This window comes from Bacteroides sp. HPS0048 (assembly GCF_964240755.1).
GTDB classification, from domain to species: Bacteria; Bacteroidota; Bacteroidia; order Bacteroidales; family Bacteroidaceae; genus Bacteroides; species Bacteroides nordii.
On the sequence record NZ_CAXSVC010000018.1, the window covers coordinates 1 to 57,671 of the forward strand.

At 44.1% G+C, this 57,671-nt stretch carries 46 protein-coding genes and 2 pseudogenes (1 of these 48 running past the window's edge); 16 read left to right on the forward strand and 32 right to left on the reverse strand.

Annotation, left to right across the window (positions count from 1 at the left end):
- Positions 1–215, forward strand: a 215-nt coding sequence (locus tag ACESQI_RS14385) for a transposase (protein ID WP_373126453.1), incomplete at its 5' end; no start/stop codon positions are given.
- A 410-nt stretch (positions 216–625) separates the two neighbouring features.
- Here the strand turns inward: ACESQI_RS14385 and ACESQI_RS14390 are convergent.
- Both ACESQI_RS14390 and ACESQI_RS14395 read right to left on the reverse strand, forming a co-directional pair.
- On the reverse strand, positions 626–1,501 hold the full coding sequence (locus ACESQI_RS14390) for a nucleotidyl transferase AbiEii/AbiGii toxin family protein (RefSeq protein ID WP_005640423.1): 876 nt from the start codon (positions 1,499–1,501) through the stop codon (positions 626–628).
- Between the two features lie 4 nt (positions 1,502–1,505).
- Positions 1,506–2,087, reverse strand: a complete 582-nt coding sequence (locus ACESQI_RS14395) for a type IV toxin-antitoxin system AbiEi family antitoxin domain-containing protein (protein ID WP_122116606.1) — start codon at positions 2,085–2,087, stop codon at positions 1,506–1,508.
- Positions 2,088–3,028: 941 nt separating this feature from the next.
- Between ACESQI_RS14395 and ACESQI_RS14400 the strand changes: the two genes are divergently transcribed.
- The 3 genes from ACESQI_RS14400 to ACESQI_RS14410 all read left to right on the forward strand — a co-directional run bounded on the left by ACESQI_RS14400 (position 3,029) and on the right by ACESQI_RS14410 (position 4,885).
- Positions 3,029–3,706: a porin family protein gene (locus tag ACESQI_RS14400; RefSeq protein WP_005640413.1), complete on the forward strand. Its 678-nt coding sequence runs from the start codon at positions 3,029–3,031 to the stop codon at positions 3,704–3,706.
- A 330-nt stretch (positions 3,707–4,036) separates the two neighbouring features.
- The gene (locus ACESQI_RS14405) at positions 4,037–4,210 is read left to right on the forward strand and encodes a hypothetical protein (protein ID WP_272073653.1); all 174 of its coding nucleotides are present in this window, start codon (positions 4,037–4,039) and stop codon (positions 4,208–4,210) included.
- A 249-nt stretch (positions 4,211–4,459) separates the two neighbouring features.
- The gene (locus tag ACESQI_RS14410) at positions 4,460–4,885 is read left to right on the forward strand and encodes an immunoglobulin-like domain-containing protein (RefSeq protein ID WP_005640406.1); all 426 of its coding nucleotides are present in this window, start codon (positions 4,460–4,462) and stop codon (positions 4,883–4,885) included.
- Between the two features lie 371 nt (positions 4,886–5,256).
- On the opposite strand, the gene ACESQI_RS14415 is transcribed toward ACESQI_RS14410, so the two are convergent.
- The 6 genes from ACESQI_RS14415 to ACESQI_RS14440 all read right to left on the reverse strand — a co-directional run bounded on the left by ACESQI_RS14415 (position 5,257) and on the right by ACESQI_RS14440 (position 16,630).
- The gene (locus tag ACESQI_RS14415; protein WP_005640404.1) at positions 5,257–7,077 is read right to left on the reverse strand and encodes a PA14 domain-containing protein; all 1,821 of its coding nucleotides are present in this window, start codon (positions 7,075–7,077) and stop codon (positions 5,257–5,259) included.
- A gap of 132 nt (positions 7,078–7,209) precedes the next feature.
- The gene (locus ACESQI_RS14420) at positions 7,210–7,419 is read right to left on the reverse strand and encodes a hypothetical protein (protein WP_122300621.1); all 210 of its coding nucleotides are present in this window, start codon (positions 7,417–7,419) and stop codon (positions 7,210–7,212) included.
- 529 nt (positions 7,420–7,948) lie between these two features.
- On the reverse strand, positions 7,949–9,418 hold the full coding sequence (locus ACESQI_RS14425) for a PD40 domain-containing protein (RefSeq protein WP_005651497.1): 1,470 nt from the start codon (positions 9,416–9,418) through the stop codon (positions 7,949–7,951).
- On the reverse strand, positions 9,418–11,262 hold the full coding sequence (locus ACESQI_RS14430; RefSeq protein WP_373126455.1) for a DUF6057 family protein: 1,845 nt from the start codon (positions 11,260–11,262) through the stop codon (positions 9,418–9,420). Before ACESQI_RS14430 ends, ACESQI_RS14425 begins: the two co-directional genes overlap by 1 nt.
- A 200-nt stretch (positions 11,263–11,462) precedes the next feature.
- The gene (locus tag ACESQI_RS14435) at positions 11,463–13,427 is read right to left on the reverse strand and encodes a RagB/SusD family nutrient uptake outer membrane protein (protein WP_005640395.1); all 1,965 of its coding nucleotides are present in this window, start codon (positions 13,425–13,427) and stop codon (positions 11,463–11,465) included.
- A 23-nt stretch (positions 13,428–13,450) separates the two neighbouring features.
- Positions 13,451–16,630 (reverse strand): TonB-dependent receptor, encoded by a 3,180-nt coding sequence (locus ACESQI_RS14440; protein ID WP_036724828.1) that lies wholly within the window; start codon positions 16,628–16,630, stop codon positions 13,451–13,453.
- A 408-nt stretch (positions 16,631–17,038) separates the two neighbouring features.
- Between ACESQI_RS14440 and ACESQI_RS14445 the strand changes: the two genes are divergently transcribed.
- Together ACESQI_RS14445 and ACESQI_RS14450 are read left to right on the forward strand one after the other, a co-directional pair.
- On the forward strand, positions 17,039–18,580 hold the full coding sequence (locus ACESQI_RS14445; protein WP_005651503.1) for an ADP-ribosylglycohydrolase family protein: 1,542 nt from the start codon (positions 17,039–17,041) through the stop codon (positions 18,578–18,580).
- A 96-nt stretch (positions 18,581–18,676) separates the two neighbouring features.
- Positions 18,677–19,597, forward strand: a complete 921-nt coding sequence (locus ACESQI_RS14450; protein ID WP_373126457.1) for an AraC family transcriptional regulator — start codon at positions 18,677–18,679, stop codon at positions 19,595–19,597.
- 136 nt (positions 19,598–19,733) lie between these two features.
- Here ACESQI_RS14450 and ACESQI_RS14455 read toward each other — a convergent pair.
- From ACESQI_RS14455 to ACESQI_RS14470, 4 genes and pseudogenes are all read right to left on the reverse strand, one after another.
- Positions 19,734–20,660, reverse strand: a pseudogene (locus ACESQI_RS14455) (GDSL-type esterase/lipase family protein); the annotation flags it as partial.
- 51 nt (positions 20,661–20,711) lie between these two features.
- Positions 20,712–20,993: a nucleotidyl transferase AbiEii/AbiGii toxin family protein gene (locus ACESQI_RS14460; RefSeq protein ID WP_227945679.1), complete on the reverse strand. Its 282-nt coding sequence runs from the start codon at positions 20,991–20,993 to the stop codon at positions 20,712–20,714.
- Positions 20,994–21,052: 59 nt separating this feature from the next.
- Positions 21,053–21,343 (reverse strand): hypothetical protein, encoded by a 291-nt coding sequence (locus tag ACESQI_RS14465; RefSeq protein ID WP_005640381.1) that lies wholly within the window; start codon positions 21,341–21,343, stop codon positions 21,053–21,055.
- Between the two features lie 23 nt (positions 21,344–21,366).
- Positions 21,367–21,633 carry a type IV toxin-antitoxin system AbiEi family antitoxin domain-containing protein gene (locus ACESQI_RS14470; RefSeq protein WP_005640380.1) on the reverse strand — a complete coding sequence of 89 codons (267 nt, stop codon included), beginning with the start codon at positions 21,631–21,633 and terminating at the stop codon, positions 21,367–21,369.
- A 246-nt stretch (positions 21,634–21,879) separates the two neighbouring features.
- Between ACESQI_RS14470 and ACESQI_RS14475 the strand changes: the two are divergent.
- Positions 21,880–22,053: pseudogene (locus ACESQI_RS14475) on the forward strand (DNA primase); the annotation flags it as partial.
- Between the two features lie 192 nt (positions 22,054–22,245).
- Here ACESQI_RS14475 and ACESQI_RS14480 read toward each other — a convergent pair.
- The 7 genes from ACESQI_RS14480 to ACESQI_RS14510 all read right to left on the reverse strand — a co-directional run bounded on the left by ACESQI_RS14480 (position 22,246) and on the right by ACESQI_RS14510 (position 32,322).
- Positions 22,246–22,599, reverse strand: a complete 354-nt coding sequence (locus tag ACESQI_RS14480) for a hypothetical protein (RefSeq protein WP_005828814.1) — start codon at positions 22,597–22,599, stop codon at positions 22,246–22,248.
- A 10-nt stretch (positions 22,600–22,609) separates the two neighbouring features.
- Positions 22,610–23,152 carry an RloB family protein gene (locus ACESQI_RS14485; RefSeq protein WP_005640372.1) on the reverse strand — a complete coding sequence of 181 codons (543 nt, stop codon included), beginning with the start codon at positions 23,150–23,152 and terminating at the stop codon, positions 22,610–22,612.
- An 8-nt stretch (positions 23,153–23,160) separates the two neighbouring features.
- On the reverse strand, positions 23,161–24,405 hold the full coding sequence (locus tag ACESQI_RS14490; protein ID WP_005640368.1) for an ATP/GTP-binding protein: 1,245 nt from the start codon (positions 24,403–24,405) through the stop codon (positions 23,161–23,163).
- 212 nt (positions 24,406–24,617) lie between these two features.
- Positions 24,618–24,788, reverse strand: coding sequence for a hypothetical protein (locus ACESQI_RS14495; RefSeq protein WP_178300849.1), 171 nt, complete (start codon positions 24,786–24,788; stop codon positions 24,618–24,620).
- A gap of 310 nt (positions 24,789–25,098) precedes the next feature.
- Entirely contained in the window at positions 25,099–27,411 is a 2,313-nt protein-coding gene (locus ACESQI_RS14500) for a family 20 glycosylhydrolase (protein WP_122116139.1), read from the reverse strand.
- Between the two features lie 18 nt (positions 27,412–27,429).
- Positions 27,430–29,628, reverse strand: a complete 2,199-nt coding sequence (locus ACESQI_RS14505) for a DUF4838 domain-containing protein (protein WP_122116138.1) — start codon at positions 29,626–29,628, stop codon at positions 27,430–27,432.
- A gap of 15 nt (positions 29,629–29,643) precedes the next feature.
- Entirely contained in the window at positions 29,644–32,322 is a 2,679-nt protein-coding gene (locus ACESQI_RS14510; RefSeq protein ID WP_224204711.1) for a glycoside hydrolase family 3 C-terminal domain-containing protein, read from the reverse strand.
- A 1,025-nt stretch (positions 32,323–33,347) separates the two neighbouring features.
- Between ACESQI_RS14510 and ACESQI_RS14515 the strand changes: the two genes are divergently transcribed.
- Positions 33,348–36,566, forward strand: coding sequence for a SusC/RagA family TonB-linked outer membrane protein (locus ACESQI_RS14515; protein WP_055284960.1), 3,219 nt, complete (start codon positions 33,348–33,350; stop codon positions 36,564–36,566).
- A gap of 24 nt (positions 36,567–36,590) precedes the next feature.
- Positions 36,591–38,222: a SusD/RagB family nutrient-binding outer membrane lipoprotein gene (locus tag ACESQI_RS14520; protein WP_055284961.1), complete on the forward strand. Its 1,632-nt coding sequence runs from the start codon at positions 36,591–36,593 to the stop codon at positions 38,220–38,222.
- Positions 38,223–38,686: 464 nt separating this feature from the next.
- Here the strand turns inward: ACESQI_RS14520 and ACESQI_RS14525 are convergent, their stop codons facing one another.
- From ACESQI_RS14525 to ACESQI_RS14535, 3 genes are all read right to left on the reverse strand, one after another.
- The gene (locus tag ACESQI_RS14525; RefSeq protein WP_055285022.1) at positions 38,687–39,466 is read right to left on the reverse strand and encodes a DUF4121 family protein; all 780 of its coding nucleotides are present in this window, start codon (positions 39,464–39,466) and stop codon (positions 38,687–38,689) included.
- 384 nt (positions 39,467–39,850) lie between these two features.
- Positions 39,851–40,153 (reverse strand): helix-turn-helix domain-containing protein, encoded by a 303-nt coding sequence (locus ACESQI_RS14530; RefSeq protein ID WP_055284962.1) that lies wholly within the window; start codon positions 40,151–40,153, stop codon positions 39,851–39,853.
- A gap of 7 nt (positions 40,154–40,160) precedes the next feature.
- On the reverse strand, positions 40,161–40,445 hold the full coding sequence (locus tag ACESQI_RS14535; protein WP_055285023.1) for a helix-turn-helix domain-containing protein: 285 nt from the start codon (positions 40,443–40,445) through the stop codon (positions 40,161–40,163).
- A gap of 470 nt (positions 40,446–40,915) precedes the next feature.
- Here ACESQI_RS14535 and ACESQI_RS14540 point away from each other — a divergent pair, with 470 nt between their 5' ends.
- Together ACESQI_RS14540 and ACESQI_RS14545 are read left to right on the forward strand one after the other, a co-directional pair.
- Positions 40,916–41,209, forward strand: coding sequence for a helix-turn-helix domain-containing protein (locus tag ACESQI_RS14540; protein WP_055285024.1), 294 nt, complete (start codon positions 40,916–40,918; stop codon positions 41,207–41,209).
- A gap of 56 nt (positions 41,210–41,265) precedes the next feature.
- Entirely contained in the window at positions 41,266–41,970 is a 705-nt protein-coding gene (locus tag ACESQI_RS14545) for an NYN domain-containing protein (RefSeq protein ID WP_055284963.1), read from the forward strand.
- A gap of 83 nt (positions 41,971–42,053) precedes the next feature.
- Here ACESQI_RS14545 and ACESQI_RS14550 read toward each other — a convergent pair whose 3' ends face one another.
- The 10 genes from ACESQI_RS14550 to ACESQI_RS14595 all read right to left on the reverse strand — a co-directional run bounded on the left by ACESQI_RS14550 (position 42,054) and on the right by ACESQI_RS14595 (position 50,796).
- On the reverse strand, positions 42,054–42,845 hold the full coding sequence (locus ACESQI_RS14550) for a PRTRC system ThiF family protein (RefSeq protein WP_055284964.1): 792 nt from the start codon (positions 42,843–42,845) through the stop codon (positions 42,054–42,056).
- The gene (locus ACESQI_RS14555; protein WP_055285025.1) at positions 42,842–43,543 is read right to left on the reverse strand and encodes a prokaryotic E2 ligase family D protein; all 702 of its coding nucleotides are present in this window, start codon (positions 43,541–43,543) and stop codon (positions 42,842–42,844) included. The genes ACESQI_RS14550 and ACESQI_RS14555 overlap by 4 nt, the downstream gene beginning before the upstream one ends.
- 10 nt (positions 43,544–43,553) lie before the next feature.
- Positions 43,554–44,663, reverse strand: coding sequence for a hypothetical protein (locus ACESQI_RS14560; protein ID WP_122116133.1), 1,110 nt, complete (start codon positions 44,661–44,663; stop codon positions 43,554–43,556).
- 36 nt (positions 44,664–44,699) lie between these two features.
- Entirely contained in the window at positions 44,700–44,921 is a 222-nt protein-coding gene (locus tag ACESQI_RS14565) for a PRTRC system protein C (RefSeq protein ID WP_055284966.1), read from the reverse strand.
- Between the two features lie 22 nt (positions 44,922–44,943).
- Positions 44,944–46,029, reverse strand: coding sequence for a PRTRC system protein E (locus ACESQI_RS14570; protein WP_055284967.1), 1,086 nt, complete (start codon positions 46,027–46,029; stop codon positions 44,944–44,946).
- Between the two features lie 19 nt (positions 46,030–46,048).
- Entirely contained in the window at positions 46,049–46,258 is a 210-nt protein-coding gene (locus ACESQI_RS14575; protein ID WP_005656949.1) for a hypothetical protein, read from the reverse strand.
- Between the two features lie 18 nt (positions 46,259–46,276).
- Positions 46,277–46,489, reverse strand: coding sequence for a hypothetical protein (locus ACESQI_RS14580; protein ID WP_005656948.1), 213 nt, complete (start codon positions 46,487–46,489; stop codon positions 46,277–46,279).
- Between the two features lie 295 nt (positions 46,490–46,784).
- Positions 46,785–48,557: a DNA topoisomerase gene (locus ACESQI_RS14585; protein ID WP_373126464.1), complete on the reverse strand. Its 1,773-nt coding sequence runs from the start codon at positions 48,555–48,557 to the stop codon at positions 46,785–46,787.
- Positions 48,558–48,630: 73 nt separating this feature from the next.
- On the reverse strand, positions 48,631–48,906 hold the full coding sequence (locus tag ACESQI_RS14590; RefSeq protein ID WP_007219032.1) for a DUF4099 domain-containing protein: 276 nt from the start codon (positions 48,904–48,906) through the stop codon (positions 48,631–48,633).
- Between the two features lie 54 nt (positions 48,907–48,960).
- Positions 48,961–50,796: a DUF3945 domain-containing protein gene (locus tag ACESQI_RS14595; RefSeq protein WP_055284969.1), complete on the reverse strand. Its 1,836-nt coding sequence runs from the start codon at positions 50,794–50,796 to the stop codon at positions 48,961–48,963.
- 854 nt (positions 50,797–51,650) lie between these two features.
- Here ACESQI_RS14595 and ACESQI_RS14600 point away from each other — a divergent pair.
- The 5 genes from ACESQI_RS14600 to ACESQI_RS14620 form a co-directional block, all read left to right on the forward strand.
- Positions 51,651–52,874, forward strand: coding sequence for a site-specific integrase (locus tag ACESQI_RS14600; RefSeq protein ID WP_195489618.1), 1,224 nt, complete (start codon positions 51,651–51,653; stop codon positions 52,872–52,874).
- Positions 52,875–53,366: 492 nt separating this feature from the next.
- Entirely contained in the window at positions 53,367–53,909 is a 543-nt protein-coding gene (locus ACESQI_RS14605) for a UpxY family transcription antiterminator (RefSeq protein ID WP_122116129.1), read from the forward strand.
- Positions 53,910–53,939: 30 nt separating this feature from the next.
- Complete coding sequence (locus tag ACESQI_RS14610; RefSeq protein WP_138272689.1) at positions 53,940–55,067, forward strand: MraY family glycosyltransferase; 1,128 nt, start codon at positions 53,940–53,942, stop codon at positions 55,065–55,067.
- A gap of 3 nt (positions 55,068–55,070) precedes the next feature.
- Positions 55,071–55,865 carry a polysaccharide biosynthesis/export family protein gene (locus tag ACESQI_RS14615; protein ID WP_070737806.1) on the forward strand — a complete coding sequence of 265 codons (795 nt, stop codon included), beginning with the start codon at positions 55,071–55,073 and terminating at the stop codon, positions 55,863–55,865.
- Positions 55,866–55,894: 29 nt separating this feature from the next.
- Positions 55,895–57,671, forward strand: partial view of a GumC family protein gene (locus ACESQI_RS14620; RefSeq protein WP_373126467.1) — the 5' portion only. 596 nt of this gene lie beyond the right edge of the window; only the first 1,777 of its 2,373 coding nucleotides appear in the window; its start codon is at positions 55,895–55,897; its stop codon lies off the right edge, out of view.

A 57,671-nucleotide genomic window follows, 5' to 3' on the forward strand; every position in this document is an offset into this window, starting at 1 on the left:
ATAATAAGATTGAAGAATATGGATACGATACATTCACAACAGTAGCAAACTCTATTGAGAATCATTATGAAAGGATTTTGAACTTCTTTGTGAACAGGAGTACAAATGCAGCAGCGGAAGCATTTAATGCTAAGATCAAAGCATTTAGGGCATCATTTAGAGGAGTAGTGGATATGAGCTTCTTCCTTTTTAGGCTAGCAAAGATATATGCATGAAGGGAATTGACAAAATTAATCCCCCAAGAATTACAACTGAGCCCTATTATAGTGACTACGACATATAGGGGGGCTAAAAGAAAAAACGCCAATCCTATGAGAATTAGCGATTTAACTTTTGTTTGGGTGGTGCCACCAGGAATCGAACCTTTTATTTCGGTTTATTCTAAACTCCTGATTGACTGCACATTTACTACTTTATCTTTTATGAAAGCCATTGAATTAACACTACACTAAATTCATCGCTTTTCGTAATTGTCTTTACAATCATCATCTCTTTGACAATGTAAAGGTAGATAAAAAGTTCGATTTCCGCAAATGTCAATAGGGATTTTTATGAAATATTTTTTGCTCAAACCTGATAATGTTCCTAAAAGATGGCTAAGAGCCTGTCTAAATCTTACTCAATTCTATTTTGAGAGTTTTATCCAATATCTTTCAGCCATAGGCTGTAGCCTGTCTCTTATTACCTTCATCACAGTATCGAAATCAAGCGCCTCTTTCCATTGAATTTTTCTAAGAAAAGCCTTCCAACAGCTTATGCGTGCCCCGTCTGTAGCAAAACTATCCGTAAACAGTTGCAAATCGGGGTTGTATGCAAGTCCTCGATTGTCGAACGTCGCTTCGATGGCGTCATACAAAGCGTCGTCATTCAAATTTCTCTTCGTCAGGAGCTGATAACAGTCAAAGAAATCTTTCATGCGACTGTTGAGAACATCACGATCTATCATCGTATGGAACTTCTCGGCAATAACGGTTTCTAAAGAATATGCCTGTATATTCACAGAAGGGATATCCGATAAAAGCAGAGGAAAGTCTATAGTTGTTGGATGTGGAATGACGACATCACCAAAGCCAATATCTACAGACATATTATAAGCTATGGTATCCATATGGGCAGTAAAATAGAATCTTGTACCAGGATATTTCTTTTCGACTGTGATCGGCTCTATTTTGATACTTCCTGCGTCAAATGACACCCCATCTTCATGGCATACGATACCCAGGATTTCTTGGAAGACACGAGCCAGGAAATCCCTGTCACGACTGATCCTGTCTGCCATAAAATCCACATCAACCGTAGGACGAGCCTCAAGTCCATTCATGGCATAAAGCAAAGAGCCGCCTTTCAACAAGAATTTGTCCTTGTACTGGCTTACAGAAACCCTGTAAAGCAGTCTCTCGTTGAAGTACCTTGCCAGAAGATACATGTATTTATAGCCTGTCTCATTCATGAGGTTGAGCAAGCGTGTCTTTACAGACTTGCCATAGTTTTTCTTTCCCATTATCTTATTCTATTGCGATTTCGAGATAATTTTTCAACGTGTTAAACACTCTTAGGCGCTTGGCGTAATCCTGCAAACGGGCGAGATTACGGTTCGGCTTTTTCAGATAAGTACGTATTACTTCCGCGCAAACGTCCAGACCAATCTTGTTCCGATACTTCACCGCATCACAAACACTTCGTTCCATATCAGTAATATGAACTTTATATCCCGATATATCCGCATCCATAATCCCAAACTCCAAGTTCTCTTTTTTCCAATAATAAAGTTCTATAGGCAGGACGTGTGGAAGCACTACTTTCCTTTTATTGGCAATGGCTATGCAAAAAGCAGGCGGGACTGTCGTAGACACTTGATGATATGTCCAGGCATTGTATAGGCATACAACACCATTCGGTATTATCCTCTCCACGTCTATCATCGTGTTTAGCAATGCCTCGGGAACAGCATATACCCCATGACGCAATCTTATCAAATCGCCACGTTCTTTAGCTCGCAACACCTGTTTATATTCCGACAGGTGAGATATATCCGTTGTGGATATAGTCCCTCCGAGAGACGCAACTTTATTAATTATATCATTCATATAATCCACCTTAGAAGTTCTTTTCACACTACAAAAATACGATTATTTTCCGAATAATAGGTAATATTCTACGGTTAATTCGTAAAAACACCGTATAATACTACCAGTATCCGTTTTTCATATAAATCATATCTATAGAAGAAGCCCTGTGTCATCTGATGACACTGTTTTTGCTGTCTCGGATATAAAGTGGTTCTAGGAATTACTGCCGGATGATGGAGAAAATAATCGGGACAGTTCCGGGAAAATGCAGGAATAAACAGGAAAAAGCGAGACTGCCACTCAAAAACAACCCTGAGACAAGTTGGTATATGAAAATTGATATGTACTTACAATGGAGTGCATCTTACTGATAAATCGAATGTACAAGATGTAGTTGAGCAGTCGATTACTATAAATCTATCTTATAGATAAGTCTGCCGGTGAATTTATCAAGTTCATGGGTAGGCTTTATTTTCATCAAAAGAGAAGATGGCTTGTTCGAAAGTTGGTTGTGTGTTAACTGATGAAATAGCGCATTGTCAGGATATATACCCAATAGAACGAATTTGACAAGATCAAAGACTATTTTATCGTGAAACTCCGAATAAAGATAAACCAAATATCTCGGGAAAATCAATATTCTTAATATACTTTCTTGAAAAAAACAGTAAAAGAACAGGCATCATTCCGCAAAATATTACTTTATTCATTTTTACCATTTATTAAATAGTCATATCGTATAATAGAAAACACATCATACAACAGTAAACCACATTCCAATATAGAAGCAAAGTTAGTAATATATTTAAATAGGAAAAAGAAAACGAAACAATACGGAAACTTGCTTGAAGCAAAAAACACAAAAAAATGATTTTTCACCAATAATACCGTAATCCATGCCAAAATGCCTTGACTGAAATTAGTATCTTTGTATTATAATACTATTTATTTAACATAAAATGAGAAAAGCTATTTATCTGTTATTTTTTTTAGTTTGGTTATGTCCTGCTGCTTGTATGGCTCAAGGTCTCCATTTTGGATTGAAAGCCGGTGTGCTTGGAAACAAAGCTGATATTCAAGGTATAAGCAACCGGGTTAAAACAGAGAATATGACTGGTTTTCAAGTAGGTCCCATGCTACAATATCAGACCGGTTTCTATGGACTAACCTTGGATTTTTCCCTATTGTATGTACAGCGTGGAGTGAAATTGACAAACACCTCCAATGACGTCAGTGCCGATATCAAGACACAAAGTATCGACATACCCATAGAATTAAAATGGGAAATGGGGTTGTCCGACAACTTTGACTTGTTTTTAGGAATAGGACCTTCTTTTTCCTTTTTAGTAAATGAGGACAATTGGGGACGCAAACTAGTCCATATAGCCGTAGATGCCATAGACAAGGATCTTTCTTCTATGGGATGGCGTTCCACTGAAGTCGGTCTGAATCTCGGAGGTGGCGTGAAGATAATGAAACATCTGATGCTGAGCTGCTACTATAACATCGGATTAACGGAATCCGCCAGACACCATATCGGAGGAGACAAGCATGACGCCATAGACCAGATTTTCGATGGTGATATTTTCAAATCAAGAAACAGATATTGGCAATTGTCCCTTGCTTATATTTTTTAATTAAGTAAAACAATAAAGTCCTATTTATATGGAGCATACATCCGCTTTTACTTCCATTATTGATTCGCAGCTTTTACCTATGAGAGTCGGAATTGTATTTTTAATGGGATGTTGTATTCTTGCCGCTTACTGTACCAATAAGCGCAAGAATATTGAAAAGAAAGAATATCCAATGCTTCTCAAAGGCTACCCGGAACATTGTAAAGGAAGGCTATAAAGGTAAAATATACAATTCTGGTAACTTTTAGACTCTACAAATGACAATCATAAAATATTTACTCTTTACATCATTAGTACTATTTAATTCTTGTCATTCTTACCCTTCCAAGAATGGACAAGATGATAAAACAGACGGCATTCGTTTGTAAGAGGAATTATGCTCTTTATGTAGACAGCATTATTAAATCCGATACCACCCTGCAACAGCGTTTTCATTGTTTAGAGGCGATGTTGGGCACGAATAAAGTATCTGTTTATTCCAGATATACCGACAGCCCCTTTTGAAATCAGCATTCAAAAAAGACGTTTTTGATTCTCCGTTATGAGAATTAGATATTATATCAGATATCACATTTAGTCCTGAAATCATTCCAATAAATAAAAATTCTTTCGAACGGCCTGTAAATATAGTACTGAGTCCTATACCACGGGATATTCCGCAAGGAGAAGCCTTAAATTCTGATTCTCTATCATTGCGAACTGAATATGACTATCATCCTTTATCGGTAACAGGATACTATTGAAGTATTATTAATGAACAATTCACAGCATTTTCAAGAAATGTTCAGACGAAAAGTTGTTAATTATTCGGCAGTCAATCATGGAAGAGTTCAGCCAGCAACACCTTTTACGGCACCTGCATTCTTGGATACTCTGCAAATATCTATGAAAACAGACAAAGCTTTTTATCCGATAGACACAAAAAGCGTGTCGATGAGTCTGAATAATAATAATTCCAAAGTCCTGTTTTTGGGAGAGGATTATATGGTAGCACGTAAAGAAGACAATCAATGGCTACTACTGAATGGCAACAATGCATGGACTGATATAGGTATTGAAGTTAGACAAGGGAAAAAATATCAATTTGCAGCAAATCTTTATCCCCTTTTTAATGACAACAAGCCTGGATATTATAGGGTGTATAAGGAAATAGTTTTTTATAATTCTAAAGAAAAATAGTTTATGGTAGCGGTATTCCGAATAAATTAGAGATAAAGGAATTGGATACAGTTTTCGCTCATTAGATTTTTAAATTCAAATAAGATTTTTTTAAACCTAACAAGGGACATTCAGTAAAAAGATCGCAAAAGGATTCTGTATGTATAGTCAATCCGAATAAATAAACAAAAAAACTTCTGTATAACGAATAAAAGAGGCTGTGTCGTGTAACATGTTACGATACAACCTCTTTCACTATATTTTTTGAAAGGTTCTGTAACACTTTCAAACAGATAATTCTAACTACCGATAATCATTCATCGATCCAAATACGCCCAAAATCAAACTATAGAAACAGACTATCTTCGCTAATATTGGATAAGACGAGATTTCTATTCAACAAAAAGACATGAGGCAGAGACAGTTTCCCCATAGGTTTGTTTAGGACAAATCCACTCCATCAGCAAATACTCGCCACTATACCCGTCAAAGTAACGAAGCTTCAAAGGATGACACCCTTTTTCTAGATAGACAAACCCATTTGCTTCCACATAGCCGACAGCCCGATCATTGTCAACTACACGAACGCCTCCAATAAACAGGTCCGAACCGTCATTACTTTTCAAGGAGAAACCATAAGCTCCTGAAACAGGGACGGACAAAAAGCTTTCATACACATAGCCAAAATGATCCTCGTTTCTGAAATCATCCTCAAATTCTAAATAAGATTTCACTCCCTTTGCCTTCATTTCACCAATCTTCTCCAAATCACTCACAGATTTGAAGTTACCTTCATAATAGCGATAAGATACCCCCTGTCGCCTTCCTTTACATTTGATAGCACGTGAGAAACCGATATAACGTTCATATACACGACTGGGCTTTCCATCCTTATAGGTACAAGCTTTCAATTTACAAGGAGCATCCAGTATGATCGCACCTTCACAACGGGAAGCGCTACCAAATTCAGGCTCAGTTCCATCCAGTGTATAATAGGTATCACCTTCACCGCAAGACAAAACTATTGACAAGCCTTCTTTGACAAACGAGACCTTCCGCTCATCAACATATGGCATTTCTGGCATTTCCTTTGAAGCCAACAGATAGGACACTGGTATTTCTAGACGTTCAGTAGACGAGATATACATATTTGTCACACGGAAAGGCTGTGTCAATTGAGAAAGAGGACGAGTCATATCACAAACAGCATGTGCCGGAATACGAATACGATCACTTAAAACGCCGTTATCTAATAGATAAGGAATATCACTTTCATTCAATAGACGGACATGGAACTTTCCATTCCTTTCCTCATAAGAAAGTACTTTCAACGAAGAACGTAAAAACAATTTCAACATGTTCTCTTTTCCTGCCAATTTCTGATCAGCATAGGCGATTGAACGACCCGCATAAAGGGCCTCCTTAATGCTTTCTGGCGTATTTTCTTTTGCAAAAACAAACGTCAATGTACGGAATTTCTTTTTCAAGTCAAACAGGAAATCCATTGGATAATGAGCATCCGTTGCTCCAATATAAGCCAAGTTATACTGGTCTGCATAATCGATAGCACGCGGATAAAACTCTTCGTTATTGAATATCTCAATACCCTGAATCCGCTTTTGCTCGATATGACGAACAATATAAGCAGGCAATTCGCTGTTCTTATCTGGCCACCCAGGATGATTCGTTGTAATGTAAGCGCCCTCCGCAGCAGCTTTTTCAATCAGGCTGTCAGCTTCAGTCTCTGAAAAATTTCTTTTTTTCGGCATATAGTCATTACAGTCTTTGATAAAAAGGACATTCAAGTGTCCAACAGGATCGCTCCCTGTAATCTCCAACCCCTTTATCAGCGTAATTCCTTTACTTTCAGCCATTGGGAAGGCTTTATTGTAAGAGACATTACAATCCTTCGTTTCCGTGTGAGAACGAGGCACTGGCTGATGATCTGTGATTGAAATAGCGTCTAGTCCTTCAGCCCAAGCCTCCAATACACGCATTTCAGGAGTGACATGTCCATCCGAATAATAGGTATGCAAATGGAAATCACATTTCAGAGTTTTATATCCTGGCAAATCTGGCACTGCAATGTGTTTCGGATTAAAAGCACGAGAGGAAGAATATCCCTCCAGCAGTTGATACTGTACATTTTCATTTTGTGCGGACAAAGAGACACCCCACAATGTACATCCTAATATAAATACAGACTTCTTCATTTATTGATAATAAAAATTTATAGATAAAAAATAATTTCCTGATTTTTGAAAAATTGTCACGAACATAAATAATAACGTTTCTATCCAGGAACGTTAGCGCTCACATTCTTAAATGTTCTATTGTGCACATCATCAAGGACAATCGCAGGACGATAGTCTTTTTCTTTTGCGGACAACTTCACATTTTGTTACACCTAATTTCAGATAGATCAAGCCTGTCACAAAATCACCAAGAGTAAACGCAACACGACCTCCGCCCTGTTCATGGGAGAAATCAATAACTTTCTGAATTGTCGCCACATTCAACGTAATTCCATCCGCTTTCGCCCCAAAGTCTCTCACTAAAAAATCTTTTGTCCTGAACAAAAAACTCTGCAAAAGAAAAAAAGAGACAACTCAATTGAATTGTTTTCCAAATTATTTCCATATCATTATATATTATTCAATGGCATTAGTAACATTACAGCCAAAATTATCCACAATATTCCACAGTTCGCCTTATCCTTTTGATACTAATCATTACATTTCTGGCAAAAAGAGACCTCCTTCATGTCTATATCGAATGACATAAGCGAAACAAGCAAGTACCAATTATATGCCGTCACCCAATCCCCAAAATAGGAAACCACTCTACCGATGTCTAAAGAGGCGGATCTTATAACCGCATTTTTCTCTCTATGTCTGCCATTTCAGCATCAATGCTGCAAAGGACAAAGAAATGAGTGTTTGTCAATTACAAAGTTCCATATTTGCCTTCTTCATTGAAACGAAACTCCTGAACAGAGCCATATTATTCACTACAAGAAATTTTCTCCGAAGCAAGCACGGCATTTACAACTATATTCGCCCAAACACTCCACCGATTCACTTATCACCTCAAATTTGATTTCTTTCCGCTTCTCAAACAACCGGCTAGCCGACAGGCGTCCACTGTGACTGCTGACCGCATCAATTCCGGTATATTATACGAAAACATTAACGCGTCATAGTAGGTTAAAGGATCCTTCTGGGGCAGCAAAAACGGTTTATGCCCCACCCCTTCCGAATCAACATAGCCAATAAAAAGACGTGTATAAAGTCCATCAATCCGCCTGCTGCTGAACACCATCCAACGACCATTACCGCTCCAAGAATGATAGCTCTCCGCCTCTTCCGAATTGAAAACATCCAAAGGATATTTTCTGGAAGTAAGCAAATCAAGCATATACAGGTCAGCTTCCTTATGCCAAATAGAAAAATTACCAAAATCATGAAGTGTAAAAGCCAAGAAACGTCCGTCAGGAGACAAACGCGGAAAAGAAACACTTTGTCCTTCCATACGCGCGTTGTAAAGCGTGTCGACAACTTCTCCCAAACGTTCGTTTTGGAAATCGAACGCTATCCGGCAAAGACTGTATTTCACTTGCCTGCAATTCTGGGGCAGCGAATCGACCGCAACCGCTGAACAAAAATATAAAAAATGCCCATCCGGTGAAAAAGTCGGAAATGTTTCAAAAGCACAAGTAGATCGTAACAAAGGAGAAGTCATTATTTTATGATCTTTCACACTATATATCACCACATCCGAGGCTGTATCATAGACCTCCACCCTATCGGGATCATGGCTATAGAAATTTTGGCGAGTCTTGTTCATGGAAAAAGCAATATAATCACCCGAAGGATGCCAATACGGATAAACAAAAGAACCCATTTGCTCTGTTTGCACATCTAGCTTTTCAACCAAACCGTCCTGCAGAATCAACGTACCAGCCAAATCCGCACGCGCATGGAACATCATACGTGACGGATCACGCTCACAATAGGCATGACAGTTCACGCAATTACCTTTTGTCAGACGATTTTCCAAAATAGGACGTTGTTCATAATCAGAAAGGTCACGCTGGTAGATTCCCATTTCCCTCCAACCTTCGTATCCAGGAGGAACTAATCGATAAGAAAGATAAGAATCTATTGAATCTGGGGCTATATAGATTGAAAAAGAGCGGTAACGCTTCCACTGATCCGACTGATACGCTAAAACAGTCAGACGAAGCGAGTCACCAGCGTATCGACCCATCCAATCCTTCCAATCGGAAACCGGAAATGAAAAAAGCCCTCGTCTGCCCTCCATCTGCATCAGCTCATGCCCTGCCACTTCAACGACCAACCGGCAAGGTTCATTCCCTAAATAGGAGAAATTCAATGGGGCGATATTCATCGGAACCGTCACACCCTTATAATCCGGAAATATATCAGGGTCAGCCTCCAACACTCCTTGTATTTGTACGGGTCTGTTTCCACTACAGGCTCCAAACAACAGTCCTGCAAGCAGACATATCATCCAATTAATCTTTGTTTCCATCATCCAATCTCAGCAAAAAGTAAATAATACCAAAATGTATGCTTGAAACCATCCAACAAGGAACGAGGAGCTCCTTGTCGTACTTGTTCATATCCTTTCTTAAACTGCACAAACCGATCCAATGTGGACGATTCGACACCATGTGCCTTGCAGTATTCCCAATCAACCTGTTGGTAAGCGGATAACTGCTCATTCGAGATACCATGTCGGAGAGCATAGTCCTCCTCCAATGTATGATAATAATCTGAAAAGAAAAGCAGGGCCTCCTGTACCGGTTCGGCCAAATACTGAAGAGCCGGAGTTCCATAATAAGTATCGACGAACGATTGCACATGATTAAAGTCTTTCGCCAAAAGCAAATAAGCAAGTGCATATTGCATCGCATTTGAATTCGCAGGATTAACCGCTACGATTTTATAAAAATCGTCCATAGGAGACGCCAAAAGAACAAATGAATCATCCAAGGGGAAAGAGGCACGTCCAGTGCCTAAAGAAGGATCTTGCTCCACAGCTTCATCATCAAACAAAAAACGACGTTGAGCAGTGGCCCAACCGGCATAATGCACTGTTTTTTCCAACAAGGTTATATACTTCAACGCAACCAGATAATTCCCTCGCATCAGTTCAATCCGCACCAACATCTGAAGCATGGTCGGATTATATCCATTCAACGCGAATAAAGAGTTAAAAGCCACATTCTGAGCAGCAGCTATATTTCCCATCGCAAACCACAAATGAGCCAAACGGACATCGGCTGATTTATTATTCGGGATATAAACAAGCGATTGCGGACCATATTGAGGATAAGTAAACAAATGGTCAAGCAGCACTCCCTGCTCTGCCAAAGAGAGATTCAAATAATTCGCATCATGATAGTGCATAATACGCTTAGAAGCTTCCCGTTGCAGATCTTTCCATTGTTTCATAACAGTATAATATTCATATCGATATTGTTCAAAAGAAACTCGAACCTGATTCATCCTCCGATCCTGCAAGAAGAAAAAAAGTCCTATTTCGCTTGTCAAAAGCAACAAGAAAACAATCCTTTGCAACCATTTACCATGCAACAGCGACATTCGCCCCACCACAACCCCAAACGGAAGAAGCAACAGTGCCACCCAACTGATATGATGGAAAACAGGCATTTCTAATGTCCATTCATAATAATTGGCAGAAGTACATCCTCGTTCCATTTGAGCCATCACGCCGCTGCGCACAGCTCCCCAAGCCAATAACAATGTAAATGGAACATAAGACAGCGAACAAAGACTTTTTTTGCTCTTTCCAGCCAAATCACAGCAAAAGGCACAACATGCGAACAAAGAGGCAACCGCTCCTGCCAACCCAAACAGAATAAACGCAATCGCCCCCCCCAGACACAATCGCATTCGCAAAGTTTCTCTGGCTGTAGACAAATAAAGATAAAGGCCAACCATAGCCATAGCATAGGCAATCAGCCCTTCATAAAAAAAGCAAGGATCAAACAAAGACAAAATCAAAGTCCCCGCCGGACAAAACGCAAGAGGGGCCAAAAACCATTTTCCTCCCAACTTACGCAAAATCCCCATACTTGCCAAGATGATAGAAAGAAGCAAAAGCGCAGTCAAAGAGACACTCCAAACAGTTGAATAAAAAAACTGGACAAGAAAACGGGACAAGCAAAGTGCCACCCCACCTGGCTGCAAAAGCAGGCCCGATACATAATCGGAATCAAAAAGAAATAATTGTTGCTGTTCCCGATTAAAAAAAGCATACTGAAAAGTTTCTTTTAGATACAGGCTCAGCAAGAACAAACCTATTGCAATAAATCCTATCCTTCCAACAATTATTTTTTTTCGCTTCATTTTCTAATATTTTTAACAGGGAGAACGAGTCCCAAAGAAAAACATACCGATATTCCAAAAACTCTTTTTTCCTATTCTTTATCCACAACATCCACATATACATCTCCCACTTGTATTCACTTTTCCGATGTTCAACATAAACAAGAAAGGGCAGCATTTTTACCACCCTTTCTTTTCTAATATTATTATTTTCCAATTTATTAATATCCAGTATTCTGCGGATATTCAATACCTGTATTAGACTGAATTACCTGCGTCGGAATCGGATACTGATAATTATACGGATGGAAGTTGGAAATATACCGTTTTTCTACTGGATCCCATTCGCGCGGTTGATTAGAACCAGACAAGTTTTCATACCCGAAAGCATATTTGCGAGCGCGATCATACATCGTATTACCCGTCGTTTCATCCTGAATCGGATGACAATCGCTAATATACGTTGCATTCGGATTGACAGATAAACGATTCAACGTGATCCAACGGTTTTCCTCTCCCAACAACTCACGAGCACGTTCATCCAAAATATAGTCAATATCGATATCGGCAGCTGTACAATAAGATGCATTAGCACGATCACGCAATACATTGATATCAGCAGCAGCTTTCGACTTTTCTCCCAATGCCAAATAAGCTTCTGCACGAATCAGATAAGTTTCAGCTATACGCAACATATACCAATCACAGTCATAGGCTTTGTTGTCACCGTTCGGATGTCTGTCATCAGAAAATTTCCAAAAACGAGGGAAAATTTCAACTGTATCAGAAGCCGTAATAGCATAAGCCGCCTCATCGGCCGTGCCTCTAGCCTTTTCTGCCCGTGCATAAGCAGCAGCTTTTTCATCCAGCCAACGCGTTCCCCCCGGCGTATACCAGTTTCGCTGAATCATGACCTCAGAACCACGAAAATCTACCTTACCATTTTTGCAAGACTCTTCCCATAAACGATCCCGTACATAATAGGTTGGAATAATACCGGTTCCTTGATAAGCCACATTCCCCCCCATCGAGTCACGGGCAATATTCGCTTCATAGCGATCTTTCGCACTCGGTACATTCGATTTCGCACTACCCATAATACCTGGTTGAAAACAAGCCACATTGTCACCCCATAAATATATCTGAGTTCCATTTGACAAAGTGCGTTTTTTCGTATCATTCCGAACAGTCGTAGACATCCAAACCGACTCGATATTATTGGCATTAATACGCCACCATTCATTACCGCCGCCACCGGTAGAGTAAGTTCCATAATTATATTGGCAAACCCAAATAGCTTCTTTGTTATCTGTTGAGTTCTGGTTGCCACCTTCACGGAAAAGATCCCAATAAGCACCAGCGGGAGCAGCCAATGAATTACCATAACGATCGGTGGCCTCTCCAGCACGAGAACCAAAACGAGTCGTCATCAAGTGATAATCTCCGTCCGTACCATCGATAACACGAGTAGAGGCAGCCACAGCATTATCAAAATCCCCTAATGCTAAACTAATTTCCGCCAAATAATGATCAGCGGCAGCTCGTGTAAGCTTGCCCGGTTTAGAGGCTGTCTTTGGCAGATTAACTGCAGCATATTCAAAATCCTTCTTACAGAATTCCCATACAGTTTGACGATTACTTGGTGTATATCCCGTAGTAATTTCTGTCGCATGGTGTTCCAGAATAGGCACATTGCCATACATACCGGCCAATACACGATACGCCCATCCCCTGAAAAATACAGCCTCTGCACGGATAGCCAGTTTCTTCTCTTCAGAAGAATATTGGATATTAACACGTTCGTCTATCATATCAATGACAGTATTGGCCCGGTTGATCAACTTGAACAAATTATCATACCAATGACGTGTATATCCACTTTCAGAAGTCAATGTATTCCAATTTGAAAAATGATCATTTCCTCCTTTTTGACTATATGTGTCCAATCCGATTCCCCCAATCATCCAAGAGTGAGATCCATGCGTCTGCCCCATCATCAAAGACTGGATCTGGCGATAACAACCGTTAAGAGCCAATTCCATATCTGATTCTGATTGATAAAATGTCTGGTCATCGAATTTATAAGAATGCTCTTCCAAAAATTCATCTTGGCTTAAACACCCGGTCAAACCGGTTGCCAATGCTGTACTAACAGCTACTACAAAAAAATATCTCGTGAGTTTCATACGTAATTCTTTTTTATTTACTATTAGAATGTCAAGTTAATGCCGGCTGTGAATGTACGATAGGTACCTTTACTACCCATACTGCTGGATGTAGGGCCACCCGCAATCGTACCCCCATCTTCAGGATCCAAACCTGTCCAGCCTGTGATTGTAAACAAATCTGTACCGGAGACATACAAACGAAGGCCTTCGATTCCATAAGGTTTAATCAATTTTTGATCAAAATTATAAGAGAATACCAAGTCTTTCAATTTTAAGAAGGAACGCGGACTCCAGTACTGATAGTTCAAAGAGTTATTGTATCCATAACGAGGATAATCGTTGGTATGATTTGTCGGGGTCCAAGGATCAACTGCATCCAGCTGGGCACCACTACCACCTATACTGTAAGCGTGCGGATTATAGCCTAAGAAATGAGTATCATTGCCCTGCATCCAACGAAAGTTGAAATACAAAGAGAAGTTTTTATAACTCAATGTGTTCCCTAAATTAATTGTGAACAACGGGTCCATTGATCCCAAATACTGACGATCATTGGCATCAATCTTGCCATCCTCATTAAAATCTTCGAACTTCAAATCACCAGGAACCGCATTCGGCATGATCTTATTACCATCCTTGTCCACATAATTATCAACTTCTTCCTGACTCTGGAAAACCCCAACTTTCTTCAAATCATATGCTGCACCGATCGGTTTGCCGATAATTAAAGCATAGTAACTATCAAAACCGTAGGCAACCGCATTGGCCACATCATCCGCTTCTTCACCTTTGTAGTTCTTACCATACAAGCTCTTGATTTCGTTACGGTTCAAATCAAATACCACATTAGTTTCCCACCGGAACTTTTCCTTACCATCACCATCAATATTCACAGAATTCAATGTGATTTCAATACCTTTATTCGTCACTTTACCAGCATTTGCTTTAGCAGTCTGGAAACCGGTAGGATACGGAACAGAACGATCCATCAACATATCGGTCGTTTTACCCGCATATACATCAACGGCACCTCCCAAACGACCGGCCAATACATTGTAATCAATACCTACATTAAACTTTTCAACAGTCGCCCATGTTAAAGAACGGTTCGGCAAGGAAGAAGGAACCAGTCCGAAAGCACTACCGGAAGCAGAATCTCCAAACCAAGTATAAGTGGTTCCAACCGAACCAATCGTCGCATACGGAGAAACGGAGCGACTACCGTTCTGTCCCCAAGAGAAACGGAGCTTCAGATAATCCAACCAATCCGCGTTGTCTTTGACAAAATTTTCGTTACTCAACACCCAAGCTGCAGAGGCACCATAGAAGTTACCCCACTTGTTACCAGCAGAGAAGGCTGAATAACCATCACGGCGAAACGTGAAATTCGCATAGTAAGTACTTTTATAATTGTAATTAACACGAGTCAATATACCTATGGCAGAACTACTTGTACGTTCACGGCGAATTGTACGTGTATTAGCCAAGTCCTGTTTATAAACCCCTAACGTAGTTGGAACAGAAAATCCCTTAAAATCGGTACGGAGCAATTCGCTGTTGGATGCTTCACGTGTATAACCAATCATGGCATCCACATGATGGTTTTTAAAATCACGCGTATATGTAAAGATGTTATCTACGTTCCAGGTAGAAGAAAGTTGTGTATAGGAATAACCTTCAACATTCACCCCAAATTTATCCGGATTGTCCATATCAGCAGTATTGTCCGTATTCACCCAAATACGAGGATCATTAAAAACATCACGCATAGCTGAATTACGGCGGGCATTCAATGAAATACGATAAGACAACCCTTGTAGAAATGGAAAATCTACCTGTGCATACGCAACACCATTGATGTTATAATTACGCTTCTGATCATCTGTCCACAAATGAGAGTCACCAGCACCAGATCCCCAAAACGGACTGGCAGAATTGCCGTCAGGTCTGGAATTCGGCCAATTCTCGTACCCCGGCTGACGCGCATGCGTATAAGAATAGGGTGTCATCCAAGTGGCGTTCTGAATACGAGCAGGAACTCCCCATTCTTTAGCACCTAAATAATTCCCCTTCAAACCAATTTTCAACCATTCCTTTGCCTGAATATCCAACTTGGTCATGATGTTATATTTTTCATAATCATCCCCTTTACGAATACCCTTTTGGCGCGTATAATCACCTGAAATATAATAGTTCACAATTTTTGAACGACCGGAAACACTCACGTCATACTTTTGGCCAAAACCGGTACGTGAGATTTCATCCAGCCAGTCTGTATAAACACCCTCATTATAAGCATCATACTCAACCGTATTCATCAACTGAGCTCTATCAAAATCAGATGACCAGACAGCATCAGAAGGAATACTACCGCCTGCCTGTTTTGCATAGAAACGGTTGCGGAAGAATTTTTCTTCATCCGTCACCATTTTCGGCATACGAGACCAACCGGAAAAGTTCCAACTCGAGTTCACATTGATTACCGGCCTTTCGCTCAATCCTCTTTTAGTCGTAATAATGATCACACCATTAGCAGCACGTGAACCGTAAATTGCCGCAGCAGAAGCATCTTTCAGCACGTCTACACTCTGAATGTCATTCGTATTGATTTCATTGATTGAACCAAAACTAATCACGCCATCGACTATCAACAACGGCTGATTGACACTTTGCTGGCCAGCTGAAACATCAGCAGGAATTGCATTCTTACCACGGATATTCAGACTACTGAAGTTATCTCCCCCCGCACTATTGGTAGGAGAGTAACGGAAACCTGCCACTTTACTAGATAAGGACCCCATTACGTTCGGATTTGGCAGAGCAGCAAGTTCATCTGTCATCTGCACATTTGAAATTGCGCCGGAAAGATCTTTTTTCCGAGCCGTTCCATAACCGATAACAACAACTTCTTCCAGTTGCTCGGTATCTTCTTCTAATTTGACATTAATAAACGTCTGATTTCCCACTTTCACCTCTTGGGACCTAAAACCGATAAACGAAAAAACCAATACGGCATCTTTTCCACCTGGAATACTTGATAAAGTAAACGTACCATCAGCACCTGTCATCGTACCGACCATCGTTCCTTTAATTGCAATATTAACACCAGGCATTTCTATTCCACCTGCATCAACTACTTTCCCTGAAACAGAGACTTGGGCAAACATCTGCAATCCTATACAGGATAGAAGACCCAAAAACAATAGAATCCGACTCTTCATAATTACTATCATTAAAGTTAAACATTATTTGCAAATATTCATTTTAAAAAAAAAACAAAACCATAAAGAATGGTATTTTTATACAGTTTTTTGACCATTCGAATAAATCAAACTTCTATGACTTTCCTTAGAAAAAATCTTTTTTGTCATTTGTTATTTTTTTTGACATAAATCCTTTCTTTTTTGACACCACATCCATTTTCTTATCTTAGTGAGATAAGGAAATAATATTTTATAACAAATTATTTTTCAACTATATATATATCATTCACCTCTTAAATGTTATTATTGAGTTTATCTTTTCACGTCTATTTTTAAACAAAAGAGAAGAATCCTTTTTATTATCTTTGTTTCATCGTTAACTAAATTTTATATTTTAATACAATAACACTAAAAACATATCTTATGATGAACAAAATCCTACTCTTTTTAGCAATTGGGTTTGCAACAGGAATGCTTTCTTGCTCACAACAGACATTGGAAAAAACAGATAGTCTTCCTCAAACCTATACGATTAGCCAAGAAAGGCTATTAGACAAAATCAAAGGTGGCTGGGCTGGACAAACGATCGGCGTAGCATACGGAGGTCCGACTGAATTCCGTTATCGAAGCGCCATGATTCAAGACTACGTCCCGATTAGCTATGCAGATGGGTGTATCAAGAACTATTTCAAGCATGCTCCCGGATTGTTTGATGACATCTATATGGATTTGACATTCGTAGAGGTCTTCGACCGTTTGGGAATAGACGCTCCAGTCGACTCTTTCGCACATGCATTTGCTCACGCAGACTATGGACTTTGGCACGCCAATCAGGCAGCACGCTACAACATTTTAAACGGCATTATGCCTCCTGCTTCCGGACATTGGCTGAATAACCCACATGCCGATGATATCGATTACCAAATCGAAGCCGATTTTGCCGGCTTAATGACACCAGGTATGCCAAATACAGCTTCCGAAATATCAGACAAAATCGGTCATATCATGAATTATGGCGATGGATGGTATGGTGGAGTCTACATTGGTGCCATGTATTCGCTTGCTTTCATTTCCGATGACATTAACATAGTAGTCCAAGAAGCCTTGAAAACCATTCCAGAAAACAGCCGCTTCCACCAGTGTATGAACGATGTAATCCAATGGCATCGACAATATCCAAACGACTGGAAACAAACATGGGCTGAATGTGAAAAAAAATGGAATCAGGATATCGGCTGTCCTGAAGGGACTTTACTTCCATACAATATTGATGCCGTCATCAATTGCGCATACGTAGTTATGGGATTGCTGTACGGAGAGGGTGATTTTTATAAAACTATGGATATCTCAACACGCTGCGGACAAGACTCCGACTGCAATCCAGCATCTGCAGCAGGCATTCTGGCCACTATACAAGGATATAGCCAGATTCCCGAATACTGGATGAAAAACTTGCGTGAAGTAGAGAACCTCAATTTTGCCTATACAGATATGTCTTTAAACCAGACCTACCAAACCTCTTTCAAACATGCATTGCAGATGATCAAACGCAACGGTGGCAGCATCAGTGGAGACAATATTACTATTGTCTGCCAGACACCTGTTCCAGTCCGTTTTGAACAAGCATTCGAAGGCATGTTCCCAATTGGCCGTCAGGAAATCCGGAAGGAACTAAGACACCTCGGCTCATTTACTTTCGAAGGGACAGGTATCGTTTTCACGGGCTACATCCGGGGAGCTAAAAACTATGTTGCTCAAGTAGAAATGTATGTTGACGGAAAAATCATTGAAAGGGCTGTTCTACCAACCGGGAAAAATCATCGTGTAGACCTGTTCTGGAAATATCAGTTGCCAGAAGGAAAACATATCGTTACATTCAAATGGCTGAATCCCGATTCCAATGCTCAAATCCACTGTAATGACGCTCTTATCTACTCTAACAGACCGCTCCCGATTCCTCATCAATAAAGGGAACAAACTAAAACTGAGGACAGGCGGATATTAAATAAAAAAGTTATTCTGAGATTTATGCAAATAGATAAAAAATACTAAAAACAAAAAAAAATGAATGTAGACTACAATAAACACAACATTGTCAAATACTTAGCAAACAATAAAGATAAAGACATATGGAAAATGTCGGTGAGCAGTATAGGATTCCAATCCACCAAGTTTCTAGACAGCTATCCTCCAAAAGGCCATCCATTCGGATACACCTTCAATCCCGAACGAGGACGAATCTTAGACGAATTCTCCTTAATCTATATTACAAAAGGGAGAGGTACATTTCAGTCCGGCAACTGTTCCGAAAAAAAAATAACTAAAGGAGATGTTTTCCTTTTGTTTCCCAGAGAATGGCATACATACCGACCGGCAAAAGACATCGGATGGAATGAATATTTTGTAACTTTCCAAGGAGAATATTTTAATAAATTACTCAATAAGATTTTCCAACCTAATGATCCCATTATCCACATCGGCATAAACGAACAAATAGTCAAGCATTTTCAAGAAATGCTTGACTGTGCCTTGGCACAGTCACCCGGATTTCAAGCTGTCATGGCGGGAATTATGATGCATATGATCGGCGATATCTATTCGATCAACAAAAACTATGATTGTGAACCAGCTTCTCTGCAGAAGATACAGGAGGCATGCGTACTGATTCTAGAAAACATTTACGACAAATTAACACCGGAAGACATTGCCGAATCCATCAACATGAGCTATTCCAATCTCAGGAAATCATTCAAGCGATACACCGGAATCACCATCCATCAATACATTTTACAACAAAAAATTAGTAATATCAAAAAATTACTGGACAATACGGAAATGTCGGTCCAAGACATTGCAATGAAGTTAAATTTCGGGTCGGCCAACTACTTCTCGTGCTTTTTCAAGAGTAAAACAGGTATAAGCCCACTTTCCTACCGGAAAAAATTCGAAAAGTTGCAGGAAAAAGCCCCAAAGGCTCTGTATTAAAAGGGGACATTCAGTAAACAAACCATTTTATTTTAGCTCATTGACTGAATATCCCGAATTATATCATTCCCTTCATCTGTAATAACGTGAATGCGAAATATTCCGCTATACAGGTAAAGGAATGCAGGATTATTTTTCAAAAACTTTTGTTGGAGGATGCGATCTCTCCGGCAATCAATTCATATCCTCTGTTATTCGGATGGAGGCCGTCACCGATAAACAGGCTTTCGTCTATTTTGCCGTCTTGCAGCAATAGGGCAGTTCCCGGATTGGCAAATTCGTAACCTTCCGTTTCCACCATCTCCTTAATATCGAAGTTAATGTTCCTTACCCATTGTTCCTGATTACGGCGGGGAAGGATGCCGATCACTTTGACGGAGGCTTCCGGTTGTCGCTGACGGATGGCGGAAAGGAGGAAGCGGAGACCTTCGACGATATCCCTGTCGCTGTTCAGGCCACAGTTGTTCGTGCCGATCATCAAGACGACTTTTCCTGCTTTGTAGCCGTCCAGTTCTCCGTGGTATACACGCCAAAGCACATTTTCGATGCGATCCCATCCGCAGCCTAGGTTCTGGAAACCGGCAGGTCTCATGACCTTTTCCCAGGCCTCTCGTCCGTTCTTGTTGCGGTGTTCTGGTTCGCCACCCCAATAGTGGGTGATCGAATTGCCTAAGATTACAGCTTTAGGCGGATGGTTGCGTACCTGCTCCAGAAAAGCGCGGTGACGAGCCTGCCATTCATACATGTTCGGTTCCCGGCGTTGGGTGACGGGAATGGTTGTTGTCAGGCTGCCTAAAGGAATATGCAGGATTTCCCGGACCTTTCTTTCTACAGCTGCCGCCTGTTGCTGCATTCCGAAGTCGGACGGGTGCACATAGTCAACCCAACCACCGGATGGTATGTTCAGGTCTTCGCGGGACAAATAATATACATCTTTAATTCCTTCGGACTGAATCTGCTCGTATGCTTTACGGGAAGCACGGTTAACCTGGGTGATTTCGTTGTATTTTATTGAATCCATATACATATTGCTATAGCCTCCGTGTTCGATCAGCAAGATGGGCAGTAAAATAGAATCTTGTACCAGGATATTTCTTTTCGACTGTAATCGGTTCTATTTTGATACTTCCTGCGTCAAATGACACCCCATCTTCATGGCATACGATACCCAGGATTTCTTGGAATACACGAGCCAGGAAATCCCAGCCACAACTGATCCTGTCCGCCATAAACCCACATCAACCGTAGGACGAGCCTCAAGTCCATTCATGGCATAAAGCAAAGAACCGCCTTTCAACAAGAATTTGTCCTTGTACTGGCTTACAGAAGCCCTGCAAAGCAGTCTCTCGTTGAAGTATCTTGCCAGAAGATACCATGTATTTATAGCCTGTCTCATTCATGAGGTTGAGCAAGCGTGTCTTTACAGACTTGTCATAGTTTTTCTTTCCCATTATCTTATTCTATTGCGATTTCGAGATAATTTTTCAACGTGTTAAACACTCTTAGGCGCTTGGCGTAATCCTGCAAACGGGCGAGATTACGGTTCGGCTTTTTCAGATAAGTACGTATTACTTCCGCGCAAACGTCCAGACCAATCTTGTTCCGATACTTCACCGCATCACAAACACTTCGTTCCATATCAGTAATATGAACTTTATATCCCGATATATCCGCATCCATAATCCCAAACTCCAAGTTCTCTTTTTTCCAATAATAAAGTTCTATAGGCAGGGCGTGTGGAAGCACTACTTTCCTTTTATTGGCAATGGCTATGCAAAAAGCAGGCGGGACTGTCGTAGACAGTTGATGATATGTCCAGGCATTGTACAGGCATAAACACCATTCGGTATTATCCTCTCCACGTCTATCATCGTGTTTAGCAATGCCTCAGGAGCAGCATATACCCCATGACGCAATCTTATCAAATCGCCACGTTCTTTAGCTCGCAACACCTGTTTATATTCCGACAGGTGAGATATATCCGTTGTGGATATAGTCCCTCCGAGAGACGCAACTTTATTAATTATATCATTCATATAATCCACCTTAGAAGTTCTTTTCACACTACAAAAATACGATTATTTTCCGAATAACAGGCAATATTCTACGGTTAATTCACAAAAAACACCGTATAATACTACCGGTATCCATTTTTCATATAAATCATATCTATAGAAGAAGCCCTGTGCCATCTGATGATTTCTGATGACATCTGATGCCATTGCTTTTCATGTTTTAGAGATAAAGCGGTTCTTTGCCCAAATCCATGAAAATGAGATGTTATGAACATACAGGAAGCAAAGGACATCAGACTTGTTGATTTTTTAGCTGGATTCGGATATGAACCGGTAATACAGCGTGGAAACAGCGTGTGGTACAAATCACCTTTTAGGGCGGAAAAGAAGGCCTCTTTCAAGGTAGACCTTCATAAGGAACTGTGGTATGACTTCGGACTGGCCATGAGGGTTCTGATAATCTCATTCCAATGCATTACATGTATTGCCTATTAATGGTGCTATAATTCTGATATATGATGTCTTGCGCATGGATTTGCCTCAACGAATACGAATCTGTCCTCCGATTACTTGCCAATATTCCACTGCTTGAATAATATTATTCCCAATTATAGATGTCCATAATTACTTCTTTTATATTAGCTGTTGCGCCACCTGTAAATTCTCTTTTAATATTTTACCGAGACTTTTTGCAAAGTGTTTGTATGAATTCTTTTCTTTCTCTTTATCATTATCCGATAAATTACTACTATCAATTTCAGAGTGTACAAAACTGACAATACTATCAATTGCATTATCTACGGTTTTGCTGCTAATTTTTGATTTATATCCCAATGCATTTATAACACATATATTTACCAGCTCCAATATCTCCGGCGATTTAATAGCTGCTTTTATTCGCTCTGCCATTAGTTTTGCACCTTTATCTTGTGATTCTGACAAGATGTCAAGAAAGATATCAGCTAATGTTATTTCCCTATTCTCCATAATCTTCAAATTACAAACTTTCCAGCAGTTCTATCATTTTATAGATGGTAGTTGATGGATTATTATATGTATCCAGCATCTTGGCTCTTGCCGTTGCTTCTGATGTTTTTTCAGACAGTTGCTGTTTCTCATTTAATGCCAAAGTTCCCTTTGTGTAGTGTTCAAGATGTCTTTTCAGTTTCTTGATGCAGACGTTTTGCGTTAGTTCGGCATGACACTTCTCAAAGTGCAGCAAATACCACAACTCAATACATGGATTCGACACCATCAATATCGCATCTGGAATACTTAGCAGGTGTTCCAGCATTCCGTCCACATCTAGGTCAAACATTAGGAATGTTTTATCATTTTTGGTTACAACATATTCCCGTTTACAATTCTCTATATACCGAACGGATATGTTCGAATCGCTCTTTCTTGGGATAATTTGAATAGGCGCACGGTATTGTGAACGGAGGTGGCTGATATAAGCAACCTCAGACTCCCCTTCACAGAAAACAAAGAAGTTTGGCTTCATTGTTTTGCCTTTGGATTTTCTTATTTGTCGTCCCATATCAGTTTCTATTTTATAAAATTATCCGTCTGTTCGTCAATATACGGGATGGCATCAAAACGACCTTGCAGATATGCCTTTTCTGCATCCAGCCCGTCACGGAAATCTTTGTAATCAAACAGCGAATACAAATCCGAGGACCCGTCATCCCGTTTGTTAACAAAATATATCTGATCCTTACGTAACTTGTTGGTATTAAGCAGGTATGTATTGTGTGTAGTATATATCAACTGCGCCGATTCGCTTTTATTGAACAAACCGATAATATATTCTACCAGTTTTATATGCAGCTGCGTTTCGATTTCATCTATCAACAAGATTTTATTATTCTTGACGATATCCAGGATTGTCAGCATCATATTGAATAAACGCTGTGTTCCATCAGACTCTTCTGCAAAAAAGTTGAAAGGAACATCCGGGTTATTTCTGTGATAGGTCGTAATGACCAGCTGTGGTTTCTGAATATCTTCTACCGACAATATTTGATTGTCTGCAGGGTCAATCACTGCAGTCGAAAATACTTTATTCTCGTGCCTGCTGTCGATTTTGACAATGTCGCTATCAGCAATTCGCAGCACATTAAGGAACTGTTCTTTGTTCTCATTCAACAAGCGCTCGACAGAGAACGAATTATATCCGAAATAATTCAAAATAAAACGCTCATTGAAATATCGAAAAACATCTTTTGCTGTATCTCGATCCATCTGACTGGCGCGTGACACGAAAAGCGTTTTTTTGGATGTATTGGCAGCAACATCCATAGGGCGGCGAATCACCGAGCGGAATTCATAGATATTCTTTTTGTCGGGTCCCTTTGTTTCATCACGGGAAAATACCAGTGAACGACGGCCATTCGGATAATAGTAAAGTGCCTCTTTCAGTATCTCAACTTTATTGAGTTCAAAAGAATATTCATATTCGATACCTTCAAGGAGGAAGCGAATGAAGAATGTACTTGGCTTGCCAATGCCTCCGAATTTGAACGGAGTAAAGGCAAATATCGTATTCTCATTGTAATTATGAGATGAGAATATCATTCCCACACAAGCGCGAATAGCCTTGATAAGGCTGCTCTTTCCTGACGCATTTGCACCATAAATGGCAACAGTTTTAAGCAACCGCTCATCACCGCATACAAATGTATTTTCTTCAAGCTCCTTTGCCTTTTTTGTCTGTATGCTTGCTGCCTGCATATCCAGTACCACCTCATCTTTAATTGAGAAGAAGTTGCTCAAACGAATTTCAAGTATCATTTCATCCCTTAAATTTGTAATTGTTTTGCAAATATAGCAAATTAAATGACAAAATCATAATTCGGACAATTTTTAATAGATTAGAGGTAGCCTGCATAAAGTATTGTTATATAGGGGGCATTCGACAAGCCAAAGAATGATGTTTCTATATCTGTGTGTTCATTCACTACTTGCAACTCATAAACCTTTTTGGTTAACGCAATATGACACACTTACAGTGGTTTAACTTTATCTGCCAGTTGCATGGTTGATACGTATTTATCCGCTATACAGCCCGATTGCCAATACCCCGACTGGCATTTGTCATAGGGAGCACTGTTCATACAAGCAGCAAGTTGAAACATGAAAGATTGTCCGAAACGATACAAAAATAGTATGTTCAACGTCTTGAGAACTGCCGTCAGACTATCACAGAAATTACTAGTTATTCGACTCTTTTCATTTGGAACTATTTCGTTTGGATAATTCTCTTCAATTTCTCGTTCTATTCTTGATAAGACTGCCTGTTTGTGAATTTGTCACAATTGGCACCATGTTTTTTAATGAATTCGCAAAGATTCTTGTTTTTACAACTGGAAGATCATATCCTCTAAAAAATGTGATATTACCCCAAGTTGTCATCAAAAAAGTGTATTATATACTGGTTTTCATCCTCGAAAAAATGTATCTTTGCAAAAGACAAGTGAATAATTCTTATTTTACACAAACTTCATCCACAAATAAAAATGTGGGATTGCCGGGCCACATATGCCAGGCCGGTAATTTCGGTGTAACTCTAGCAATAATCCGTACATAACGGGTTTCCACCACAGAGAAAGAAAGCGTATGCGGGTAAATACCGTCTTTATCTTCCTTGTCTAAAACCGGATAAGAGGCCGAAGCAAGTTTTCGGTACTCTTTTCCATCTTCAGAACACCATACTTCCAGCCCGGTGGCATCCATTACGGCTGCTCCTTTTGAGACGTTGACAGTCAGCGATACCGAAGAGACAGGTGTCGACTTTTGTAGGTCGATGGTCAGATCCATATCTTTCAGGAAGCCGAGCCAACGGCCGGTGTTATAGTTCTGATTACCCTGTAATCCGTCAGTCAGCGTGCTTACCCCGTTGAAAGTATAGTTCTCATGTGGTGCATTGGCCAGCCAGGAAGGTTTGAAAGTTGCTTTGTTTACATGGATATGTTCCTCAAATACACTACTGGTATCCTCAGTCGTAACAATAACGGCTTTCAGTTTGGTGTCTTCCCGTATTATCAATGGTTCCGTATAGATCAGGGAAGCTGTATCCGGTTGACTTCCGTCTGTCGTATAGTAGATCGGGCGGTTACCGATAGTGGAAAGGGAAATCTCAAGCGCGTCTTGCAACGTGTCTGTCCGGAAGTTCTCGGTTATTTGAAAAACATGTTCCGAATAAGTATAATGAGATTTGTCATATACAGTTATCAAACGATACAAACGATCCATAAAAGCGTCGAAATCGTGTTGTTCAGGATCAGCCCAGCCTAATTCGCTTAACGCGGCCAGACGTGGAAGGATTAGGTACTCAGCCCGTTCCGGGGTATCAATTCGCTCCGACCATAGACAGGCCTGTACACCGATGATATGCTTGGCGGCAGCTTCCGATAATGTATCCGGACAGATTTTGAAATCATAGACACGGCGAACCCCCCGGTTACCACCCAGTTCCAATAACTGGCGGCCACTGAAATAAGTAATACCCGCTGGGGTCATAATGACATCATGTTGCATTTCAGCCGCTTTGATACCATTTTCCGTACCTCTCCATGACATGACGGTCGCATTGGGAGCCAACCCTCCTTCCAATATTTCATCCCAGCCGATAATCTGACGTCCTTTGCTGTTGACGAACCTCTCCACTTCTGTCATAAAATAACTCTGGAGTTTGTCTTCCGCTTTATGTTCTTTCGTATCTTTCCATCCGTTATTGTGGATCAATGCCTGGCATTTCGGGCATTGTTGCCAGCGGTCACGTGGACATTCGTCGCCTCCTACATGAATGTAATGGGAAGGGAAAAGCTCAATAATTTCCGATAACACATCTTTCGCAAAACGAAGCGATTGCTCATTGCCAACACATAATACCTCCTTATGGACACCATACGTAGTAGCCACTTCGTAGGGGCCTCCTGTGCATCCTAGATCCGGATAGGCAGCAAGCGCGGAGGTGATGTGTCCCGGCAGATCGATCTCCGGAATAACGGTGATATAACGTTCTGCCGCATATTCGATGATGTCCTTTACTTCCTCCTGCGTATAAAAACCACCGTATGGTTTTCCGTCGAATTTCCCGGGACCGTCATTCAGTAACGACTCTTTCCGTTTGGAACCAATTTCGGTCAACTTCGGGTATTTTTTAATTTCGATACGCCACCCCTGGTCATCAGTCAGGTGCCAATGGAAGGTATTCAGGTTATGGAGAGCGATAATGTCAATGTATTTCTTGATGAAATCAGTCGAGAAGAAATGGCGGCCTACGTCGAGATGCATTCCCCGGTAGCGGTATTCCGGCTCGTCTAGAATCTGTACGGCCGGAAAACTTATCTCCTTTTGTCCCGTCACGGGGAGTGATTTTCGAAGTGTCTGTATACCATAAAATATACCGGCTTCCGAACTCCCCGTGATGGTAATGTCTCTCTTGCCGACTTTTAGCCGGTAGCCTTCCGGTGAAGATACGGCAGTACGATCTAATACGAGGCGAATGCTATTGGAAGAACCCGTATCTGCTGTTACTTCTGTTTCGATGCCTGTCATTTCGCGGATATATCCGGAAAGAAAAACCGCCGTTTGTCTCAGCTTCTCGTTTCCTTCCGGATATCCGATATGGGTGGATGTGCTCAATATAAAAGGGGCCTCTTTAGCTGGAGTGATCGACTTCGGCAGAGGTACTACCTCATAGTTGCATGTCGCGATGGCTTCTTTTTTATTGCAGGAAAGTATCCCGGCGCAAAGCAGTATTGCTGTTATATAGAATAATAGTTCTCTGTTCATAATTGGATCACGGATTTTTTAATATACACTTACTTCATCCATAAAAAACCAGACAGGATAACCTACGCCATAATGCCAGTCTGGGCATAATCCGATCCCTTTGACCTCAACTTTGATGTATCTGGCCTTGACAGGGCTATCCGACTCCGCTTTTCCTTCGACAAATTTAACCTGCAGGTCCCGGTCTTCAGCAAATGTAAACGAGCCGAAAGGTTTGTATGTCGTATTGTCCGAGGATATAGAATAGCTGACACTATGAGGCAATAAAACCCAGCCACCTAGTTGGTGGAGGAAATCCGCTTCTATCCGGGTGAAACTTTTCTCTTCGCCCAGGTCTAGAATGAAAGCACCGTCCGTCCCGTTCCATCCTACCCAGCTTTCTACATATGTTGTTCCTCCGAACAGTTCGTCGGTCAGGGCTGTTTCGCCCAATGTTTTATAACGTTCCTGAGGCGGGATGATCCAGGTGAGGGAGGCGCCGGAGGCCTTGCTTTGCTCGTTTTGCGGCAAGAATCGTTTCTTGTACAATTCACAATATTCGCCGGGTGCGTTTTTACGTTCATTCAATGACGTGACGCCGAACTGACGGGTACGCCGGTCGAATAGCCCGAGTAATTCCCTGATCTTCGTTTTATCTGTACCGACCTGTGTACGGGCGATCTCGAGTTCCGAATATTGCAGCGGGAGGCGGGATAATTGTACGCGGCGCAACAGTACGGTATCTCCAGCGACGGCTTCCTCTGCCTGGTCGAACAGTTCGTTGTATGTTTTCAGCAAAACGGGGTTCAACATGCCATTTTTATGGGATATCGGAGAATCATATATCCATAACGGTTGTCCGCCGGCCAACAGTGCGCCTTGCATGATCTTCTGGTATTGATACAGGTAAGGGGCGGCCGCTCCGTAATAACCATTCATGAAGGTACGCATCAGGGAGTCGGCGTTCTGGTATGGGTCCCACATTAATTTTCCGATCATGTAAGCCCGCATCTCAGAGAAATCCCCGCCCCGGATACCATTTACCTGCGAAAAGTGCATTGTCACATGATTTTTCTTGAATAGTTGGATATTCTTTTGCAGGATATGGAAGTTGGGGAATGGTGAGACGATATTATCGAAATTGATCCCATAATCCCATACAAATATATTGTCGGATATCTTCGACCATCCTTCCAGCGCTTTTACGAAATCACGGCCGGAGGCATTATCGGTTAACGGAACCTCACGTTTACAATCTATGTCACACAACATGATGTTGACGTTGGGTAACGGTTTCACATGCTTGGGCGGCTGCATGGAATACAGATAAGCCAATGTGGAAAATTCTTTATCAGGGAAACGTTCGGCCAGTTTATTCAGGAACCGGATCAGGTTGCCGGAAGGTGAACCTTCGTACTCGTCTACTTCTTTACAAGCCGGACAGGAACAATTCGTATTGTTACCGTCGTTCTGACTGACCGAAATCATTTTCATGTCCGGGTGAGCCTTAAAGATCGAATCTAGCTGGCGTACGGCCGCGTCGAATACTTTAGGGTTGGTCAGACACCACTGGCTGTTGTGTCCCGGACGATGCTCACCGTTGATGAATGAGTAATATTCGGGATGTTCCTTGCCAAACCGGTCGGACGGCAGAATACGGTTGAACGTGTGTACCCACATGTTTTCGATAAACATGTCTTTTGGTTCTTCCAAGCGGAACCATAGCTTATAGACCGGGTCGTCGTTGTTATAGCTGTAAGTTTGGCGATAACGGAATGCCGGTGTTTCTTCCCTGTGGATAGCGGGAAGTGTGATTGTCTGCATCGGAGTCAACGTATAGGCCTCTTTTGCAAAATAGGACACGCCCATGTATTGTTCCAATAAGGAAACTACACCATAGATGGCGCCTTTATCGCCTCCGCTGGATATTTGTAGTTGTTCGTTTGCTGTCGTTTTCAGCAAAAAACCGTCTTCTCCGGCTGAGGCTTGTTTTCCTCCAATCAGAATGTCCCCGCTTCTTGCCTTTGTATCGGCAACGATCGGAAGCGTAGCCTGGCTGATCCGTTTGACAAAGTCTTGCAGCAAGGTGGCTGCTTGCTCGTTCACTTCATTCTTCTCAACTAATACGATTCGTGAAGTGGCTTTACCATCCTTCACAAGGGTTATCTGTGCTGATACCCTGGAGGAAAGCCCAAACAGCAACATCAGCATACCCATGCATTGAATCAATTGTTTCATGGTAATTGTTTTTATTTAATGGTTTGTTTCTAAAGTCATTGGATGATTTATTGTCAGTGTTGTCTTTAACCGGATATCTTTACAAGAGCGCCCGATCATCAGACGGAAGTCACCCGGTTCGATCACGCGGTTCAACTCTTTATCCAGCATGGACAGGTCTTTCTCGTTTACAGTGAAGTGCAACTCTTTTGTTTCTCTCGGTGCCAATGATACAGGCTGGAAATGGATCAGCCGCATAATTGGTTGGGTTACGGAAGCGACCTGGTCGCGCAAATAGAGTTGTACGACTTCATTGGCTGCGTATTTCCCCGTATTTTTCACCGAAAAAGTAACATGGAAAGCTGTGCCATGTACTGCTTTCGTCACTTTTAGTCCAGAATAATCAAATTCGGAATAGCTCAATCCGTGACCGAAAGGAAAAAGCGGTTCACCGGTCAGGTTGAGGTAATCGTCGCTCCGCCCGGTCGGTTTATGACTGTAATTGAGTGGTAGCTGGGCTTCGTGGATCGGGTAAGTGATCGGCAGTTTGCCTGAGGGGTTATAATCGCCGAATAAAACATCGGCAACCGCATTGCCCCCTTCCACTCCCGGATACCAGGCATTCAGTACGGCCGGAACTTGATCCTGCCATTCAGACATGACCACGGCACTTCCACCGATCAAAACAACAACAGTGGTTTTTCCTGTTGCTGCGACTCTACGGATTAACTCTTCCTGCCGGCCAGGCAATGCCAGATAGCCTCTGTCACGGAATTCTCCCTCTTCAATACCCACGACAACGATGGCGATCTCGGATTCACGGGCAGCTTGTACGGCTTGTTCGATGGACTGGTCTTCATTTTTTGTATCCACGTCCCAAACAAACCGGATACGTGCGTTTTTTGTATTCTCATAAAACCTGATACGAATGTCATATTCTTTTCCTTTTTCAAAGGTAAAAGGAACTAATGTATGACCGAAAGAGGTTTTATATGGTTTGTCTACTAGCACTTTTCCATCAACGGTCAGCTGGTAACCGTCATTTCCCTCCAGCCCGAGCCGATATGTTCCGGAGACGGGAGATTTTAATTTCCCGTTCCATTCGACAGAAAACCAATCGACAGCCAGGCAAGAATCCGGGGCAAACAATGTCCATGAGAATTGTATGCGTTTGTCAATCCGTTTCAAATCGGGGACTCCTTCATAGGAGATATTATTGAAATAGCGCCCTTCCAGTCCCGGCAGTCCGTCTAATGTGGATAAATAATAGGTTGGGACGGTCAGATATTCCGGATTGATTCGTTTACATCCCTCTTCGTAACGGATGATAGCTCGATCGCCCAGTCTATTTTTCAATCCATCAAGAATGCTGACTTTGTCAACGCCCGGTCCGCTGTACCCTCCTAAACGGGCTTGAGCGGCATCTTGTCCGATAAGGGCGATACGTTTTACTTGTTTGGATAACGGCAAAACCCGATTTTCATTTTTCAATAACACGATTGATCTGCGAGCTGCTTCGAGAGCCAGTTTCCGGTGTGCGGAGCAGGCATTCCACTTCTCCGCCTCATTTTCGTCAATGTAGGGATGCTCGAACAGACCTAGGTGGAATTTCGCTTTTAATACTTGTCCTACAGCCCTGTCCAGCGCTTCTTCCTTAACTAAACCATCTAGGCAAGCCTGTAAGAATGGTCGGTGTTCATCGTATGTTGTCTGGAAGATGACATCCAGACCTCCATTGATTGCATCAGCTCCTGCTTCCGAGAAGTTATTGACGGTGTGATGCAACTTGTGGATGATACCGACAGCATCTGCATCCGCAATCGTAAATCCGTCGAATCCCCATTCGTTCCGGAGTTTGTCGATCAATAACCAGGGATTGGCTGTACAAGGAGTTCCGTCTAACATATTATATGCAGTCATTACAGACTGCGACTGTCCTTTTTGGAAGCAAGCCTTGAAAGGAACCAGATGCGTCTCTTCCAAAAATCGTTCCGTGAAATGGATCGGATTACTGTCTCGCCCTCCATCTCCGGAATTGGCGGCAAAGTGTTTAGGGGTGGTTATCACTCCCATTTCTTCAAAACTTCTTACAAAGTTGACACCCATGCATGCCGAAAGATATGGATCTTCTCCATAGGTCTCTTCCGTACGTCCCCAACGCACATCTGTTGCGAGATTAACCACGGGCGATAGTATTTGTCGGATACCACGTGTTTTCGTTTCCATGGCGATGGCATGGGAGACTTGGCGTACCAAGGCCGTATCGAATGTGGCGGCCAATGCGATGGATTGGGGGAACGCCGTGGCTCCACCACGAATCAATCCGTGTAAAGCCTCGTCGAATGCAATAATCGGTATGCCCAGTCGGGTTTCTTCTACGAAGTAACGTTGGATCTCATTGATTTTTTTAGCCATCTCTTTTGCTGTCAATTTCGGGTTGTATTGCAGCAATTGTTTGAGTTCCGGATTACTGGTTCCTATGGTTGAAACCTGGAATCCGAAGATACCGTGGGAAAAGCGGTCTTTCCCTTTATCCAGCTCACCAGGCATCATATATGTTTGCCAGAACTTCTCTTCGATCGTCATTCTCCCTAATAAATCCTTCACTCGTTCGTCAACCGGAAGTGCCGGATTCTTGTAAGGAGGTATTTCCTTGACCGAAGTGAAAGAACAAAGGATAATAATTGGAAATAATAGTAAATTAGTAGGTTTCATGATATTAATTATACTTATTGTACCGAGTACATATTGTTTATCGCGTGCAAAATTCAAAAAAATCAGGTATAAAAGCAAACGATCAAGAGAGAAATATATTAATAAACAGGGTATGACTGTTATGTTCGATTGTTTCGCTATCTTTTTGACAAGCACTTTTAACAAATGAATCATAATAGTTTGTTAAATAATTAGAAGTCATTTTGAAATGAATAAAATAACCTTATATTTCAATATAAAAATAATTAAGTATCAGCAAACTAAAAAATATGATGGTTAGAGTTTACAGTATCAATCAAGTTACCAATGGTTATTGAATAACTTGAATATAAGTTCCTGCGCCTCGTTAAGATCCTTACAGACAGAGAGTGCCAAGGAGCGCTTGGGATTGGGTTACGGACAAATTCGGTTGGGTTGTTGAAGCCGTACTCTGGCTAAATGAGCGCCCAAACGAATTCCTTGTCTTACCTAAGAGATGGATTGTTGAAAGATCGCTCTCTTGTTGAGGAACTCCAGAAGATTAACTATTGATTATAAATATCTGTGTGAGATGGCTGAAGTTATGTATCAACTAGCTTTCATACAGATTATGCTTAAAAATATTTCTAAGGATTTCAATCTTAAATCAGACACAAGAGTATGGTAAATAGTGACCTGTGCCAAATAAATCGGCCTTATTTTGGTAGAAAGATTGCCTTTCGTTTAGAGCGGGACCATGCATACTTGAGGTTGTTTTGGTCTCTGGATGAAACTTGTCCCAGCGGAACTAACGTGTTTTAGATACGTTCAAGATTTGATTTTCTTGGTTTCAAAAGGTAATTTGTGACAAATGTGTTGTTTTTAATAAAAAAGCACCATAAATTTAAGTATAGTTTACAAAAAAGTTGTATCTTTACATCGCATTTATGCAATAGACCATGAATGATACATTAGTTCCGCTGGAACCATGTTCATATTGTGATATAACATTACAGGAATAAATGTAATCAATCTAAACTTAAACTTAATTTTAAAACAAAAGCAAGATGACAAAGAATGAATCTAAGCTATTATCCCTTCAATGGATAGCTAAAACCTCGGCGTTCTGTTTGTTGCTTTCCGCTTTTTCTGTAAACGCGGCGATGGCCGTTCCTGCTTCCGTAGGCACGGTTGATGAGGTGATGGGCGTACAGCAGGACAAGAAGGTGACAGGTACGGTCGTAGACGAAGCGGGTATTCCCGTAATCGGTGCGAACGTGATCCAAAAAGGTACGACAAACGGCGTGATTACGGATCTAGACGGAAACTTTTCTTTGGAGATTCCCAATGGGGCGGTAATCGAGATCAGTTATATCGGTTATGCGACACAGGAGATCACGGCGAGCGGACAGACGGGCTTGCAAGTGAAACTGACGGAGGACACGCAGAAGATCGATGAGGTGGTAGTCACCGCATTGGGTATAAAACGCCAAAGCCGCTCGTTGGGTTACTCCACGACGCAAGTGGGTGGCGAGGACTTTACGATGGCCCGTGACCCGAACCTAGGTAACGCCCTTTCCGGTAAAGTGGCCGGTGTTAGCGTAGGCGGTAACTCGACCGGTACGGGTGGTTCCTCCCGTGTGATCATCCGCGGAAACGCCTCCCTGACAGGTAATAACATGCCGCTATACGTGGTGGATGGCGTGCCCTTCAGTAACCAGAACTTAGGATCGGCCGGCACATGGGGCGGTATAGATATGGGTGATGGATTGAGTAACATCAACCCGGACGATATCGAGAGCATACAGGTGTTAAAAGGTGCCGCCGCATCCGCATTGTACGGATATCGCGGTGGTAACGGTGCGATCTTAATCACGACCAAGTCCGGAAAGAAAGGTAAGCCTGTGAACATCGAGTTCAACAACAACTTGACTTTTAACATGATCTACGACTACCGAGACTTTCAAAATGTGTTCGGGCAGGGTGATTATGGCGTACGTCCTACCTCCGTAGCGGGAGCTGAGACCACGCAGACTAGTAGCTGGGGAGACGTTTTAGGTGGTACGGCGACCAACTTCCTAGGAAATGAGGTGCCTTACGAGTATATCGACAATTGGCCGAATTTCTACCGCACGGGTATCAACAACTCAACTTCCGCCTCGCTCAGCGGCGCGGGAGACAAGATCACCTACCGCTTCGGCGTATCCAACGTAGCAGAGAAGGGACAGTTACCGAACTCTAGTAACAGCCAGCAAGGTATCAATATGAATACGACGTATGATATCTTGAAGAACCTGCACTTGATCGTGAGCGCCAACTATGTGTTCGAGAAGTCGAAAGGCCGTTCGAACCTGTCCGATGGCAACGGTAATACCAACGCAACCTTGCTGCACTTGGCGAACTCGTTCGATGTACGTTGGTTGGAAAGAGGCTCGGCGAACGCTCCTTGGGGTTCCTTTGAGGACGGCTCGGAAATGAACGGTAATGGTAACCGCAATGTATATTTCAACAACCCCTACTGGTTGCAGTATCGGAAAACCAACGATATGCAGAAGAACCGCTTGACGGGATCAATGACCTTGAAATACGACATCACGGATTGGTTGTATGTGCAAGGTGCCGTTCAACGCGATGGTTACAACTTGGAGTTCAAACAGATACAGCCGACTGGAGCCGCCGCGGATCCACAAGGCTGGATGACGGAATACTCCCGTAGCTTCTCCGAGATGAACTTGAACTACCTGATCGGGTTCAATAAGGAGTGGGGCGACTGGTCGGTTGGCGCCACGTTGGGCGGTAACCGTCAGCGTACGATCAACAAGATGTTCTATACGACGGATGGAGGCCGTCCGTTTATCGTCGATGGACTGTGGTCTGTAAATAATCTCAGCGATAAACGATCGAAGAAGGACTATTCGGAATACCGGGTGAACTCCATATACGCTACGGCGGACTTCGGATGGAAGAACCAAGTGTTCTTGAACCTGACGGGACGTAACGACTGGTTCTCCACCTTGAACCCGGATAGCAACAGCTATTTCTATCCGTCCGTAACGCTCTCGTGGGTATTCTCCGATACCTTCCGTGACAATATGCCGGATTGGTTCGATTTCGGTAAGATCCGCGGCTCGTGGGCAAGCTCCTCCAATGGTACAGATCCATACAAGACCTTGATGGTGTATAAGGTACAGAATTTCCAGATCAACGGACAGACCGGAGGTACGGCAAACAGTAACCAATTCGCGAATCCAGACTTGAAACCGGTCAGCATCAAGGAGTACGAGGTGGGCTTGAACCTAGCGTTTATGAGCAACCGCCTATCGTTCGATATGGCGTACTACAACAAGAACACGACAGACGATATCGCTGTTGTCACCACGTCCAGCGCGTCCGGGTTCGGATCGAAATACATGAACGTGGGCGAGATCCGGAACCAAGGTTTCGAGTTCATGGTGAATGCGACACCGGTGCATACGAAGAACTTCTCATGGGAGACGACCTTCAACTTCGCATACAACGATAGTGAGGTGAAATACCTGGGAGGCGTAAAGTCCCTGTCTATCGACGGAGCCTCCGCACGCTCGGGCAACGTGACCGTCCGCAACATCGTAGGCCAGCCTTACGGTATGTTGGTTGGCTACAAATACGCCCGTGACGAGCAAGGCCGGGTCATCCATAAGAACGGTATCCCGCAAGCGACCGACGAGTTGCAGAACCTAGGCAACGGTGTCTACAAATATACCGGAGGATGGAGCAACACGTTGAGATTCCGCGATTTCTCCTTGTCGTTCTTGATTGACTACAAGGCAGGCGCGAGCCTCTTCTCCGGCACGAACTACTCGCTCTACAGCGAGGGTCTGCACAAGGGTACGTTGCTTGGCCGTACAGTTGATAACCCGGGAGGCAGTGGCTTTATCGGTGCCGGTGTCATGATAGATGACAATGGAAAGATCCTTGGAGAGAACAACGTGGCGGTAAACGCACAGGATTATCACAAGGGGATCGTCAACAATAATATCGCCGAGGAGTTCGTCTACAATGCCAGCTTCATCAAGTTGCGTGAGTTGTCGCTCGGCTATACCTTCCCGCAGTCTGTCTTGAACAAGATGAAGGTGGTGAAGGGCTTGAGCGTCTCGTTGGTGGGACGTAACCTATGGACTATCTTGAAGCATACCGATAACATCGATCCCGAGTCAGCTTACAACAACACGAACGGACAGGGCTTGGAGTTGAACGGTTATCCGGCCACGAGAAATGTCGGTTTCAATGTCAATGTCAAATTCTAATCACGTTTGAAGAAGTATAATAATATGAAAAAGTATTTAGTATATATGACGTGCGCCGCCGCGGCCATGATCGGGGGAACGGGTTGCAGCGATTTCGGGGATGTGAATATGGACCCGGAGCACCTGAATTCGGAGAATATCCCGACCGAGTTATTGTTCACCAACGGTCAGCATCAGATGTTGGGATCTGATTGGGACGTATGGCGAAACGGTTGTATCTATGCGGCTCAATGGATGAGCCATACCGCATCGTTCAATTGGTTGGGTAATGCGAATTACACTTGGAACGACGGCTACTCAGGTGCGTATTGGGAAATCTACAACGGTGACACGCGCGGGGCGCTCCGCGACATGAAAGATGCGGTGGAGGCTTGGAAAGAGGATCCGTCACGGCAGACCGATTACCAAATCGCTCGTATCATGCTCGCCTACGGCATGCACCGCATGACCGACCTTTACGGGGATATCCCCTACTCGCAGGCGGTACAGCCGGAGTTGTATTCCTTTCCGGAGTATGACACGCAACAATCTATCTATATGGATTTGCTGAAGGAATTGAACGAGGCACAGGCCGCCTTGAACGGCGCATCGGCGGCAGCGATGAAATCGGCGGACAACTTCTACCAAGGCGATGCCTCGAAGTGGCGGAAGTTTGCCAACTCACTGATGCTGCGCATGGCGATGCGTATGTCGAAGGTAGACCCGGCCGCAGCGGAGCAATGGGTGAAGACCGCGGTAGCCAACGGGGTATTTGAGTCGGATGCGGACAACTGCATGCTGATGCATGCGGGTGGCTTGACAACGAACGACTCCTCCGAGCCATACGCCAAGATCTACTCGCACGAGGATCGCGGCAACTTCTTCCTGACCGAGTATTTCGTGGATCTGTTGAAAAGAACTAACGATCCGCGCCTGCCGTTGATCGGTACGGTGTGCGAGGATCCGACCATCTCGGTGCAGGCGGGTAGTGACTTCCAATATGGCAATTCCGATCCGGCCGTCCAGAAAGGCTTGCCTAGCGGTTTCTCCGACAGCCCCGATAGCCCGTGGTTCGTAGGTAACAAATACCCCGAGTTCAAGGACGAGGATTACCGCAGCACGTACAGGAGCCGTTATTCCACGATAAACCGTTATACCTATTCCGACCCGACGGGCCCGACGTTCGTCTGCACCTATGCCCAGACGCAATTGTTGCTGGCCGAGGCTGCCGTACGCGGCTGGGTAGACGGGAGCGCGCAGGCTTACTACGAGAACGGCGTACGCGCTGCCATGCGGCAGTTCGCACAGTTCCCCAACGGCACGGCGCTGTATAATCAGTATCTGACGCAGGCCGCGATCGACCGCTATTTGACGGAGAACCCGTTTAATGCATCGAATGCGTTGGAACAGATCAACACACAATATTGGATCAACTGTTTCTGCGATGAATATGAGACCTTTGCTAACTGGCGTCGTTCCGGCTATCCGGAATTGAAATCGACCTATGACGCGGCCAATCCGTATCCTAACGCAGATACGAATGGCGAGATCCCCCGTCGTTTCCGCTACCCATCGAAAGAGTCGCAAGACAATGCGGCTAATTATGAGGCAGCTGTTAGCCGTCTGTCCGGTGGCGATCACTTCAGTTCTCGCATATGGTGGGACGTGGCGAAATAAACCACCCTATTGATCATCGCAATAAAAAGAAAGAAAATGACTACTCTAGTAGTTACAAATTGTTATTATAAAGCCAAGAAATGGCCATATTATTGCTTGACACATTAAATTGTACAGATAGTAGTAGTATAAGGTACTATTTTTGAATAACTGATGGCATGAGGGGATAAGAATGAGCAATCATCTTATCCTCTCTTTGTATATTCGGTTAGCCTGTTTAGTTACATAGAATTAATGTACACTGAATTTTAGTGTGATTATCTTACTATTATATCGAAACAGGTACTTGTTCTCGAAAAAAGCATTTCTTATGAAACTACAAAAAACATAAGGTAAGATATACCATGTTCCATCTTTTTCGTAAGCGACTACAAAACCGTCTCCAACCATCGATGATATACCCTTGTTTCCTTCCTGCCGCATGTGGCAGGAAGCAGGGTGATTTTTAATGTGGCGATACTGTGTTAATAGTAGAATGTGGTCAGATGTGTTTTATGATCTTTTACAATCTTTACTTTCTGCATCTGTCCGTATATTTCACGCACGGATATCGGACAGTTCATCTTTTCCCACTCTTCCGGGGAAATCCTCATATCGGAATGCCTGAAACATAGCATGACCATCTCCTGGGAATCCTCTTCTACGAATATGAAACCTTCATGGTCATTGACAAACTGCTTGAGTCCATCCTCATCCTTACAGGATATTTCTCCGGTGTACATATCCCCGCCCGACCGGGTGTTTTTGCGGATATGGATTTTGAACCATTCCTGACTTTCCGGCTGTTCAGGTGCGCCACATTCCCACAGGGCTACTTTCGCATCGTAGTAAACTTCCCCGTTTTCACATGTCCCGTAATGTCCCCAGTGCTTGAAACGGCCGGTAGTCCAAGTCTTGAACCTTACATCACCGGTCTTTACCAGCACGCACTCGCCGCCATGCATATCGCATTTGATGCCCTTCTTATCCCGGGACACGAATGGGACACGGGAGAAATTCCGGAGCACAATGTTATCTCCATATGCGGCATCTACGAAGAACGGCCGGGAACGTTCACCGTATCCGGAAATAAGGAACAGGCTGTCACCTGTTCGGGGATACCGGTCGGAACGTGTCTTTTCGATGTGTTCCACCATTGCGTTCACTTTCTCTATGTCTTCCCGGACAAGCCCGTGTATCTGGTCATACCAGTAGTTCAGACGGATGAATGTTTCCTTGCAATACTTGTTTTTTGTTTGAATCATGGTCTTTTTTATTTTATGGTTAAACATGCCCGGCTTTGGTAAAGCCGGTATTTCTTTTCTTACATGCATCCGTTTGTCTTTTGCCCTGATTGTGCAAGGCTTGGCGAAAAAATACCGCAGCGAAGCGAGGATGATTTTTTCAGCCAACCAGTCCGAAGGACCGCCTTGCACGATCAAGGGCAAAAGGCTACCTTTGCAGGTAAGAAATAGAAATGCGGAACATTGCTTGATTCTAAGGTGGAAAACCTTTGTCTCGCAACCTGATATATCCCCCCAATAAAATCCGGCAAGGAAAATCTGTTTTTAAAAGATTCCTTGGTTCATATGTCTTACATTGAACAGTATAAGGAAGCACTTGAAGTCCGGATATTTCCCAAACGGACATTACCGGTTATCAAACGCCTCCACCCTGTTTCTTTCCAACAAAGCAAGGATGTCCTTCTCCTTATATAGTAATTTGCCTCCTATCTTGTAGTAAGGCAGTTTGCCGTTTATCCTGTACTCTGCCAGCGTCCTGCGTGTCAGTTTCAACTGTTCGGCAAGCTCACAGTCCGTAATGTAACGTTCTCCATTCAGAACCGGACGTAATTTCTCCTCCTGCTTGTCCAGCATTTCGGACAGGCTGCCTATGTTCCGGAAAAAACGAATGATTTCCGGGGTTTCTTTGGTCAACAGGGATTGGATCATCTCGCTTTTAAGGGGTTATACGGTGAATATTGTTTTCCATAAAACGGATAATATCCTGACGCTTGTAATACACCTTACGGTCTATATAACTGTAAGGGATGGCCCTGCTTCTGCGAAGCTGCAACATCTTTCTGGGAGAGGCGTCCATGAGCATACAAGCCTCCTGGTTGTCAATCCAGTCGTCCATACCGGATATGCCACTTCCGCATGTTTCACACATTTTTTTTACAACGGCTTCCAGAGCCTCATTCATTTCCATGAATGTTTTAGCCTCGATACATACAAACTCCATAAGTTTCATTTTTTGTCGGATACGAAAATATGAAAGGGAATATTCATGTCCAAAAGGATGTCGTCAAAAGACATCAGATGTCATTAAACGTCATATGTAACAGAGAGCTGCAGAGTCTAACTTCAGAAAAATGCTCTGAAATAAATATTATAGTCTTTATATGTTGAATACCTTGTGTGGAAGCGTCATCAATTTATCCGGTTTTAAGAATATAGGCGGGGTGGTATCTGTAACTTGTAAAGTTTACATTACGGACTTTACAATTTTACACTTCAAAATTTTACACTTACCATCCACTGATAAAAATCAAACAATATTATTTGCTTGATTCTTAGCAGAATGTAATATATAACTAAGTTAATACCGGTACTCCGGCATAGATTTTTCACTAAAGATGGCATATACTCTCGAAAGTGCGCACAAGAAAGGGTATTTCAGTAATAACCTTTAAAATGCAGGAGATACATACCATGATGTATATAGACAATGAAGTGCTTGAAAAAATGATAATGACCATAGTGGAAGGTTTTGACCGCATAGAGAAGAAACTGGACAGGATGGAACGTGTGAAAGAGTTCTTGAACGGTGACGAACTTTTGGACAACTATGACATAGCCAGGCTGCTCAACGTGTCGTTGCGGACAGTCGCCCGCTACCGGGAAAAAGGACTGATCCGCTATTACCAGACGGACGATAACGGAAAGAACTTCTACAGAAGCTCGGAAATACAGGAATTCTTGCTGAAACGCGGAAAGAAAAAATGAGCGTGGGAGTATCAATATGCGGAAGTTATGCTAACTTTGTTTCATAAACAGTTGTTATGAAGACAAATACCAATTCAAGATATGCCGTCGCAGTCCTTATTGACGGGGATAACACCTCCTTCGAGAAGATGGAGGATATAATGAGTTTTGTTTCCCGTTATGGGGATGCCGTTGTGAGACGAATTTATGGAGATTGGACGAGAAAAGCGCTTTCCGCATGGAAAGGAACTGCCCGGGAGCATGGATTCAGGCTCATACAAGCTTCCTCCCATGCTCCCGGAAAGAACACGACCGATATTGCACTGGTCATAGACGCGATGGACATTCTTCGTGACGGTCGGGCAGACTGTTTCTGTCTGGTAGCCAGTGATGGTGACTACAGCCTGCTTGCCCAGCGAATACGGGAAGCCGGATTGAAGGTGCTGGGATATGGGGAGGATAAGACTCCCGTATCATTGGTACGATCCTGTTCCGTGTTCCTGTATGCCGACCGGAAGGAAAACAAGGTTTCGGACAATACTCCCGAATTTTTTATCCAAAGGGACATGGAGTATTTCGACAAGGCTTTCCGGCAGGCGGCTGACGGCAAAGAGGAGGTTCCCCTTTCACTGATCGGCGGCGCATTAAAAAAAATGATGCCCAAATTCAAGGTCAGGAGATATGGATGCAAGACATTGGGCAAACTCTATGAAAGGCTGGACCGGTATGAGCTGGTCATGACTGAAAAGGGAGTGGCAAGTGCCGTGCGGCTGAAAGGCTGAACCGCACGGCAGAAACAATCAGGAACCGTCAGTTTTCTTTTATACATGGCAAGAATGCATAAAAGAAAACTGACGGTCATTGTCTATACCGGAATGGGATTTATCCGTAGTGTATCGAGATTGAGATAGGCTCCCCGGTAGAATGTCCTTCCTTCCCTGAGCATACGCCACAGGATGTCGCAGCCGGTTTGTGCCAGCATGGAATTGATGAAAAGGTCCTGCTTCTGCAATGCTTCCGCCAGCGAGCAGCTCGGCCCCGAATCCTTTTCCTTGATGGTGGAGTAGCGTACCTCTTCGGTAATGACATTCATACGGGGAACGGGCAGGTATTCGTTGGAGACGGGCTGGAGAATCTTGCCACGGATGTTCCCTATCAGGACCTGTCCGGTGGTCCGGGCATTGCCGAAGTCCATCCAGTATATGGGCGACCGCTCGTTGTTGGAAGTGTGTTCCCGGTGTTTCTTCAGGAACCGCCAGAGGTTCATCCGGGAGCGGATGTTGTCGGTGCAGGTGACGATGATGTTCGCCAGGGCGGGCTCTTCCCGGTCTGCGGAGGCTTTCAGCGGATAACGCTGCCCTTTTGCCTCCCACGAGAAGCCGAAAAAACGGTTGATGCGGGTCACAAGTGCCACAGCCTTGTTCAATCCGAGTTCCGATCCGCTGAACAACTGGCGTCCGATGTTCGCTTCCGTGACGGTATCGGGGTCGAAGACCGTCACGTGCAGCCCCGGATGTCCTAGCGCCTGTAATGCCACGCTTATCCGCGCCAGGCCGGTGGCCACCTGTGAGCCTGTTCCGCCCGCACCGATTACGAAGACGGTCACGGGATGGTAGGGATTAAGCAGGTATCTGTCTGTATAATGAATCTTTTTCATGCCAGTAAGTCTTTAAGTTGTTTGTTCATGGGTTTCAATTCGTTCTCGTCAAACGGATTGGCGCGTGCCTTTTCCGTTACCGAGACCAGGTTGCTTCCGGTCGGGTTCCTGCTTCCTCCCAGATGGGAGAATTCGCTGAGCCAGAAACGTTTTTCCCAATACTCGAGGAGTTTTGAGAAAGTCATGTCTTCCGGGGGAGTCAACGTGGCATTTCCCAGACAGACACTGCTGCCCGTGACATTGAAGAAAGGGGCGAGGAAAAGCGGGCTGTTTTCCACCGGTTTTTCCCCCTTATAGGAGAAAATGTCCAGCCTGTCACCGGAAACCTTGTAGATCACGCCAGGCACATGAAATATCCCGTCAGGAATATTCAGGCTTCCGGCAAAGAACATCTGCCGTTTTCCCGGAGGATTGTACCAGATATACCTCTCGTGCCCCTTACGGGTATCACACCACAACATGTTGGCGGGGATTTTCCCGTGCGGCACGTTCCGCCTGTCATCCGTATAGGATTCCACCAGGGAGTCCATGAACTCATAGGTGACAGGCATGGCAGCCTCCATCCTGCCCCTGTCATTGATGGGATGCAGTTCGAGGTAATGCATTCCGTTCCCATAGCGGTTCTCACGGTATTCATACGCGATCAGTGCCGCCTTGGGCACCATCACCTGTTGTAATTTATTGGTCAGTTCATTCATATCGTTCATTTTAGAAGTTGTCAGCTATATGTTTTGTAAAACGTGCCAGCCATTTGGAAAGCTTTTCCGGGTAGTCGCCCATTTGGAAGAGACAGTCCGTTTCCGGTGTCAGGAACCTGTATGTGACCGGGGTAAGGGCATAAGTCTCCTGGTAGTCCGAATTCATGAACCCTTCCATGCATTCAGCCAGCGTGTCACGGGTAGAGTAGACCAGCATGACCTGGCTTTCCATTCCCACCGGGTAAAAATCACGCTCCTCCTCATACGCCCAATCGTACAGGTAATCTGTGAGGTTCGGGCTTTCCGGGGTGATCAGTGCCATACCCTCCCTTATCAATTCCAGTAGTTTTTGTTCCTTCCCCTTTTTTGTCCGGTAATTCCGTACAGCCTCTTCCAGAGAGTTGCAGAATGGTTTTCCCGACATCCGTTTGAGCGCTTTCGCCCGTTTTCCTGACTGGTAGGAATCCGCCAGCCGCTTGTTCGCCCTGATTTCTTTCGGGGAGGCGTCGGAATCCCGGTTTTCCCAGTCTTCCAGTTCCTCTATGGCGAAGTCATAGCAAAACGCCTCGGTGACATTGCAGACTCTGTGATGCCGGACGAATTGCCGGATGAACTCCCTGACAATGTTCCTCAATGGTATTGGAAGCCGTTCCGTAAAGTCGATGGAAATCCAGAACAATGTGGGTTCCGGCCAGTCGTGATGGCGGAACAGACAGAAATGGAGCCTTCCTTCTTTCTCTTCAAGATTGACACATTCCGGTACGCTCTCCTCCATCACCTTGTACAGTTCGGTGATTTTCAGACGGGGGCTGCCCCCTTTCCTGTATCGGAAAGGGAGCTTTATACCCATAAGTCCGGCATAGTTCGATGCCGATTGGTAGAGATAGTCAAAATTCTCCGGTGTCGTGAGATTGACCGGGGAACCGTCATATCCGTCCTTATGCCAAAAATCCGGTGCGAGGGGAGGAATTTTATCTGTCAGAAAATCATGACGCTTCCCGGTGGCGGCAGTATCCTCCTTTTTTGTCCCGATGTTCCTCTTCGGATGTCTGACGGGTCGGCCGAGCGGATAATGAGTCCCGCCAGGTTCTCCTTGGTTGATTCTGAGAGCTGTCTGCATGGTTTGTCCTCCTTTTTCTTTCTCTTATCCATACGCTTATCCTTTCACTCCGATAGTTGTCTTGAAGCGGTAGACCGCCTTGTCTTCCTCCCATTCCGGTCCGTGGACGGTCGCCGTTGTCAGTTCGGGATAGGTCATGGAGTAGAAGTCCATCACCTCGTTTACGGACAGGCTGCTGTTCGGGTCGCTCAATACCAGTTCTTTAGAGTCCTTCCTGAATTTGAAAATTCTCTGCAATCCTTTGATTTCAAGTGCCATAATTTCTCTTCTTTTATAAGGTTTAACAATATACCATATCCATTTGTGCCATGTCCGTCATGCGGCATTCCTTCGGAAAGTCTGGATATTCCGCATACGGGTCTTCCCTGAGCATTTCCCGGTCGTCCTCGCAGTCCTTGTCGAAGTTGTACATCGCAGCCTCTTGCGGTTGCCGGAGATATTGCTCCTCATAAGTTCTTGCGGCCTCCTGTACCGGTGCATACCGTGGTTGTGGCGAAGCCGGTTGCATCCATTGATTTCCGTCCATCCGTGCCTGTGGCATCTGTACCGGTTGATGGAACTGGATTCCTTGCGGTTGTGGAACTGCCTGTTGCGGGACCGGTTGCGCTTGTGGTGCGGGCTGCGTATATTGTACGGGTTGTGTTTGCGGCTGTCTGGTAAATGGCGTTTGCTGTCCGGGATGTACAACCGACCGGGGCGGTTGCGGTTGTGAAACGGGTTGCGGAACCGGAGCCGGCTGCTCGGGCAAGAACATCGGGATTTGCTCTCCGCTCCGGTATTGCGGTGCCGGGGCTGCCGCCGGTTGCGATGCCGGCTGTTGTGGAGCCGGCTGCGGCTTGGACATTGGCGGTTGTTCCATGCCGAACAGGCTTCCCTCCGATGCCTTTTTCTGTACTTCCGCCATTTTTTCGTCGATTTCCTTCTGCTTGTCCGGAAGTGCCAGCACCTTTGCCTGTTTGAGCCATGTCAACGCTTCGGAATAGCGTTTGCCGGTCATGGCATCCTCCGCCTTCTTAAGCAGTTTTTCCATCTTTTCCCGTTTCTCGCGGACCTCTTTGGACTCTTTTTCCGCAGCAGACCTGGCGGCTTTGCTTTGTGAGACAGCCTGTTCCGCCTGCTTCTCGAACGTTTCCAGGTTGGTAAGGATGCCCTGCGCTTTCTGTACAGGTGTGCCGACAGCCTGCAGGAAGCCCGCATCCAGCTCTTCCGGCGTGCCGTTCAGGATGAGCGGAACGATGCGCTCCCCGTCCTTTACCCCCGACCGCCTGGGAACAACGGCCACCGTCAGGTTGCTGTTTACTCGTCTGATGTTGATACTCAGGTCTGTGCCTGCCGTGATCATTTGGTTGATTGCTTGAAAAAACATAATGGTAAAATTTAAAATGTTATACATAAGTTTCCTTGAAAAAATCCTTCAGGATTCTCTGCCTGTCCGGATTTGAGGCTACGCCTCTCAACGACTCCAGATAGTAGCCGATACGTTTCGGTCCATCCGTCGTATCGGGAATCCGTTTTTTAACAGGTCTCACACGGTTTGTGGCGGGCCATGCAGCCGGCATAACCGGAGCCGGCGGGGTGAATGTAGCGGTTCTCATGTCTTTACGCTTTAAGGATTATACAAGCATGCCCATGACGGTCAGGGCAATAATTATTTTTACAATGAGGGTGAATGTCCTGAAGAGGAGGCTGATGAGCGTTCCCGACAAAAGGAACAGGACGGGCAGATACACGGGAATGATCCCCTTGCTGTAGAGCAGGCATATTCCCGTAAGCAAAACCAGTGAGACCGTTTGCTTGCAGATGTTTTCGATAAGTTGTAGTTTCATGTCTTTAAATTTTTAAGAATGAATAATCCCATCGGGATATGTTTTCCCGATTTTATAGGCCTCCGGCCCTTGGATTGCCTTTTTGCGCAAGGCTTGGCAAAAGAAAATACCGCAGCGAAGCGAGGATGATTTTCTTTTAGCCAACCAAGCCCCCAAAGGGGGCCGCCTTGCGGCAAAAACGAGGCAATCCAAGACTTTTGCCGCTTAAAAGCGGAAAAACGTATCTTACACATATAAAAAAGAAGTACAGACAGACTGTCTGCACTTCCCTTGTCTTGTTGGCTTTGACATATGTTTATGTGGTTCCCTGTTGTCGCTTTTTCACCGGATGGTTCCGGAATATCTCGCCAGTCACCTCATTTACCGTTTCCAGCACACCGTCCAGGAACTTTTCCTGCGAGAGTTCCCCCCGTTCTATCCGTGCCAGTTCTGTTTCCCAGCCCGAAGTGAGGGAAGCATCGGCCACTTTCATACTGCGTACCGTTTCATACAGAAAAAGCCCTTTAGGGGTCGGGACGACATATTTACCCGAATAACGGATGTATTTACGTTCCAACAGCGTGCGGAGAATATTCGTGCGGGTGGAGACGGTGCCCAGTCCGGCCTTGTCCATATAATCCACCAGTTCCTCGTCCGTATAAGGGGAAACCGGTAACGATTTCTTATGTATAAGGCTGCATCCTGCCACCGGCAGGATCTCTTCCTGAAAAAGATCCGGCATCACCAGGTAAGGCATACAGCCTTTTGCGACAAGATGTTCCCTCTCGAAAATTCCGAGCCATCCTTTTTCCAAGATGCGGTATGTACGGATGCGGAATTTACGTGCGGCACACACCGTATCGACGGTTGTGTATTCCACCTTGCAGGGCGGCATGAACGTTTCAAGCATCCTGCCGACAATGAGCGTGTAAACCAGCATTTCCTCCCGGTCCAATTTACCGGGCTGTGTGCCTGTGATGATGATGGCATGATGCTCCATGGTGTCTTGTGCCTCAATACTGTCCCGTGGCGCGGCAAGGTCAACCGTATCGGCATATTGTCGGAACTCCTTGCGGGACAGCATCTTTTCCATGACAGGCGGTAACGTGTCATATACATCCTTTGGCAACAGGCGACTGGAGGTGCGCGGATAGGAAATCAGCTTCTTCTCGTACAGGCCTTGTGCAATCTCCTGCACCTGTATGGCCGTCAGGCTATGGTAACGGTTCGCATCTTTCTGCAGTTCGGCCAGGTTGTAAAGTGCCGGTGCCCCGATTTCCTCCGTCCGTTTCCCTACCGCTGTGATGCGGACACTTTTTGCCGCCTTGCAATCCTCGTACAATGCCAGTGCCTCCCGGCGGACCACAAGGTCGTCCACGTGGCGCATCTTTAAGATACGGTCATTCTTGCATAGGCTGATGAATACGGGCCAGCTGTCAGCCGGCATGTGGTTCTCCCTTTCCCGGTACCGTCTGCATATCTCCGCCAGTACGGGTGTCTGTACCCTGCCCAGCGAATTGTTTCCGAAGCCTACCGCCTTGCAGATGGCATAGCTTGAATTGACCCCCAGGAGCCAGTCCGCCCGGTTACGGCTGTCCGCCGCAAGGAACAGGTTGTCGAACCGATCACATGGTAGGAGGTTCGCCATACCTTCCGTGATGGCCTCGTCCGTCAGAGACGAGATCCAGAGGCGGAGGCAGGGTTGTTTGCATCCCAGAAAACCGTAAAGATGGCGGAACAGCATCTCTCCCTCCCGGGAGGCATCGGTTGCCGCAATAATGGTGTCGCATGCGTTGAGCACCTTGGCAATCACTTTCAACTGGAGCACCGCATTGATGTCGGGATTCCACCCGGTATCCGTCTTCACGTGCCTTACTGTCAGGAAGGAAGGCGGCAGCAGGGGAAAGTCCTTCCACTCCACATGGACTGTTCCTGAATCCTTCGGCATTGCAAGGGAAAGCATATTGCCGTATGTCCATGTCACCATGTAGCCGTTCCCGGTCATATAACCGTTCTCTTTTCTGCCGGCTCCCAACACTCTTGCTATCTCTCTGCCCACGTTGGGCCTGTCAGTCACTATTGCGATCATATTCTTTTTCTTTTTGATGCCCCGTACCGGATTGGGCAGTACAGGGACAGGTTAAACTTATTTTATTTTTTTGTTATTTCTTTGGAGATTCCTCCTGACGGATGCCGTTGATTTCCATGATTGTCCTGTTGTTGTCACCGGGTACCAGTTTGAGTGTAGCGTCCATGGTCAGGCTGATTACCGGGGTACAGAGTTTCAATGGGATGATTTCCGACTCCTTGCCTTGCAACAACAGGTCAAGGTTGCCGTCCGCTTCCAGTTGCTCCTTGCTGATACCCACGGCCTTCAGGCCGGGCCAATCAATATCTTTTACATTATAATTATAAGGGATGTTCCGATTCGTATTCATACGGTTTGGGGATTTGATGTTTGTAAAATTCATTTTGTTTCTCTCTGATTGGGGTTATACCGCTTGTTTTGCGCCCTTCTTTTGTTCCTGCTGCTGGCCTTGGGCGGTATCCGCCTGTGCTGCACGACGGGAAGTATCCCTGCGAATATCAGGGTTCTCTTGGAAATACTGCAACTGTCCGGAATAAGGGTTTACTTTCAGGTAGGAACTGAACGTTTGCCCGTTGTTTTTCAGTCCTTCGACCAGGAGGGTCTTCCCGTCCTGGAGGTTCGCCTTTTCCTGCGCCGTGAATACATGGCCGTAAACCTCCGCCGGGATACGTGGTGCCTGCTGCTCGTTGAACCCATCTGGCGTGCGTGAGTACATCGTCCTGCCGGTATTCATGTCCAGCTTGACAAACGCGGAGAATTCCTCTCCCTTACGGTTGATCATGTTTTCCAGATAGACGGCCTGCCCCTTGCGCAGGACCTCCTTGTCCTCGGCTGTCAGCTGCACGTTGCAGATTTCCTTTGGAATATAGATTTCTCCGGTTTCCGGATTATGACGGGTGTAATTCGGCCGTCCCGTCGTCTGGTCTATCGTGACAAACGCGGAGAAAGCTCCGTCCCTGTTCTTGAACTTCATGTCCTCGACCAGGATGGTATGTCCCTCGCTGAGCATCTTTATCTGGGTAGGTGAGAGCGGCACGCCCCCGATGGACTTCTCGTTGAATACCTGGTTCTTCGGGAAGATGAACTCCAGCCCCCTGCGCTCGGCACTGTATTGAAGCGTGGCGTCAAACTCCTTCCCCGCCTTGGAGGTCATCCCCTCCACCTTGACGGGTTGTCCCTCCTTCAGCAGTCTGATCTCCTCGTCCGTAAGTCTTACCCCGCTCACTTCCTGCGGGATGTAGACATGTTCCTGCCGGACAGCGACCAGCTCGTTGGTGTTTTTGTCGATGGAGATCAGGCAGGGGGTGTACTCGCTGCCACGCAGGTTGAGTTCCACCGCACGTCCCATGTTGCCGGTCTCACGCAGGTTCTTCTTGTCTTCCTCGCTAAAGTTAAACCCGAAATAAGGGCGTTCCAGTTGCGGTTCCTTGCGTATACCGTGAACGGCCAGCCCCACCTGCCCGTTCTCTTGCGGTATGAGCGAGAGCCTCGCGTCCAGTTTGGCTGTCAGCACGCCGGGAATGTTAAGTGTCAGCGGCACCAGCTTGTTGGTCTTGTAACCTCTCAGCATGGAGTCAAGAAGTCCTTGCTGTTCGAGTGTCGCCTTTGAGATACCGATCTTGTCCAATCCCTCCCAGTCGATCATGTTCTCATTGTAACGATAGCGCGGGCCTTGCGGCTCTTGTGGCACCTGCTGTGCCTGCGGTTGCTGTTGTTGCTGGGATGCTTGTTGTACCTCACTCTGTTGCAGGGGTTCCTGCGGTTGCGTTTCTTTTTTTGCCATGGCTGTCTCTTGTTTGTTCATGTTTTGTTCCTCTTTGTTCTCTCTCGGACGGATCTCGTAGCGTTTGAGGAACTCCTTCACCGCGTCCGTCTTTTTCCCTTCCGCCAGGTCCTTGATCGCCTGCTTGTTCACCTTGTAGTCGTGGAAGGTCATGCGAAGCAGGCGGAAATGGGTCGGTTCCTTGAACTGGCTCCAGAAATTCTTGATGAAGTTTTCGAGTATGCTCGAGTTCTTGTCGAATTTCAGGAATGAGTTTTCATTCTTCTCGTCCGCTGGAACCGTCTTGACCTTCCCGTCCTTGTCGATCTCGCTGACCACTTGTACACCGGCTTTCGGATCGCTCTTGTTATGAATCATCATCAGCTCGGTGATCTGTTCCACCAAAGGGGCATCGTTCATGACCTTCGGTTTCCGGGGCCGTCTAGGCTTTTCGTTCGGGCTCTTTTCTTGTGCCATACCTTTTCTTTTTGGGGTTAATAAATTGCTTTGACACTTCAAAAATATGGGCTAAATCCGAATAAAACACTGATTTTCAAAAAGGTGTCATCAGGTGTCATCAGATGTCATCAAATGTCCGAAAGACTGGTTTTCCGTGAGAGAAACATGCCGTGAAAACAAGGATATGGTATGCAGGGGAAGGGCGAAAAAGCCGGCACGGGCGCAAAGGGAGGATTATGCAGAGCAGAGGGAGCTGAAGTCCCTGTCTTCTCATGGGGCGGCGTTTTTTTCATAAGACATTGCCAGGTCTGCCCATATATCCCGTACTTCCTGCCGGATTTATTAGGGATATAAAGGAGGCCCTCCTTTTTTCATCAATGACACGGTCATGCGTCGCGTCGGTCGCAGTGAGTCCCTATAATCTTTCCCGAAATCAAAACCATTGTCCGGGCGTTTGTTTCCATGTGTATTTTCCGCGACTTGTCGCAAGGAAAATACTCATGGAAAGCGAAGCCGGAACGCCCGTGACAATACGGTTTTGATTTATCTTTGATTATAGGGAACTCGCTGGTATCCGTCTGTTTTTCACGAATTTCCCAGAAAACATATACAGTCTTGTTGTTTATACGAAAAAAATATTTCTAGACTTGTCCCACGGAAAAAATGTCGCTTTTTATTTTCGGACTTTGATTCTTTACGAGGCTATTCGGACTGTCTTTCAAGATGATTTACAGAGTTTGGCATCGGCAGCAAGTGATATTCGGTGTTCCAAGCGGAGAAGCGGAATCTAGGACTAAATATTTTCTTCCTTCAACAATATAGCCCACGGGTTGTATCTATGTACCTATTATTCATCATAAAACAGACTATATATGGCTACCATTAAATTAAAATTCCGTCCATCGACGGTACAGGGTAAGGCTGGCACACTCTGTTACCAGCTTTGCCACCGTCAGGAGAACAGGCAGATTACCACCGACATGAGGATATTTCCCGAGTGGTGGAATGAGACGAAACGTGAACTTGTCACTGTCCCCGGCAATGAGAGAGTCCTGACCGCCTACCGGAAGCGGGCGGAAAAGGAGATGCGGGACATCCGTGAGATTATCCGTGAGCTGGACTGTAGCGGAGAAACATACACCTTGTCGGAAATACTCAACCGCTATCGCTCCCTGCCTTCCGAGTCCGGTTTCCTGTACTACATGAAAAAAGAGATGGAAACGCTTTGGGAGAACGGCCAATACGGTACCTCTCGTAATTACCGGCGTGCACTGAACAGTTTTTCCACTTTCCTGGATGGTAACGACATTCCTTTTTCGTCGTTAGATTCCGCCCTGGCGTGTCGGTATGAGGCATGGTTGTGGCAACAAAGGGTAGCGAGAAACAGCAGCTCGTTCTATATGCGGATTCTGCGTGCCGTTTATAACAAGGCCGTAAAGCAAGGTATTGCGGTGCAGACTTTTCCGTTTCGTGAGGTTTATACAGGAGTGGCTCGCACATCGAAGCGTGCCGTGGATGAGGAAACCATCCTGAAACTTCAAAGAATTGACCTCTCGGATTCACCGGCTTTGGCACTTTCCAGAGACATGTTCGTGTTCAGCTATTGTGCCCGTGGCATGGCGTTTGTGGACATGGCATATCTGAAAAAAGAGAATGTGGACAGCGTGCGAATTACCTATTGTCGCCATAAGACAGGCCAATACTTAACATTACATATCGAACCGTGTATGGCGGTGATATTGGAACGATATGGGCAGGTTTGTCCGGAAAGTCCATATCTTTTCCCCATCCTTACCGATGAACAGCCAGATCAGGCTTACCGGCAATATCAGACCGGGTTGAACTACCATAACCGAAAATTGAAACGGTTGGGTAAATTGCTTGGCGAACCATTACCTTTGTCCTCATATACGCCTCGTCACAGCTGGGCTACCGCCGCACGCAACCACGACGTACCGATTGCCGTCATCAGTGCGGGGATGGGACACAGTAGCGAAAGGACTACGCTTATTTACTTGGATTCTTTAGACAATGCTGTGATAGATAATGCGAACGAGAAGATTTTGAAGGATTTGAACGATACCGTCTCTATATAAGAGAGGGTAAAAATACACTGCAAAGATAATCATTCTCAGCAAAAAAGAAAAAAAGAACGGCCATTTTAAATCCTTCGTTTTTACCCCCCCCCCCATTCTAAATATTTAATTATCAATTATTTGCAATATCTGTTTAGAGTGAATAAAAATAATATTGTAACAAGGACGTAAAATGAAAGGAGACTGTTTATTTTCCTTCCATGAGTATTTTTGAGTTGAAAACTGAGCAGACCGAGTAAAACTGAACTATCGTAATAATATACAAGACTGATTATCAATAAAAAAATATCCCTACCGTTTCTTATATAGAAACGGTAGGGATACGGGGGTTACGGATTTACGTTCACTGTAGTCAGGAACATTTCGCATTCCGGAATTTTAATGAATAACAGCCGGATTAACCTTGATTGCTGCATCTTTATATTTCTAAAAATCAGGAGGTGCAGGAATGGAGATTGTATTTTTTTATTAACCTGATTATTTTATTCTCTCTTGAACATAACAACATACGAAGTTAAGCACTGGTTCGCACTGAAAGTCTTTTATAACAAAGTTTTTGAAATCGAGGAAGCCTTGAAAAAAGACAAGATAGAATCTTACATTCCTTGTGAGGAAGTACTAGTGGAACATAATGGTAAAAAGAAGACTGTCCGCAAACCAGTTATCAATTCGCTGATGTTCTTCCGTTCTACTATTAAACACGCTATAGAGATACAGCAGCGGTTTATGAACAAGGTGATTGTATATACCCGGCTTAAGGGGTTAAAAAAGATTCCTCTTGCCATTCCTGAGCGAGAGATGAACATCTTTATGCTGGTTACCTCGTCCGGCGAACGGGGGATGGAATATTTCGGGGAGGACAATCCCAAGTTTTACAAGGGAGAACGTGTACGCATAATCGACGGAAAATTCAAAGGAGCGGAAGGTATCATCTGCCGAATCAGGAAAAACAGGCGACTAGTGGTTACAGTCCAAGGCATATGCGCTGTAGCCACTTCTTATATTCCACAATCCTTTCTACAACGGATAGGGTAAGATCAAGAAAATCATCAAAAAAATTATATAGTGGATATTTTTCATTTTATCGAATTTGCCTTTACAGTCATAGTCGGCTGGACATTGAGTGCGCTGGTCCTTCCCCGCATCTCGTTGGTTTCTTTCCGTCGTCGCCTGTTCGACTCGGTGGACGAACGTAAGTTGCATACCGCCCATATACCAAGATTAGGAGGCATCGCCTTTTTCCCATGTATTACGGTTACAGTCTCTCTCGTTATCATCGGTTATAACCTTAGGGTAGGTTACAACATACTTGACATGGATTTAACAAACAGTCTGCTTTCCATGCTCTGTTGTCTGTTCATACTCTATCTCATAGGTATGATGGATGATCTTATCGGTGTGCGTTATCGTTCCAAATTTGTGGGGCAGATACTTTGCGGTATACTACTGCCGATTTCCGGGCTGTATTTCGATAACCTGCATGGATTATTCGGCATTTATACCCTACCTTATTATATAGGAATACCGTTCACGGTATTCCTCATCGTCTATATCCTGAACGCCATCAATTTGATAGACGGCATTGATGGGCTTGCCTCCGGATTGAGTATCATCTCCTTCCTCGCTTTCAGCTGCATGTTCATCCGTTTGCAATGGTGGATGTATTCCTTTATCAGTCTAGCTGCTTTCAGTGTGTTGTTGCCGTTCTTTTATTATAACGTATACGGTAAGATACATCGGGGACGCAAGATCTTTATGGGTGATACCGGTTCGCTCACTATCGGGATGCTGCTGGCAATGATGGTCATCCGTCTGAGTATGTCCGATCCAGTGAAAGAGAGTCTCTTTCCCGGTGGCATTGTGATAGCTTTTTCTTTTTTGATTATACCAATGCTTGATGTGATACGTGTGGTTATTCATCGGTTACGTAACGGTAAAAATCCATTTCTTCCAGACCGAAATCATATCCACCATAAATTTATAGCCTTAGGAATGTCCCAACGTAAAGCTATGGTAAGCATTGTTATTATGGCAGCTCTTTTTGCATTGGGAAATTGTTTTTTGATTCATTGTCTTTCCGTAACAAGCTTGTTTCTATTGGATGTGGCTATTTGGACAGTGATACATTGCTACATAACAGTGAAAATCAACAGAAAACATAGAGCGGAAAAATCAACTATACAGAAAAGATAACATATGAAAATTCATTTAATTAAATTGTGCTTCTTGTGTGTGTTATTGGCATCCTGCAATACCTCCAAGAAAATCGTTTATTTTCAGGATATTGTAGTTAATCAACCTGAAGCGATTACTGGGGCTCGAGACATTACAGTTCAGCCCAAAGACCAAATCTCCATTATGGTATCCAGTAAAGATCCACAACTTGCTGCCCTATTTAATCTGACTCGCATACAATATCGTGCCGGCTCTCCTGACTTACGTTCCGGCAACATGAATGGAGAAATATCAGGTTACACATTGGATGATAAAGGAAACATTGATTTTCCTATTGTCGGAACATTGCATATTGCTGGTATGACCAAGAGCCAAATTGCCGCTTTGGTTAAGCAAAGATTGATACAAGAGAATTTAATTAATGACCCGGTTGTTACGGTAGAGTTTATGAATCTCTATTTCTCCGTGTTAGGTGAGGTAAAAACACCAGGCAAGTATGCCATTACAAAAGATCAGATTACCCTTTTGGAAGCCATCAGTATGGCAGGCGATTTGAGTATTTATGGTAAACGGGATGCGATATTTGTTATACGTGAAGAAAACGGCAAGCGAGTAACTCATTGGGTGGATATCCGTTCCAAGGATTTATTTAATTCGCCAGTTTATTATCTGAGACAGAACGATGTGATATATGTCCAGCCCAACAAGGTGCGTGCTGGACAGTCTACCATCAATGAGAACAGTGTGAAATCGGTATCGTTGTGGATCAGTATCGGTTCGTTCCTTTCCTCGTTGGGAGTCTTGTTGTTTAAGTAATATTCACATCCAATAAGTTAGAAGTTGAAATGATGGAAAAGAGAATAAATGCAGGAAAGCCTGTTGATGACTTTATACGGATACAGGATTTATGGGGTATATTTGTTCCCAAGTGGTATTGGTTTGCCATTTCATTGTTTATCACATTAGTCTGTGCCTCTCTGTATTTACTGAGCACCCCCAACATCTATACCCGTACGGCAGCCGTTTTGATTAAAGATGACTCTAAGAACGGATCATCGACAAGTGCCATGAACGAGTTCGCCGATATGGGGCTATTCAAGTCGAATACCAATATTAACAACGAACTGCTTACAATGAAGTCACCCACCTTGATGACAGAAGTAGTAAGACGTTTAGTATTGAATGAAACCTACATCATCCGCCGTGGGTTGAAACAAATTGAGTTGTACAAAAACAGCCCGGTATGGGTAACATATCTTGCTAATAATAAAAAGGACGTAAGTTTTGCCATCGAAATCAATGGCAGCAATCAATTTCATCTTTCGGAATTTGTCGTTGCCGGTGAAGAGACGGATGAGCAATTCGAAGGAAACATTGGTGATTCCATTCAAACCTCTGCCGGAACATTGGCTGTCAGTCTGACTTCTCAATACAACGACTCTTTTATAGGAAGCACTATTCATTATAGCAAAAATTCAGCAGATAAGGTAGCGGATAACTATGCTCAAGCACTGAGGGCTGAATTAGGTAATGAAGATGCCACGATTATCAATCTAAGCATTGATGATGCTTCCGTACAAAAGGCAGAAGATATCTTGAATACACTAATTGAGGTCTATAACGAGAAATGGATTCAGGACAAGAATCAAATAGCAGTTAGTACCTCTCAGTTTATTGGTGAGCGTTTGGGAGTAATTGAAAATGAATTGGGGCATGTGGATGAAAATATCTCCAACTACAAGAGTGAACATCTCTTGCCCGATGTCCAAACAGCCTCTAACCTATATATGAACCAGTCGGCAGAGAATAAAAAAGAGATACAGGCGCTTTCCAATCAGCTTTCCACGGCCCAGTATATCCGTCGCGAACTGAACAGTAAGGATATGAACCAGCCATTACCGACCAACTCGGGAATCTCCAGCGTTAATATTGAAAGCCAAATCGGTGAATACAATAAGATGGTTTTGGATCGAAACCGGTTGATAGCCAACAGTAGTGAGAAAAATCCGTTAGTGAAAGATTTGGGAAATTCGATGCAGAGTATGAAGCGTACCATTTTACAATCGGTGGATAACCTGATTGTATCGCTGAATACCCAAATACGCAGTATCCGTCAACAGGAGGCAATGAACACCCAGCAATTAGCATCTAATCCAAGTCAAGCAAAATATCTGCTATCGGTAGAACGTCAGCAGAAAGTGAAAGAAGAATTATATCTCTATCTACTTCAGAAGCGTGAAGAAAACGAACTTTCGCAAGCGTTTACCGCTTATAATACAAGGGTGGTCACAACACCACGCGGTAGTGCTTTACCTACGGCACCAGTCAAAAAGGACATCTTGTTGGTAGCTTTTGTTCTCGGTCTGCTGATTCCAGCGGTCATAATCTTTATGCAGGAGAACATGAACACCAAGGTGCGTGGTAAGAAAGACCTTGAGAACCTAAGTATACCCTATATCGGTGAAATTCCATTATATGGTAAGGGTAAGAAAAAAAACAAATCTCAGGAAAAAATAATCGTGGTGGAAGAAGGCAATCGCAACATCATCAACGAAGCTTTTCGTGTACTTCGCTCCAATGTGGATTTTATGACCGGAAAAGAAAGCAAGCAGAAAGTATTTG

Bases quoted from the DNA above. Each gene is read 5' to 3' on its own strand.
- ACESQI_RS14390 (WP_005640423.1), bottom strand. From the start codon at position 1,501: ATGGGAAAGAAAAACTATGGCAAGTCTGTAAAGACACGCTTGCTCAAC.
- ACESQI_RS14435 (WP_005640395.1), bottom strand. From the start codon at position 13,427: ATGAAACTCACGAGATATTTTTTTGTAGTAGCTGTTAGTACAGCATTG.
- ACESQI_RS14535 (WP_055285023.1), bottom strand. From the start codon at position 40,445: ATGGAGTTTGTATGTATCGAGGCTAAAACATTCATGGAAATGAATGAG.
- ACESQI_RS14570 (WP_055284967.1), bottom strand. From the start codon at position 46,029: ATGTTTTTTCAAGCAATCAACCAAATGATCACGGCAGGCACAGACCTG.
- ACESQI_RS14480 (WP_005828814.1), bottom strand. From the start codon at position 22,599: ATGGAGAATAGGGAAATAACATTAGCTGATATCTTTCTTGACATCTTG.
- ACESQI_RS14405 (WP_272073653.1), top strand. From the start codon at position 4,037: ATGGACAAGATGATAAAACAGACGGCATTCGTTTGTAAGAGGAATTAT.
- ACESQI_RS14525 (WP_055285022.1), bottom strand. From the start codon at position 39,466: ATGATTCAAACAAAAAACAAGTATTGCAAGGAAACATTCATCCGTCTG.
- ACESQI_RS14415 (WP_005640404.1), bottom strand. From the start codon at position 7,077: ATGAAGAAGTCTGTATTTATATTAGGATGTACATTGTGGGGTGTCTCT.
- ACESQI_RS14545 (WP_055284963.1), top strand. From the start codon at position 41,266: ATGAAGACAAATACCAATTCAAGATATGCCGTCGCAGTCCTTATTGAC.
- ACESQI_RS14575 (WP_005656949.1), bottom strand. From the start codon at position 46,258: ATGAGAACCGCTACATTCACCCCGCCGGCTCCGGTTATGCCGGCTGCA.
- ACESQI_RS14585 (WP_373126464.1), bottom strand. From the start codon at position 48,557: ATGATCGCAATAGTGACTGACAGGCCCAACGTGGGCAGAGAGATAGCA.
- ACESQI_RS14395 (WP_122116606.1), bottom strand. From the start codon at position 2,087: ATGAATGATATAATTAATAAAGTTGCGTCTCTCGGAGGGACTATATCC.
- ACESQI_RS14430 (WP_373126455.1), bottom strand. From the start codon at position 11,262: ATGAAGCGAAAAAAAATAATTGTTGGAAGGATAGGATTTATTGCAATA.
- ACESQI_RS14560 (WP_122116133.1), bottom strand. From the start codon at position 44,663: ATGCAGACAGCTCTCAGAATCAACCAAGGAGAACCTGGCGGGACTCAT.
- ACESQI_RS14400 (WP_005640413.1), top strand. From the start codon at position 3,029: ATGAGAAAAGCTATTTATCTGTTATTTTTTTTAGTTTGGTTATGTCCT.
- ACESQI_RS14580 (WP_005656948.1), bottom strand. From the start codon at position 46,489: ATGAAACTACAACTTATCGAAAACATCTGCAAGCAAACGGTCTCACTG.
- ACESQI_RS14515 (WP_055284960.1), top strand. From the start codon at position 33,348: ATGACAAAGAATGAATCTAAGCTATTATCCCTTCAATGGATAGCTAAA.
- ACESQI_RS14440 (WP_036724828.1), bottom strand. From the start codon at position 16,630: ATGAAGAGTCGGATTCTATTGTTTTTGGGTCTTCTATCCTGTATAGGA.
- ACESQI_RS14520 (WP_055284961.1), top strand. From the start codon at position 36,591: ATGAAAAAGTATTTAGTATATATGACGTGCGCCGCCGCGGCCATGATC.
- ACESQI_RS14600 (WP_195489618.1), top strand. From the start codon at position 51,651: ATGGCTACCATTAAATTAAAATTCCGTCCATCGACGGTACAGGGTAAG.
- ACESQI_RS14565 (WP_055284966.1), bottom strand. From the start codon at position 44,921: ATGGCACTTGAAATCAAAGGATTGCAGAGAATTTTCAAATTCAGGAAG.
- ACESQI_RS14500 (WP_122116139.1), bottom strand. From the start codon at position 27,411: ATGAACAGAGAACTATTATTCTATATAACAGCAATACTGCTTTGCGCC.
- ACESQI_RS14490 (WP_005640368.1), bottom strand. From the start codon at position 24,405: ATGATACTTGAAATTCGTTTGAGCAACTTCTTCTCAATTAAAGATGAG.
- ACESQI_RS14445 (WP_005651503.1), top strand. From the start codon at position 17,039: ATGAACAAAATCCTACTCTTTTTAGCAATTGGGTTTGCAACAGGAATG.
- ACESQI_RS14505 (WP_122116138.1), bottom strand. From the start codon at position 29,628: ATGAAACAATTGATTCAATGCATGGGTATGCTGATGTTGCTGTTTGGG.
- ACESQI_RS14470 (WP_005640380.1), bottom strand. From the start codon at position 21,633: ATGAATGATATAATTAATAAAGTTGCGTCTCTCGGAGGGACTATATCC.
- ACESQI_RS14555 (WP_055285025.1), bottom strand. From the start codon at position 43,543: ATGAATGAACTGACCAATAAATTACAACAGGTGATGGTGCCCAAGGCG.
- ACESQI_RS14595 (WP_055284969.1), bottom strand. From the start codon at position 50,796: ATGGCACAAGAAAAGAGCCCGAACGAAAAGCCTAGACGGCCCCGGAAA.
- ACESQI_RS14510 (WP_224204711.1), bottom strand. From the start codon at position 32,322: ATGAAACCTACTAATTTACTATTATTTCCAATTATTATCCTTTGTTCT.
- ACESQI_RS14530 (WP_055284962.1), bottom strand. From the start codon at position 40,153: ATGATCCAATCCCTGTTGACCAAAGAAACCCCGGAAATCATTCGTTTT.
- ACESQI_RS14450 (WP_373126457.1), top strand. From the start codon at position 18,677: ATGAATGTAGACTACAATAAACACAACATTGTCAAATACTTAGCAAAC.
- ACESQI_RS14460 (WP_227945679.1), bottom strand. From the start codon at position 20,993: ATGAGACAGGCTATAAATACATGGTATCTTCTGGCAAGATACTTCAAC.
- ACESQI_RS14540 (WP_055285024.1), top strand. From the start codon at position 40,916: ATGATGTATATAGACAATGAAGTGCTTGAAAAAATGATAATGACCATA.
- ACESQI_RS14410 (WP_005640406.1), top strand. From the start codon at position 4,460: ATGAACAATTCACAGCATTTTCAAGAAATGTTCAGACGAAAAGTTGTT.
- ACESQI_RS14550 (WP_055284964.1), bottom strand. From the start codon at position 42,845: ATGAAAAAGATTCATTATACAGACAGATACCTGCTTAATCCCTACCAT.
- ACESQI_RS14590 (WP_007219032.1), bottom strand. From the start codon at position 48,906: ATGAATACGAATCGGAACATCCCTTATAATTATAATGTAAAAGATATT.
- ACESQI_RS14615 (WP_070737806.1), top strand. From the start codon at position 55,071: ATGAAAATTCATTTAATTAAATTGTGCTTCTTGTGTGTGTTATTGGCA.
- ACESQI_RS14485 (WP_005640372.1), bottom strand. From the start codon at position 23,152: ATGGGACGACAAATAAGAAAATCCAAAGGCAAAACAATGAAGCCAAAC.
- ACESQI_RS14425 (WP_005651497.1), bottom strand. From the start codon at position 9,418: ATGGAAACAAAGATTAATTGGATGATATGTCTGCTTGCAGGACTGTTG.